The following is a 55,034-nucleotide window of genomic DNA, read 5'->3' as shown; positions in this document are numbered from 1 at the left end:
TCCTAAGGGCAAAGTCGGACACAAAAAAGGCTTTCTCTACAATTGCCGCTTTGGTTAGGATTTACCTGATAAGCCATTTAGACGTTTATTGGGTGATTGAAAACTGTAGACGGACTTATGTCAAAAATGTAAAAGCAAAAAACAAAAGTCCTGACATACAACTCGCATTTTTCTGAAAAAAAGGGGGGGGGTAGGTAATTGAAAAACAATTGAAGATATGCTTATATTGCTGTTTATCAACACTTACAATCTTTGAAGATTGGAGATTTCTAGTTTTGTCGGTCAGTAGTGTTTTTAAATAAAGAACGAATTATCCCACCCCTAACAACACCTTAAAAAATACGGCATTCGTCAAAAAATGCAGTACTCTTATCATATTTGGCAATATGCCATTGTGATAAATTTGGCAATTCCGTCCCATGGGTTGCATCAATCCAAACGTTTGTATAAATTTACCCCATCAATAAAATATGACACCATGGCATTATTTGGAACATTAGACGTACTGGCCGCACAGGCACCCGAACATGCCCTTCTGAAAGAAGGCATCCGCTTTTTGCAAACGGTGAACATGACCGACATGTTTGCCCTCACCTCACCCGGCAACAACCACAAGGTCGAAATAAAGGGGAAAGAGCTGTTTGCCATTTTTCAGACCTACGATTCAAAACCCCTTTCGGGCTTAAAGTTTGAAGGCCATAAAAAATACATCGACATTCAGTTCATCTACTCGGGCGAAGAGTTCATTGGCGTAGCCGGACTGGGTCAGATTAGCGAAAACGCGGAATATAACGACGAAAAAGACATTCACCTCTCAAAGGTTGAAAAATATTCCAATTGGATGATTCTCCCTGGCGAAGCAGCCATCTTGTTCCCCGAGGATATGCATGCGCCCGGCATGGCCATCGACCAACCCACACGCATCCAAAAAGTGGTGGTGAAAGTGGCAGTGTAAGCAGAAAATCCAACTCAATAGAGTTAAAGAAAACACAGGGACACAAAGGCACAGAGATTGATCAGAAATGGCCGAAATCTGTTGAAAGACTAAAACTTGTGTATCATATAGAAATGCAGACTCCGCAAAGCCTATATGCCGCTGCAACTGCATTTTTACAAACATTCCACAAAAGGGGTGTGTTGTTTCGAGAGCTAACCCGAAACGACACACCCCTTTTCATATAACGCAGCAATCGGATACAACTCCCAACGATGTTAGTAATCGACAAAAATCCCCCTATCGATCCTATGCACCCACGAGTTCTTGCTTTGTAACAAGAAGTGATTTTTCCTGATGAGGTATTTTTTTGAAGGGGAGTAATACCAAGTGCTCCAAGGTCACTTCGGCAATGTCCTTTACTTTGACCGGACTGACGGCTGCCAACGTTTTTTTGCACATGGGGCAGGCAGTCACAAGCGTTTGCGTGCGGGCATCAACCAATCGGTCAACAGCATGCGAGGCAATTTGCTGGCGACCGGCATCTTTCATCCGATATCCGCCCAAACTGCCGCCACAACAAAGCGAGGCCTGACGCTGATCGGAGGAGGATTGCAACGTCACCATTCGGCTGAGCACGTCACGTGGCTCGTCGTACACGCCGCAACCACGCCCCAATTCGCACGGGTCGTGATAAACCATCACGGCATCGGAGTGCGACACCTGCAAACGCCCATCCCCCACCATTTGCTTTAACCATTGGGTATGATGCATCACCGTGATGGGCAACTGATAATATTGTGAAAACATTTTATAACAAACGGGACAAGAAGTCACCAACACCTGCGCTTCGGACGCGGCCAGCAATTGACTGTTTTGCGCCACCTGTGCCCGGGCAGCATCGGCCTGCCCCGACAGGAACAAGGGACGTCCGCAACACATCCCGTTATTGGCATCCATCTCAACAAAACTGACACCGGCTGCCTGCATCAATCGACGCATGGCCGAAGTCACCGCCGGCGTGAGTGCCCCCACGCAGCCCGGAAAATAAACCACTCGTCCGCCATTGGCTCCAACAGCAACAGACGCCGATTCAACAGGATTGACTGCCCAATCAGAAGCTCCCTTGCGACGTCCCTCAAGCCGCAGACTCCCCAACCGGAGCCCAACCGGACAACGCGATTCACAACTGCCACACATCAAACAGTCGTGCGCCTTAGCAGCCGTCACATATCCATATCGCGCATCCCGAACATAATACACAGCCTGTCCATCATTACCGACAGGCAACATGGCACAGCCATCAATACAAATACCGCAGCGAGAACAGGCCTCCAACTCAATAGGCTGAAGACTTTGAGGAGACACGCCCCAATGGCGAAAAAGTATCAAAACCAACTCCGCCGGAATATGCATGTAGCGCGACCAAGGCAACATTAAAAAGAAACCGCCCAACACAATTGAGTATCCCCACCACAGGGCGCCATCGACCTGCCAGGCGGCCAAAAGATCAGCCCAAGGGCTCAAAACAGCTCCCACAGTCCCAGTGAGGAAACTCCCCCCGCCATGAATAGCCGCAGTGCCCCCTTCGGACAACAACCGCACGGGAAAAACGAACCACAAAAAGGTCAATGCAACCCTGTCGGGCCAAATATGACGCGCACTTTTTCGCATCCCCAACGCCGATGGCGCCACGCGCTTATACCAAGCCAACGCAACGCCGGACAATACCAACAACAGAGCCGCATCCATCAGGAATTCATACACAACACTGCCGGCAAAATGCACATCTCCCGGATAAAAGGATTTAAAAAATATGGGCAACCACACCGCATTAACGTGGTTCCCTGTAAAAGCAAGTGTTTGGAATTTACCCACGACAATAAGCAGAAACCAGCCCATTGCCAGACTCATGTGCATATAGCCCAAACGAGGTGAAACCCGAAAGATATTACGATGCAGTAACCCTTCCCGCACCATCTCAACCAAAGCCCGCAGAGTGTGCACCGAAAAGATGCGTGACAAAGCCATTTTTTTATCTACAGAAGAAAACCCCAGCCACCAGCGGCATATTTTTACCACAAGTAAAAGCATCATCGACCAAAAACCGATGGCAAAAGGGATTACAAACCAATCGAAAGGTTGCGTCATGACAAGGATTATTGATGTAAGATATTACCAGATGAATCGGGGGAAAAAGTCAATGCAGCAATCACCCCCCTGGTGTTGACCCCCATGGGACACACAAACCGACATTTACCGCAAAACAAACAGCCCTCAAGCGCAGCACGGGCATCGGCCAGCAGGCCACGCCGCAAGAGCAAAATCGCTTTGGCCACACTCACATTTGCCGAAGCGGCACAAGCAGCAGCGCAACCGCCGCAAGTAATGCAGTTGACCAGCGATGGTTCGATGGCCTTCAAGACGTCCACGCTGTCGCCCCAAGCACCAGCCATCGACAAATCGCGCACCTGCATTAAATCGAAACCAAATTTATTCCTTCGTTTATCCATAAGTCATCACCAGCGATTCAACGATTCAAATCAAGCAACAATTGTTGAGCTGCGGCCTGTCCGTCGTTCCAGGCTTCGGCTACCGACAGAGGGCCTTTACAGCTTCCGGCCAGATAGAGCCCACGGGTCGGCGTTCGGTTTGAAGCCACCAACTCGTCGTTGCCCCTGGCAAAACCGGCATCAATCTGTTTCACTCCCAAATCCTCAATGAGCCATTTGGGAAGATCGGCCTCCATACCAACCATGAGTACCAACAAATCGAACTCATCACGAATGGGACGTCCCAAAAGGGTATCTTCAGCCTTCACGCGCAACCGTCCCTCATCACTCTCAGCCACTTCCGAGACACGTCCGCGCACAAAAAGCACCTGCCAATCGCGTTGCGCCTCAAGGTACAATTCCTCGTACCCGTTTCCGAACATGCGCATATCCATGTAAAAAGCCGTCACACGACTATTGGGAAATCGTTTTCGCAGTTCAATAGATTGTTTCACCCCCGTCACACAGCACATGCGGCTACAATGGCGATTGCCCGACTTTTCGTCGCGTGAACCCACACAGTGCACCACGCCAATGCGCAATGCTTGCTGCTGCAAAAGCTCAACGGGAAAAGGCACTTCCCCGGCAAGCATTTTCTCGAGGTCGGCCGAAGTCACCACACGCGGGTAAATACCGTAACCGAGCTCCTCTTTCCTGGAGGCATCAAACACCCTGAATCCTCCCGCGTAAACCAAAGCATCGGCAACCTCCGTTTGACCATCGGGCATAACAATTTTAAACTGCCCATTGGCATGACGAGACACACCAGCGATGTGACATCCCGGATGAAAATCCACTTGCCGGGTTTCGGCCGCCATAGAAACCGCCACATCACGTGCAGGCACAAAGCGCGGAAACAACCATGCCCAATCATTCAAATGTCCACCGGCCGCGGCCTCCCGATGAAACACACTCACTCGCAAACCATTGCGTGACAACACCGATGCAGCTCCCAGCCCGGCAGGCCCGGCTCCGATGACTGCTATTTTTTTTGTATGCATTTATATCAAACGATAGGATTAACAACTCGTATTTTACAATCAAACCAACAAAATGTCAGGTTCCTGAGGACGAGGCAATTGTCGTCCACCGCGAGTACGAAATTTTCCACCCGGGTCAAAGACCACCCCCATTTTTTCCAACAAACTTTCGGGCTGCACCTGATGCATTTGCAACCCAATTTCCCAAGGATCGTACCCCAAAACCAATCCGGCCAGTTCCTCATGACTCAATACCGGGATGCCACGTCCGGCAGCATCGTATGTCTTCCCTTCCATTTCGCTAAGTGTGTATTGCCATCGATCCAAAAACATGGCACAACCGGGACAATTGGCCACGATAAAATCGGGCTGATAAGGCGCCATCGATTCAAACTTTATTTTAGAGTTGGACACCGAATAACCACGCGTCTCTTTTAAAATGTACTGCCGAAACCCGAATCCACAACAATGACGACGCTCGGGATAATCGACCGATGAAGCACCAAACTCGGTAACCACATCACTTAAAACACGAGGAAACTCAGCTCCCCCAATACCTTTCACCGGAAATATTTTAGCATAATGACAGCCAATGTGATCAACACCTTTCAACGGCTCACCAGTTTGAGCATTCACCAATTTGTATTGAGCCATTTGAGCTATTTCACGCCGGTATTTGTATATGACATCCGAGGCATGCGCCACATTGGCAGGCTTGACAAATTCGCGACGCGTGGCCCTCCACAAATGCTCACGCACTTTGGTCTCGAGCTCCGGATGGTCGTCCCACAGGTGTAACACTTCATTATAAATGCCAAATGAAGTGACACACGACACCAACAGATTTTTAAACCCGGACTCGGTCATCAATGCCATTTGACGAGCCACCACAGTCATGATGGTTTCAAGCGGCACAATATCGGTATGATAGCCAATACCGGTACAAGAAGTATGACGGGCGTCCTCGACCACGGTGAGCTTCAATCGTTCCCGAAGGATATTTAACAACACATTTTCAGCCCCCGGGAAGAAGGTTTGTCGGATACAGCTGCGCACATAAAAAAAATCATCCGCAGCAATCTCCTTTTCATATGAGGTCCATTTCATTTTTTCAAATAGTATCAAGACGTAAGTATCAAGACATAAGACAAAGAAGCATCTGATTAAACCTCTTTGAATCAGACTTAAAAAATCGATCTTTTAATTGTTAGTAATATCCAGAAGAGTCACTCATGCGTGATTGGTTCATTTGCACTCACACACGTCGAACATAAATCACGTCCCGGAATCATCTGTTTGCTAAATGCCTGATTTGATATTCAATGCTCAACCACGATGACCGGCAAAATTCCGGACTTTATCCATCAACTCCATACAACCGGTTTGCTCAAAAATGGCGTGCAATTCGGCAAGTGTCTCCGTGTCAATATCACGACAAGCACCGGCTCCGGGCTGTCGATAAGTCGCACCAACCTTCTCGAAAACTTCGGCTTTGTTTTCATAAATCCACTCCCACACCGGCCCTTGCTCAGGATGATTTTGGGGAATCATCAAATCAGGTGTCACACAATACCCTGTTTCAAACAAGTTATTGCCGATATTCACCACAATATCGTACTGCAACCGCCCAAGTTCAGAATATTGAAATAACCCGGTCTCCTGACTTACCTTTCGCAACACCTGAATCAACATTCCAGGCACGTTGCCACGCGGACAGCGAGGCTTGCACGACATACACTGACCACACTGCCAAATGTCGTCGCTTTTGAGCAAGGACTCAATCACCGCTTCATCGTTCGACTGCACCTGAATACAAACCTGACGTGGATCGTAGGGATAAAAAGATGCAGCGGGGCATATGGCTGTGCATATCCCACAATTCATACAGGCTTTTAACGCATCGCCAAAACGAATATCGGCATGTAACGCCGCTAACAATCCTTTTTCCGTATGTCTTTCTTGTTTTGCCTTGACCATGTTCGACTTAAAAAAACAATGATGATAATGAATGCGTTTGAGCAATTGCAAACAAATTTATGACAACCAAACAAGGACATCATCATCGAAAACACGTAAATAAAGGTAGTATAAACACGTAGTGGACGCAAAAACAGAAAAGGCCGGAAGATAAAAATCCACCGACCTAAATACTATGTCATACCCAACAGAAAGGAATTAATGATTTCGCCAGAATTCAGGTGAAAAAAGAATTAAAAATGAAAACAACTCCAAACGTCCCAGCAACATCAAAAATGACAACAACCACTTACCGGCCATGGGTGTAAGAGCAAAATTGCCCACCGGATTCCCGATTTCACCAAATCCGGGACCAATGCCCGCCATACAAGTTGCCGAAGCCCCCATGGCAGATTCCCAGCTTAGTCCCATGAAGGTGAGGATCAAAGAGGCGATGACAAAAATAATAATATACAAAATCACGAATGCCAAAACGGTAAAAACCACCTCTTTGGGAATCACCTTTCCACCAATGCGTAAAGGAATAATGCCCTGGGGATGCGTCATGCGACGAAATTCCAACATACTATTGCGAAACAAGATGTTATGCCGCATCACCTTCATCCCCCCCGCGGTAGATCCGGCACAACCACCCGAAAACATCAGCATAAAAATAATGAAAGAGAGATATTGAGGCCATGCAGTATAATCATCAGTCACAAATCCCGTTGTGGTCAAAATACTCACAACCTGAAACATGGCACTTCTAAAAGCATGTTCAAGGGCATATTTCTCACCCATATTTAAAAAAAGAGCAATGATCATCGTCGCAACCCCAATGATGGAAAGAAACACCCATAATTCCGAATTATTCCTAATACGACTCCACTTTCCATTCAAAACAAAATAGTGAATCGTAAAGTTAGTTCCGGCAAGAATCATAAACAAAATGACCACGTACTGAATAAACGGAGAATACTCAGCGATACTGGTATTTTTAGGGGAGAACCCACCTGATGCCAAAGTACCAAAGCTGTGACACAACGATTCAAATAAATTCATGCCACCAAACAGCATTACAACCGTTTGCAACAGCACCAACCCCACATATATACCCCAAAAACTCTTGGCTGTTTGCGTAATTCGAGGATGCAGTTTTTCATTAGTCACTCCGGATGCTTCGGCATTATAGAGTTGCATCCCGCCAAATCCAAAATAAGGCATAATGGCGATAGCCAACACGATAATCCCCATCCCGCCAATAAAATGGGTCATGCTTCGCCAAAATAAAATTCCATGGGGCAGTGCTTCAATATCCGTTAATATAGAAGCTCCTGTGGTGGTAAAGCCGGAAATCGTTTCAAAAAAAGCATCGGTATAACTGGGAATGTACCCCCCAATCACATAAGGAAGTGCACCAAACACAGACATCAACACCCAAACGAGACTCACAACAATAAAACCCTCTCGCTTAATCAGATCCTTACTGACATTTCGGGTTGGCAACCACGATGCAGCCCCCACCAAAAAAGTAATAAGGGACGAAGTCAACAACACAATAAAATCTCCTTCTCCATACACGAGTGCCACTCCGGCACAGAGCAACATAAAAAGGCTCTCGAACATCAACACTGATCCCATCAGGTTGATGATGAATTTCTTATTCAGCATCTCCCCAATCAGTTAAACATCTTTTCAATCTTAGCAATGGCCGAACTCAATGCAATGACCACCACCCGATCGTCGGCCATAATCACCGTATCACCGGTTGGAATGATGGCCATATCGCCACGAATAATCCCCCCAATTGTTACATCGTTAGGGATATTCAACTCTCGCAAAGGCTCCCGGGTAATTTTCGACCCAGGTTGAGCAATCAGCTCCATCACTTCGGCCTGAACAAAAGTCAAACATTTAACCCTCGACACGTGAGCCTTAAGCGTGTGTCGATAAATGTGACTGGCTGCGATTAGCTTTTTATTGACAATGGTTCCAATCCCAATATTGTCGGCCAAGGCAATGTAATCGGTATTTTCAACTTCAGCCACCGTTTTGCGCACCCCCATTTTTTTGGCCATCTGACATGCTAAAATATTCACTTCAGCATTAGCAGTTACCGCAATAAAGGCGTCCATCTTCTGAATCCCTTCATCTTTCAGCAATTCCAAATTGCGCCCATCACCACTGATTACCAAGGTATGCTCCAGAAAATCGGCCAAGCGGGCGCTTTTTTCTTTATCAATCTCAATTAACTTAACATTATAAATCTCCTCAATGGATTTGGCCACCTTTTTCCCAATGCGACTTCCCCCCAGAATCATCACGTTTTTGATATCGAACTGCTTTTTTCCTGCATCAGCCAATACTTGTGACAAACCGGATCGGGTCGTAATAAAATAAACCAAATCATTATGCGTGAAACGCACCTCGCCACGAGGGATAATCGTAGTTCCTTCACGATTGATAGCCACGGTGTTATACTCACGCGTACTATGCATTCCTGCGGCTTCAGCTAATGTTTTATTCATCAGGGGCGCATTGTCTCGAACTTTTAAACCCACCAACAAGAGTTTGCCGTCAGAAAATTCGTACATCTGCCGAATCCCCACCTGCTTCAGTGACATAATAATCTCATCGGCAGCCAACTGCTCGGGGTAAATGAGTTCATCAATTCCCAACTGTTTAAAAAACTCCTTGTTCTCGGGCAGTAGGTATTCATGATTGTTGACCCGGGCAACAGTCGTTTTTGCACCCAACTTGGTGGCCAAAATAGCCGACAAAATACTCATATCCTGATAAGGTGGCACAGCAATAAATAAATCACACTGCTTAACATTGGCCTCCTTCAAATCTTCCAAAGAGGTTAAATTACCCTCAATGGTCATTAAATCGAAATGCGAATCCAGAGCTTTTAGCTTCTCCCCATCTTCATCCATCAATATCACATCGTGATTGGCATTACAAAGCATCTTCGCCAAATGTGTTCCGACCGCTCCGGCTCCGGCAATTAAAATCCTCATTACAAACTTATTATAGATTCAATTCATCTGTCTAATCCGTTTTGTTCTGCCTCTAACAGATTATCAAAAACCCCTCAAACAGTTCATCAGTTTTAATCATGTGAACCTTTCCAAACATCAAGCCCTGAGTCAGTAAAATCAATAAAACAAAGGACTTGTACACAGCTCATTTCACCTAAAAAAAGACTAAAAACCAAGAACTTAAAAAGACAAAACTACCCCAATTAAGGGATGGACAAATTAAATGAATTATTCATTGATGCTTCAAAAAAAGGCCAACTTTTTTCTCCGCACCCAAACAACCTGACAAACAAAAACTTAATACACCCAACAAACATATTTTTGACGCTGAAGAGACGCCCATGTTTCATGCGCAAACTCTGCGTCGTGCTTATTTACCATCGACACATCAAACTTATCAAACACAACACCCCGCTCAACCACACAAAGCTCCAACTGCGTTCTCTTCTCTTCGACTGATTGATTACTCCAAATCACTACGCCATCACCAGTAAGCTTTTGCCGCCACGTTTTTCGCAAGACAAAAACCTCTTTATCACGCATCGGCAAACGCAACAGTCCATGGCTGTTAACCAAATCGTCAACATCAAGCATCATCGGTGCCTCCACCATTTTCATCGCCCACAACCCCTGAAAAACATAAGCAGCATCGGCAATACTGCAGCGCCCATCAGTTAACACAAAATTGTGATAACCATCAATGACATTCATCATCTTTTTTGTGCCCTGAGTATAAAAATGAACCTCCAATTGACGTGATGCCACGATGCGCCTGACGCCTACTGAAACCAACACAAAAACAAACATTACCAAAGCACTGATCAAAAGCCTAAGCCTGGCTTCTGACAAGAAAATCCCCAGCAGCAAACATCCTCCCAATGTCGCCACCAACTCAAAATGCGTCAATGACAAGCCCTCAAGATACGCTCCGGGTAACCCCGACACCCATTGGGTCGAACCATTCATAAACTCAACGCCACCACTTACCAGCCCACTAACAACCAACGACATAAAACCACCAACCGGTAAAACTAAAAGCACCAATGCCCCTCCAAGAACAATCGGCACCACTGGCAATATCAACACATTAGACAACACAAAATAAACCGGAAACCCATGAAACATCCATAACATCAAGGGGAATGTCCCCACTTGCGCCGCTAATGAAACCGAAACCATTGACCACAACCATCTCCACCCGATGAACCGAAATGACAGGAAATTATTGATAGGAAGATAAAAAATACCGATTCCGGCCACAGCCAGATGACTCAACCAAAATCCCGGCATATAAAAACTCGAAGGCCAAACCAACAAAATCAAAAAAGCCGACAATGCCAACGAATTAAACAGGGATGCCTTTTGCCCTAAGATCTGCCCAAACAACAACACCGAAAACATGATGGTAGCTCGACTCACTGATGGCGAAAAACGTGTTAACCATGCGTACCCCCACAGCACAACTAACCCCAATAACAAACGCACCCATTGATAGTTATTGCCCAACAGCGACAACGCAAGCATCAAAAAAAGATAAATAATGCCCACATGCAATCCGGAAACAGCCAGCACATGAATGGCTCCAGCCCTCACATAATCATCTCTGAGCGAAGGATCAAGAGAGGTTCGATCACCTAAAACCAATGCTTTCACCACCGAAGACAATGAATCATTGGGTAAAGCTTGTTCAAACACCCCAACAAATCGGTTGCGCAATAAATTACCAAAACCCGAGATACCAATATACTCGGGCGCATTAACTTTTTCGATTTGCCTCACACGACAAGTCATTGAATACCCCTGATGAAACAAATATTTGCCGTAATCAAATTGATAAGGGACAGCAACCCGGCTTAACGGCTGAAACCTCCCCGCCCCCAAAATCACACTTCCAACTTGAGGTGCCACGAACGAATCACGTCGCGCCACATAACACATCACCCGAACTGGCACTTGATGGTCATTAATTACCCGTTCTCCAATTTGTTCCAACACCACCGAAAGACGCAATGTGGAGGAATGCTTCCCCTGCACCTCATCAACCACCCCAATAAACGAACCATCAAAAGGCACCGTCAAACAACATGTCTCACGCAACGCAGACACACAATATCCAAGTAAAACCAATAATATCCCTGAAATAACGCCAAACAACCATCGAAATGAATAACATTGATAAATTCGTCGCATACCAAACACAATGCACAACACGACAAAAAGAGAGAGAGTCACCACTCCTACCACCAGCCAATTAACTGATTCTTCAGACCAATAACTCCGAATCCATAAACCCAAAACAAAAAACAATAACACCCAAACAGCCGGATGCCGCTTAAAAAAAAGAACCATTTCTTACAGATTTTCGTCTGTAAAAAATAGTTCCTTTCTATAACAATGTCAACACAAATACCCCGACAGAGATTGCGAAAATTTATACAATTTAAGAATCCTTACATCACCACACGTTCAAATTCTCTAATTAGACGAATAATACCCCTCACCATAGCCATACATATAGGCATATCCTCCATTTTTACAAGGCAATGCATTTACCATCACACTCATCCGATCACTCTTTACAACCTTCTCATCCGACAACAATTGCTTCAGAGCCGCCTTAGGAGTAAAATCATGACGAACCACCAGAATATTTAAATCACTATAAGCCGCTAACAAATGAGCATCAGAAACTAGTCCAACCGGAGGTGAATCAACCACCACAATCTCATAATTGGACTTCAGATAATCAAACAATTCGGCGGTTTTGCCCCCTGCAATCAGCTCAGCCGGATTGGGGGGAACAGGCCCGGAAAACAAAATATCCAAATTCGGAATACCGGAGCTCACCACATCCGGATCCGTTGATTCGTCCGACAAATAGAAATCAGTAATCCCCCTTTCAGATACAATATCTTTAAGCAGCAATTCCAAAGCCGGCTTGCGAAGATCAAAACCTATTAACACGGTTCGCTTGCCCATTTGCGCATAACTGGCAGCTAAATTTAATGCACAAAAACTTTTCCCTTCCCCGGGAATAATAGACGTAATCAAAAAGGTTTGATTCGTTTTTGAAATATGGAAAAACCCCAACGAAGTTCGCACGCTCCTAAAAGCTTCAGCCAACGATGAACGAGGATTGGATAAAACATGCTGAATATCTGTAGATTTTTTTGAATAAGGAATTTGCCCTAAAATAGGGTAACGAGTAATCAACTCCACATCTTCCTTATCTTGTACCTTCCCATTAAAATAAACCATTAGAAAAATCACGACGGCCGGCAACAACAATCCCACCAAAAACATAATAATCATGATGCGATTCACATCCGGTGCCACTTTCCCAACTCCGGCCGCCTCTTCTATAATTTCATGATCAGGCAAATTAGCCGCCTTGGCCAATTGAGCTTCAGAACGCCGTTGCAACAAGAAAGTGTACATTTCATTACTCAATTGAAACTTACGCTCAATATTCACCAACAACTGCTCGGTTTTAGGAAGTTTTCGAATTTGATAACTCAAATCCATCAACCGTTTATCCAAATCACGCAAGGTCAAATTGGTAGTAGCGATCACACTCTTCGTATTCTCAAGGATAGAGGTTTTCAGTTGCTGAATCCGATGATCAATTTGAGAAATCCGGGGATTGGCAACTTTTGAATTGAATTGTAAACCGGCTTTCTCGGCATTGCGACTACTCAGTTCGTTAATCAACTGGGTCAACATAGGATCATCCACCCCCATGGCAGAAGGAAACATCATCTCCTGAACATCACGATTATTCGTGATATAATCAATTAAATAATTGTAATAATCTAATCGCACCGCCACTGAGGCTCGCTGATTTTCTAAATCCTGAGACTGCTTAATAATCATCTGCCCCTGCATCGAGACATCCATCACCTCATTACGAGACCTAAAATTCTCAAGCACTTTTTCAGCAGCGACCAACGAATCGCTAACTCCCATCAATTCTTTCTCAATAAATTGAATGGTATTGGTCGCAATTAGATTTTTTCGTTCTAACGAATAATTAACGGCATTAACAGACAATCGATTTAAGAAATCCACCCCTTTCTGAACATTTCCTTCAACCACAGACAACTCAACGATGGAGGATCCATTCATCACACGGGTCATTTGCAATTTCCCTTTATACTCTCCCACCAGACGCCGCAAACTATTGAATTTAAACAAATAGGTATTTTTATCATATTGAGATCCATGCAAATTCTCCTCTACTGGAACAATCGAAAACGAATATCCCGGCTCATTGATTTTCTCAAAAAAGCGATATTTCACAGGCTTAGTAGCATCATCATCCACTAGCCGCAATGTGAATTCATCCTTTGACAAAAACTTCACTTCAAAGATGATGTCATTCCGTTTCAAAACAGTGGTATCGACAATCACCTTAAACGGACTATTTTTATATATTTCTAACACCTTCCCAAAGTCCTTCCGATAATACGACACCCCAAAATCAAGTTGCCGGAGCGTTTTTTCAATTTGCTTATTGGAGGTTAAGATAATCAATTGGTTTTCGATACTACTTTGACCAGTTCCTAAAATAATCCCTGGCAAATCAGACGCCCCGCTGATTGATCCAACCTTTCCATCATTACTCCCGGAAATCAACACTTTACAATTAATACGATAAGCCGGCGTGGTGGTTTTAAGAACATAAAGCGACACCAACAAGGCTACCACAAACACAATTGGAATATAATACCAATACTTTAGTGTCTGCATAACCGTTTTTTTGAGATTAAACTCCTTTTGCGGGATAAAGTCTCCTAACTCACTCATAAATAAAATTTTAACAATCCAACATTCCCCTTCAACGACACACACGATAAGTAATCGCATGAAAACTAGTCCTGTAATACCGTTACCAATGTAAAAATCATTATAACCGAATTGACCACCGTCAATCCAAAGCCTAACGAAATTGACGAAAGCGACCAAGATTTTAACCGTCGCGGTTCAACATATAAAATATCCCCTGGCTTCATATAAAAATAGGGCGAAAACATCACCTTTTCATCCAACATATTTATAACAATCATTTGTTGAACATCCCCTTCTTTACGTATCAACCGAACACGCTTTCGATTGGCAAAATCATTCACATCCCCGGCCAAGCTCAATGCTTCAACCAAATTGAGTTCCTCACCAGCCAACAAAAAACGCCCCGGTGAATTGACTTCCCCAACCACAGTAATATTATCATTTAACAGCTTCACAATCACACTACTTTGTTCTAAGTACTTATTCACCGCTAAGCCCACTTTGTCGCGGATCTCAGGTAACGTTAAACCTGCTACGTAAATTTTACCGATAAACGGATAATCGATGGAGCCATCCAAATTCACCCGGTAACCAAGCAAACTGGTAGACATCGGGGTTTCAGGCAATTGAGTATACCCGGAGCTACTATTCAAAAAAGCAGACGTTCGATCATCTAAACTATTCACCGTGATATACAACACATCATTGGGACGAACAAGATAATCGGTCTTATCAGTATTGAACGATCCATTAATGCGCGATAATTCTTTGGAAATATTGCCTTGCAAATAAATCGATTGCCTAAGCGGCACGCATCCCACCAGCATCAACGACACCAATACGATGACTCCTATCACTTTCTGCACCTTCATATTTTTTATTTTTTTTATTTCTACTGACTAAAATGGCTGACACGATCATCAGTGGTCAATCCTAACCATCAATTATTTGTAACAGAATCCAAAGTGGAATATTGACTATTTAGCGGAACATACTCCGGCACCAACCCCTTCATCCGAGCCACCAACAGTTCACCGGATTCATATTGTATAGCAGCCAACAACGCCGCTACCGACTTATTGGTTTGACTATATTCTTGCGGCCGTACTTTGCCAATCATTATTTTTTGATGATGAGTCGGCAGAGTTGTTTCTTTTGATGCCAACAACTCTTCATATAATTTTTCTCCGGGACGGAGTCCTGTATATTTTATTGAAATATCCTCACCTATCTTTAAGCCAGCCAAACGAATCATCGACTTTGCCAAATCATCAATCTTCACGGGCTCACCCATATCGAAAACAAAAATCTCTCCCCCCTTCCCCATAAATCCGGCCTCTAACACCAATTGACACGCCTCCGGTATCGTCATAAAATATCTGGTAATCTCAGGGTGCGTAACAGTCAACGGCCCTCCTTGATCAATCTGACGTTTAAACAACGGCACCACCGAACCATTTGATCCCAATACATTACCAAAACGCGTGGTAATAAAACGCGTCGTCATCATATCATGTCGCTGCGAGAGAGCCTGAATATACATTTCGCAAATTCGCTTGGAAGCCCCCATCACATTGGTCGGATTCACCGCTTTATCCGTTGAAATCATCACAAACTTTTCAACCTTAAACTCAACCGATAAATCCGCCAAATTTTTAGCTCCTCCAATATTCACTCGAATGGCCTCGTAAGGAAATGATTCCATTAACGGAACGTGTTTATAAGCAGCCGCATTAAACACCAGTTGAGGCCGATATCTCTCAAAAACACTCCTCAACCGAGGCAAATTGGTCACATCTGCGATCACAATCTCAAAAGGGGCATCCGAATAACTCAATAAAAGCTCTTGCTGAAGATTATACAACCCGGACTCAGCCACATCCAACAGCAGGACATTACGCACGGGAAAACGCAACAATTGCCTGACGATTTCAGACCCAATAGAACCAGCGGCGCCTGTCACCAAAATGGTTTTTCCCTCCAATCCGGCAGTAATACGCCGTTGATTGAGATGAATTTCGTCACGCCCCAAGAGGTCTTCTATTCGAATGTCCCTGATTTGATTGCGATTTGAAATTCCATTTACCCAATTTCCAACCGTTGGCATCACCTTTAACTTCCAGTCCAATTTCATACAGGTTTCAGAAATCTCCTGCTTTCGCTGAACAGATAAATTGGGTTGGGTCAGAATAATAACCTCAACATGCTTTATTCGATTAAGCTCAATTGCACGTTCCCAACTATACACCGGGAGTGACTGAAAAGTAACATTCCATCGGGAAGGATCGTCATCGACAAATCCGACAACATGATATTGATTAGCGCTATCACCAGTGATAGCTTCTAAGGTAATAATTCCCAAATCTCCGGTACCATAGATAAGAGTGCGCACCGATCCTCGTTTATGGGTTAAAAAAGCATAAGTCTCCCGCACTAACATCCGAAAACCAAAACAAAAGGTAATCGTAAGAAAAAAATGCATCAACAACACCAACCGGGAAACATCTACCCATTCGAAATCAAACAAGAGCGTGGCGGCCTCCATTCCCATCAAAACACTCAAAGCTAAAATTGAAGCCAACAACAAGCGCTTCAATTCAATATAATTGGTCAAGCGAATCACCCCACGAAAGGAACCAACCAGAAGGAATGCAAACAAATAAACCACAATAATCCATCCCCCTGCCCTCATCATTTGCCATACCGAATAATCAGCAAGGGCAACGTTCAACCGCAGCGTATAGGCCAGTAAAAAAGCGTTGGCAGTCAACAACAAATCAATGGCCAGTATCCACCACGGAGACATGATTCGACCATTGAAAAGATGCATCAACAACGACTTCATAGCGTCAAGTTTAAATATTCAATTTCATCATCATAAATGTCAGGATAAAACAATCATTGAACGATGAAATGTGACCAACACCACGATTTGATGGTTCAATTACCCTGTTTCAAAATGCGAATCCTAAACCAAAATCTCCCAAATTGAATTGACGATATAATCTAATTCATCAACACTAAGGAGTGGATAAATGGGCAACGAAAAAGTCCCCTGCCACGTTTTTTCACAATTGGGAAACAAACGCTCATCTGCCCCTATTAAGTCGCGATAATAGGACATCCTATAAATCGGTTTATAGTGCACAGAAGTCCCGATTCCCCTCTCAGATAGCATTTCCACCACGCGATTGCGACTCAATGGAGACAACCGATTGAGAACAACAGGAAATAGATGCCATGCGTGATCCTCGTGAGGGACTTTACAACCGGGCAACTCCAAACAAGGCAAATCAGCCAACTCCTTATAATAATACTCCGCGATTCGCTGTCGATCAGCACGAAACATCTCAGCTCGTTCCATTTGAGCGAGCCCGATAGCCGCGTTCAAATCGGGCATATTATATTTAAAGCCCGGAGCCACCACATCATATTCCCATGACGGTTTATCAGAGGTAAAACGATCCCAAACATCGCGATTTATCCCATGCAATCTCATGATTTTGACACGTCTAAAAATCTCTTCATCATTAGTCGTGAGCATCCCTCCTTCACCGGTCGTAATAGTTTTGTTAGCATAAAAACTAAAACAAGTCACGTCACCAATTCCCCCTATTCGATGTCCATTAATGGAAGCAGGAAAAGCATGAGCAGCATCCTCTAAAACCCTTATCCCATGCTCCTTACAAATATCAGCAATTCCCGTCTGCGAAGCATTGACCATTTCTGCCGGATGTCCCCCAAAATGTACCACAATGAGATATCTCACTTCAGGATATCGCTTAATCGCATCCTGTAAAATCGCAGGCGTAATCAAATTGGTACCATATTCAACATCCAAGAAAACAGGATCAGCATTGAGATACCGTACAACCTCAGCCGTTGCAGTAAATGTCATCGCAGGCACAAACACTTTATCACCTTCGCGGACACCCATGGCTTCAAGTCCCAAATGCAACGCAGCGGTACAACTATTCATGGCGCAAGCATATTTTGCACCGGTATAATCAACAAAACGCTGTTCCAGAGCCAACGCTTTTGACGCAGTTGTCAACCAACCACTTTTTAAAACATCAGTCACATAATTTAATTCATTACCGTCACAGGTAACTTTTGAAAATGGAATTTTTATCATATAATTAAATTAAGGTTACCACATTAATCATCCAATGCTAAGAACACAACACCCTCCAAACCGTTCGAAACAATATACCTATATCAACAATAAAACTATGATCATCAACATATTGCTGATAGAGACGAAGTTTTTGCGGCAATACCACATCTGCATATAATCGCTCGGGGTCATCAGCCTCGGCCAACATCTGTTCTTCGTTACGAAACAAAATAGAAGCATTATCGGTAATCCCTGGCATAATCGTCAAAACGCTATCCCACATTGCAGGATAGACTAAGACCCATTTTTCGACCTCCGGACGTGGACCAACAAATGACATGTCTCCCAGCCAAACATTAAACAATTGGGGCAGTTCATCCAATTTACTCTTACGTAACCAACGTCCAACTTTCGTCACTCGATGCGAGCTACCAGCATCAAAAGAGCCATCCCCGGCTCCTTCCCGCACATGCATCGTCCTGAATTTATAAAGATTAAAAAGCATTCGAAATCGTCCCACTCTTTTTTGAACAAAAAAAACAGGAAACCCATCATCCATCCAAACCAATATTCCAATTAACAGGAAAAAAGGACTCAGAAACAGGAGAAGGAAGGTGCTCATCAACAAATCAAACAAACGTTTCAGAATCACGGCAATTCATTTTAATGATTGACATGTTTAGCAGTTCGTTGTAACACGGCGCGAAAAGGCAGCAATACAATTCCCTTTAAATACCCCAAGCCGTACCCCCCATGCAAAATCAAAAAAGACCAGACTAAATAAAGAATTTCATTCAACCGTTTTTGACTTCTCAATGCAACAAAAGAAACCAACACACTCACAATCAAATAAAAACTAACTCCGCCCAATACCCCCCATAACAAAAAAGGCCAAACCAAAGACAACACGATTAAAAGAATCACAGACAAAACCAGCCCCAGAGGCATCAACTGCCTCAACGAAGCCACACGCCGTAACTTCATGCTAACAAGCGGCTTAAACAAGCCATATTGAAAATACATCTCAAATAACTTATGAAATGAATTCCGGGCTACATATTGAACTTTCATTGACGGAATTAAAAGAATTTTCATTCCATGCAGACGCATGCGTGCATTAAATTCATCATCCTGATTTCTAACTAATTCCACATCAAACAAACCAATTTGACGAAAAACCTCCCGCCTGAAGCAACCAAACGGGACTGTATCCACTTCTCTTACTTGCTCAGCTCCAATTCGAAACCATGAATTTCCAACTCCAAAAGGATGAGACAATGCCGTAGCAATAGCACGACAAGCAGGCTGTTGTGAGGCTGGAACCGTTTCAATTAAACACCCCACATTATCGCATTGATAAGTCTCCATCGCCTTCACCAAGGTAGATACATAATGCGGTGGATACACCGAATGCGAATCCATTCGAATAATTACATCCCCGTGTGCAATCCGAATGGCAGCATTCAACCCATAAGACACCGTTTGTTGAGGATTTTCAATCACCTTTATTCGAGAATCATGAAGCGAATAACCCCTCAATATCAACCCAGTACCATCAGACGAAAGTCCATCTGCTACAATCACCTCCATCAAATGGCTTGGGTAATCTTGCGCCAACACAGCATCTAACGTCTCTCGCATGTGCGCAGACTCATTTCGAACAGGAATAATTATTGAAACAAATGGATTCATTTTCAAATAATCAAACAAAGCATGAATATCAAGACACATGACTATGACTACGATAAATCATGCATCAACACATTTTCTAAAAGCACATTCACACAATAATCCCACACAACTCACCGAATTAACAATGTAAACATTTGTGCATGCAATTAATTATCAGACTAAACTCATAAAACCAAATAATCACGAAGTGACACTTATAACATTATCAAATCGCATAACATTGCTAACAAATAAAAAACTCATATCCACCCGCATCATTTACAATCTAGATGAGGATTAACGTTATAAATAGCTGCACAGATTGATTAATAAAAACCACAAACTAACATAACAGCACCAATATTCTACCAACATCCAATACATGTCTTTGATCGCAGTCAATCAACAAAACACTCACCAATACCCGCTAAGGACTAAACAAACTTAACTTCAGATATAAAACGGCGAAACTTACCCATTCGGGTTCGATCCAATACTTGCATACGAACAGGAACCAACGTTAATCCACGCTCCAATGAAACACTACAGAATTGCTCCAATGCTCTCAGTTCTCGACCGTTCAAATCCCGCCCCCCAACATACTGAATTTCAAACAAGTCCTTGCGCTTTTGAATCACTTTATATTCTTGAATAACGTCAAATCGGGTCGCAAAATCCTTAAACACATAATAAAAAACGGTATCACCAGGTGCCAAACGACCGGAAGGCAAAACCGCTAAATCTTCCCGACGCCCCATTAATCCGGTTAGATAACGCCTGCCATTTTTTTGAACAATCGCGCCAAAATCCCCTGTCTGATAACGAATAAACGGAGTACCGCGGTTAAAAAGAGACGTACATACAATATTCCCAAGTTCCCCATTCTGTAAAACCACACCATCATCATCAACAACCTCTGTATATAGCAATTCGTCACTCAACATCCATTCATAATCCGACGAAAAACCGACAATCCCCAACTCAGAAGTACCATACTCATTGGCAACAGAAACTCCCAAGGCTCTCTCTATTAAAACTCTTTCATCAGGACTGCACATTTCGGCGGTTAGAATACAAGCATTGAGAGAAGGAGAAATATCAGCAAGCACGATTCCTTGCTGATGCAGAAAACGCGCAAACACAATCAAAGGATAAGAATAGCCATATATATATTTAAATTGATGACCTTTAAAGATGTCCAACCACTTACGCAATGCCGCATCAGATAAATCCAAAACAGGAAAACGGAAACGGTGTCCCACATAATCCTTCGTTCTCTCATACCAACGCCCCATCAACGAAAGCGGAGCGCCATAAAAACGTGCTTGACAATCATTCAAACCCACCCCCATTCGAGCATAACGATCCTTTACTAAAAGCCAGGTTAAACAATGGGTGAGACCGTCTTTTTCAAAAACAAAGGGACGACCGCTTGAACCTGAAGTACTACCATAGAATATTTTATGACGCTTCCCATGAGACATGGCTTCTGTCAATTGGCTCTGCTTAATAATCTCTTTAGTCAACACAGGCAATTTATCCCACTGCCCGTTGTATCCTTGAGCTAGATTTCGATAACTCGCATTTTGCTCAAACAAGTGCATCACCAATTCATCCCGACGCATTAATTGCCATTCAAAAAGATCATCCACCGCACTAATTTCCTCCCAAACATCAAATGCCCGTTTCACCGGATATCCCTGAAACCTCAGCAATGTAAAGAAATCGATCATCTCTGTTTGTCATTTTTAGGTTGTACAAAAGACCTTGATGTGGGAACCATCAAAAAGAACGAAAAGCCCATTACAATACCAGGCATTGCCAAGCGCATGGCAGCATGAAACATGGTAAAAAAACTGACCAAAAAGAAAACCAAAAAGAAAGTACGCTGCATTGTAAAGCGCCTTTGTCGAAAAAAATAAATCGGCAAATAAACGTAGGCCAACAAAATAAACAGCAGCCCCAATACTCCTTGCTCAGCCAACAAGCGACTATACTCAGTATGAGCGGCAGCGGCATGACCAAATTCTCGTTTATGAAATTCCATTGCCATACCATATCCTGTTCCCAAAATCGGATATTGTATAAAAGCCTTCAAGTCACCTAACATGATGTATTCTCGCCCACTCAAATAACTTTTATCCTGGCGTTCAATCCCGGTCAAAACTTCAGAAGTACTTTTTCCTTGATAGCGAAACAATAAATAGTTATTTGTCAGAGAATTAGCCCAAAAAGCCGTTATCACCAACAACCCAACGCCAAGCAACACATAAGACCCAATTCTTCGTATTTGTAACCGAAAATCATAACTTCTAAAATATAAATAAATAAAACCCAGCGACAACGCTGCCAGCATACTCAGAATCCCACCTCGACTAAAAGTGAGCAATCCTCTTAAAAACAAAAACACAATCATCACATAATCCAACACTCGCCATGGGGTAAGCTTAACACCTTGAAGCGCGAAAAAAACAGGAATTAAAATAAACCAACCTAAAATAGTGGACACCTGATTTGCGGCAAAGCCACCTGAAGCTTCAGGATTCGATTGCACACTGGTGAAATGCAATGTATCCAACCCTGCTCGTAGAGACAAACCAATAATCATTGCAAAAGCAGGTAAAAAAGCAAAACGAAGAATACCTAAAATTGCAGCTTTAGTCATCGGCTTATTATAAAAATAAAAACCGGAAAAAACCAATGTCAAAGGACCAGAAAGATTAAACAAAACCATCTCCCGAATTCGCTCTGAATCGGAACTGTGGGTTAAAAAAATTGCAGGAATCAATAACAATAACAACAAAATAAAAACCGGCGCTCTAAAAGAACGTTTCCCCATAATGGTTCCCATCAACAAAATCATAATCGCCCCATATTTCCCAAGTTCATAAAATACTATAAACCCGGACATGCGATATAAAATTTCAAACCCGATGACGTACAAGGCGTATGCCGCGGCTCGGTCATCTCGATCGGCTGTCATAAATACATTAAAAACAGCAAAAACAATAAATAGCAAAAAATAGATTCCAACCATAGATGGAGCTACTTTTAACAGCACCCCCATCAAAGCATGAAAACCAATATAAGCCCAGTACCGCCCCCCATGATTCATTAAATCCCGCATAAACATGAATATAAACCAATACAACTGATTCAATCAAAACGCATCAAACACCCATCCTTTTGACAACAAAAAAATTCGAACATCATTCATGACTCGTTGTAAATGAAAAGGCGCAGTGACCTCTTGCGCCCCTTTTCCAATATGAGTTGCCAAACTATCCGAGAGTAAAACATCATCCAGCTTGCCGGCAAGCGCATCAACATCGTGACACTCAACAAATCCGGCACTTTCGTTTTCCTTAAAATATTCATCCAACGAATTAAAACGCGTCATCACCATGGGCATACCTGCAAATCCGGCTTCAACCAATACACCGGGTAATCCCTCTCCATAATGAAAAGTGGGCAAGGCCAATAAATGAAACCGAGAGATTACCTCCTGAACCTGCTGAGGCTGAACTACCCCTCTATATAAATACCACGTCGGATGCAACTCAACACGTTTAAAAAACTCACGTTCACATTCAGGATCGATGGGCCCAAAAATATGCAATTGATAGTCGCGTTTCCTTAATCCACACAATAAAGCAATAGCATCCATCAACTCAAAAATGCCTTTCGAAGGAGTTACTCTCGATACAAACACAATCTTATTACGCGAGTCTTCAGTCAATGACCAGCGATGCCCGCTATCAATTCGAGGGTTATAGATGACCGATGCATGTCGAACCCCAATTTTTCGCAATCCATCGACTAAGCGATACGACTCACCCAGCACACCATTCAATCCATTTAGCAACAATACATATACAGACCGAGCCAACAGATTTAAACCCTTCAATTGCAAATCGTAACTTCCTCCAATCACAAACAAAACGACCTTTTTTTTTCGTAACACCGACATCAAACAGCATAAAGGAATAATCACCATCCGCCCCCATTTATTTAAGGACAAAATGATCTGATTTGATCGCCACAAAACAGCAACCAAATGCGCCACAAAACGCATCCTTCCCTGCCCTCGGTAAATGGTATCGACACATTCAAACGGTTGTGATAACATCTCTCCGAAACCGGCTTTCAAAAAATCGTTCTTCACGCCATCCCCATTATATGGCGGAGAAAAAGGCCCAATTAAGGAAGTCTTTCCCTTCTTCATCATTTAATCTCTTAACAAAACAAACAAGTTCAACTCCAATCGTTACAATATCTACAACAAATTAACAGCAAGAAACGCCATAAGCTTTCAAGATCGTTGCAACGGCACTTTCTTTTGAATATTTCTTTTTCACCTCCTCATGATATTTAATGGCTCTCTCGAACACCGATGCATCTTCTGAAACCACCGTCACCATCATTTCAGCCAAACCGACAGAATCCCGAGCCTCAACCAACCAGCCCAATCGCCCCTCTTGTAAAACCTCTGGACATTCACCCACCCTCGTACACACAACAGGCAAACCAGACAACCCATATTCGAGCAAAGCCACTGGCAACCCCTCCGAGATTGAAGATAAAACACCCGCATGGCAACTATCCAGGATAGCCGAAACATCATTTCTTGAACCTAAAAGATGAACATGTATATTTTCACTGTCAATTCTTTTAATATGTGCCTGAACTCCCGCCATATACTCATCGCCATAATCCCCTCCCACAAAATACAACTGAGCTTGAGGATACACCTTTAAGACTCGTTCAAAAGCATCCAATAACGTATGATGATCCTTTTGAGGCCGGATATTGGCCAGACAGACAAAACGAGGAGAATGATTCATTCCAGGCAATGCCTCCTCCAATGAACCATGCTTTAATTCCGGAAAATTAAGCAACAACGTAACCTTTTTCTCTGAGTATTTCAATTCGCGAACTGCATAACGCCACAACTGACGATTGACCACAAACACATGCGACACCAAAGGACGACACATCTTTAAAGCCCAAGCCGTTCTTCGTTCAAGATACTCACTAAACCCAAAATGATCGTGCCAGATAATTCGTAACCACGGCATCCCCAACCTTAACAAACAGGCCCAATAAACAGAACTGGAATGGGCATGAATCACCACTATCCGATGTCGATAAACGTAAAAAAGGATCTTTAAAAAAGCAAAAACATCCCACCATCCGGCCTTATTGGCAACAAAAAAACGTTGGGGATAATTAAAAAACTGAGCCAATGGCCCTCCTTGATGCGTTGCACACAAGTGACTCTCAACCCCCTTTTCTGCTGTTGCATTGGCAATATTAACAGCCATGCGTTCGGCCCCGGCTGCCACCAAAGTATCGATCAATGTTAATACGCGTAACGACATTACTTGCTCTTTCTGAAATTAAACGACAAATTCATCCTTTCTTCAACAATATATCAGAGACATCCCGCTCAAAACGCCCTAAATGATATTGACGCGACCATTCCATGCCCTGCAGAGCCATTTGTTGATAGGCTTGCGACTGACTCACCAGCACATTAATTGATTCTGCAATTTTCACAGCATCCGGATCTGTAATAATTCCTCGTTGTCCATCACCCAACATCGATCGAACACAAGACACATCAGTAGAAACAGGCACACACCCCCACCACATGGACTCCGCCACCACTTTGGGCCATCCCTCAGACCAGGACATAAACACAAGAAAATGTGATGCTTTAAAATACCCCACCACCTCTGCAGGCGACAGCTTACCAGTAAAAGCAACTTGCTTATTAACACCTAATTCATCACACATACTGCGAAGCGAGGACTTTTGTGCCCCATCGCCAATCAACGTCAGATGCGAACGAATCCCGATGGCATTCAACGCCACAACCGTCTGAATTGCAGTATGAGGGCGTTTATTCGAGGTTAAAGTACCCACAAATAACAACTGCAAAACGTCATCCCGACTAGCACTCCTTATGGGTACATCATAACCATCTGCTTCGGTATAGGAAGCAGTATAAAAAGGGATGATATTTCTGCTTTTTTCACGCCAATCACCATACACCAACACCTTACAGCGACGTGTCAACCATGAATTTCGCAGCATTTTTTTTTGAATACGATAGGACAATGGCTGTCTTGAACGAGGATCCCAATTATTGGCATATTTAACCGTTTTATTTTTTTTTGGAAAAAAAACCTGAACCATCAACCCAATTAGTCCCATATTACCAGGACAACGCAAGTGGATATGATCAGCCCAATACATCTGACATAATAATACCCAGATAATCTTTGGCAAAAACCACACAGAACAGATAGTCGTTTTTAAACTAGTCAAGTCAATTGGTTTAACACCCACAAACTCAAATTGAGGATGCACATAAGCCATATCCAAAGGATCCGGAGCATCTTGCAAAAAAGGTGCGACCACCCGAACCAGGTCTGCATGCTTAAGCCAAATATTCATCTCCCGGACATATGGCGCATAGCTATAAACTCGCCCATCCTTTTGTTTATGAATCGCATAACTAACCACCAAAAAACGTTTCATAAGCTATTAATTCAGACCGTTTCTTAAAAATCCTCAATTGGACACCAATTCTAACACCTGACTATTAAATTACCACCCAATCACATGTCCTTTTCTTCTCCAAGATGTAGCTACCCCTTTGTCGACCCCCAGCTCGCAACAACTCATAAAACTCGATATTTCGTATCGTAATTCGCTCCAAATCAAATTTTTCGCGAGCAAAAATCATTCCCTGCTCAGCAATCTGAGTCAAATGCCCCGGATGCTCAAATGCGTCGATAATTTTATTTGCGATATCACTTACATCCAAAGGGAAACACAACAACCCGGTCATTCCATGTATGATAGTTTCGGGACCTGGCCCTGTTTCAGAAAAGAGTACCGGGCGACCTGTTAGCATTGCTTCTGGCGCCACCAACCCTAAAGTTTCCATATGAGATGGAAAAACACACAACTCAGCTGAAGCAAAAATTAAAGGGAGTTGATGACGCATAATGGCACCATGAAAAGTCACATGGGACAACACTGATGAAGAAATCTCCTTCTTGAGTCTGTCAACATACGATTTCCCCTCTTTATCAAACCAATCCCTCCCATAAATATCTAAATGAACATCAGGAAATCGTTTACGTACTTTATCCAATGCCATTAATAACTGCCTTACTCCTTTTTTTTCACAAACCGTTCCTGCAAAAACCAAACTATGTGCGACCACCTCAACATTCGGCATGGGACGAAACAAGGTCGAATCCAAAGGCAATGGAATCACTGTAATGGGCTTTTGCCTATATGATAAATACTTACAAGTATGACTTTTAACAAACTCCGAAACCGCAATAAAAGCATCCGATTTTTTAAACGATACTTTCTCCTGCCATCCTTTCCACCAGTGAATATTTCGTTGCTCTGCTTCGGCAAAAAAATGATGCCCGCCATGAAGCCGAATCACTTTGTGATAGGGGGTTTGATAAGACATAAAAGCCAATCCTGCTTCTGATGATTCCAAAATATCTATAGGCAGCTCTCTATATAAGGAAGTCAAAAATTTGCGTATACGAATGACATTCGGTATGACTTGCGCATACCTTATTCTTGACATAGGCAAACGTACAACACTCACACCCTGATCATTAAAATCCTGTCGAACCAAAGAACGACCAATCCCCACTACAGTTACTCGATGACCATGCCTAACAAGCGCACGCCCCAATGTTTGAATAAACGTTCCAATACCACCGGTTGCCCACAATGGGTATTCATGGGAAAGAAAACAGATATGCATTCGATCGTCATCATTAGTTAACAGAAACATGCATCTCTCGAAAGGACTTTTGCGTCCTCAGCCGCGCATCGTGCTGACACAAACGAGCAATATTTTCAGACGCACCACTTAACGGGTGTTTCACAATGGTTTCCAACCATTTTTGCCGACTGATGGCAACTTCTGTTGGGTGCTCCAAGGCTTGTTGCACAGCTGCCACAATATCCTCTTTTCGATCGAGCCAAATGACACATTCCCGATCAGGCATACTCCTAAACTGCTGATATTGATTATTGATCACAGCCGACCATCCTGCCACATCGGGTTGGTCATAATTGATATATATGGCTGGCTTATCAAACACGGCAAAATCGTGTGCCATGGTGGAACCCACGTTAATAACCGCATCAGCATGCAAACAAACGTTCACAAGCAATGCCACATCATCGGGAGTTGGCACAATGGCATCCCATCCCCCCGGATACTTTTTCCAATGCGGTTCTGATACTTTTATCAAATCCGGATATTTGTCAATCACTTTATCAAATCGACCAGAAAGGTCTACAGGACAACGACGCAACAAAATTTGAGGCCGTCGGGATTCCGGAATCATCATCAATGATTCGGCCAAATCAGACAAATACAAATCATCACATGGGAACGTCAAATCATTACCCGAAAAACAGAGAATTTTATTCTCAGGATTCAACCCCAAACGTTTACAAAAAGCATCCCGACTATAGTACATCTCCCGTTCGGCATAAAACTCAAATTGGGGAGTTCCGGTGACAACGATGTTTCGATCTGGTATTTCAGGATAATAGCGATTCATCTCTCGCCGCATGTACTCTGACCAAACCACATATTTATCACTTTTTACAAGCAACCTTGCTTTGGGTAAATTATCCCATGAGTAAATGGCTCCAATAGAGGGAATCCCTAACAGGCTTGACGCCTTTACGATGGCAGCGGCATCGGCAGATCGTTGATGCGTACAAAATATCACATCCACATTCATTTTCTTCAGTTCTTGCTGCTGACTTAATACAAAACGAGTACGCCCCACCAGTTTGTCATACCACCTCTCAAATAAAAAAATTGACGCATACCGATTCAGACACAAAATGCCAATTAGCGCAGCGATTTTATAGAACAACCAAGCCCCTCCCTTGTATTTTTTCCTGGTCCAGTTCAACATCGTTGTCGAATTTGCGTCGATACGCGTATTGTGCCTTAAACGAGCATAAGTGATGGCTTCTTTCAACAACTTACAGTACCAAGGCTCACGAAAAAGCTCCATTTTCACATAATGGATAGAACGACCATGCAAATTCCCCACTCCCTCAACCACCTCAGCGGCCAAAGGCGTCCATACGATTACATCATCGTTGGGCGAAAAATTATCCATCACCCGGCTATACAAATAATTACGCAACCCGGTTCCATCAGGCACCAAAAAGCAGACTTTCATAAGCTAACAAGATTCAAACAATCAATAACCATAGCACCAACACACTGAGTAATTTCAAGACATCAACGACATTCACTCAAAACATAATCAGCCAATTCACGCACCACTCCTTCACCACCTTTTTTAGACAAGATGTGAATACCGGGAATTCTCTTCACCTGGTCAACAGCATCGGAAGGGCAAGCAGCCAAACCAACCTGACTCAATAAATCCAAACAATTAATATCATCACCAATATAGGCAACCTCATGTATCGATATTCCTTCTTCACGACAAATATCCAATGCCGAAGCAAGCTTTCCGCCATCTCTTTTACCCTGAATCACATAATTCAAACGCAACTTTTTTGCCCTACGGTCAACAATTGCGGTATTTTCAGTCGTAATAACCCCCGTTTTAACGCCAGCCTGCTGTAAGAGACTAAATCCCATACCATCACGGGTATTAAACTTCTTCAATTCATCTCCATTTTCAGTATAATACATTCCGGCATCTGTCAACACGCCATCCACATCCGAAAGAAAAAGTTTAATTCTCCCTTTATCACAGCACGAACGATTATGCTGACGAAATAACAATTCGGCCACCAACCAATCATCAGGATCATCAATTTCGACAGCAGTATGCGAAGGCATTTCATAAATACCAATGATTCCGGACAAACGATTCCGCTCCTTCATAATGCCCGCCACCTTGTTAACATAAAATGCCCCGTTTTCCATCCAAAGCCCATTGAAATCCTGACGTCTTGGTCGATGACAATGATCATAATTCATCGGCGTTCCATTATCATTCCAAAAAAAACGCTTTTGACGAACACAAGAGAGCAAGGAATCATATCGCCCTGCTTCATAGAGCTGCAAGGCACCATCAATGCTGTCGGCAGTCGTAAAAGGAGAAGTTGCCTGAGCCAACACAAACACATCAGTCAAACTGAGTTGGGCATATTCGATGTACTCAAGCATCACACTCTCTGTTGATGCCACGTCTGTTGCATTCGAAGACAGGCGCCTGTACACAGTCGTCTTGGGCAGCGACAATTCATTGATGACTTTCTCAATATCATCAGAATCAGTTGCCACCACCACCCGATCAATGCTCGTGGCATCGCTCAATGCTCGAACAACCCAATAAACCAATGGATAACCACAAAACATCCGGATGTTTTTCAAGGGGATAGACTGACTTCCCCCTCTTACCGGGACAAAACCAATTACTGCCATTTAATCTGATTTTTTTTCAACTTATTGCGTTGCACTGTTTCGATATCTAAAACTTCTACCGACTTATGGGTCAACGCACGACTAACAGCCCGACAGTCCCGAGCCAAACGCCGCAGCCCATCAGGCTCCAATGAAGCAGCATGATCGGTTCCTCGCCAGGTTCGATCGAGTGTATAGTGACGCTCGACCCATTCAGCACCCAAAGTAATGGCAGCAACATCTACCGCAATTCCCAGATGATGTCCTGAAAAACCGATAGACATTACACGTCCCTCGAAACGTTGTCGCAATCGAGATATTTCAAGCAAGCAAATATCTTCAAAGGGGACTGGATAACCAGAGGTGCAACTATACAACACCAAATCCTTGGCACGTTCACGATCTTCAAAAAAAGTCACAATCTGTTCCTCTTCCTGATGCGTAGTCATTCCTAAAGAAAGATGAATTTCACCCGGATAATTTTCGCACAAATAATTCAAGATGCCCTTATTTAAATTACATGCCGATGGAATTTTTATCAGCCGCGGGTTCAAGGACGTGATTTCTTTTGCCGAGGTAACGTCCCATACCGACGTTGAATAAACCAGCCCTTGCTCCTCACACCATGCTTTCAATTGTTGATGCTGATATATATCAAACTCCAAGTATTCTCGATGTTCTCCATAGGTTTTCCCATAAGCATTAATAGGATTGGGATGCGGAGTGTTATACTCTTCCTCTGACAACAACTCCCGGTTATTCCGTTTTTGAAATTTCACAACATCCACCTTACAAAACATTGCAGCCGTGATAATCATCTCTCGGGCAATGTTCATATCCCCCTTATGATTACAACCAATTTCGGCAATAATTTTCGGTGTTTTCATAGTCATCAATTTTAATTTAACAATACCCAACAGACTTTCAGTTAAAACGAGCCCAAAGCATACCTGACTCACACAAGAATGATGATTAGCGAATTCTATCTGAACTTGTAAAATCGAACTTCAAACAGATTGAACTTTAATCGGAATCACAAACCATTCAAGCTCTCCACTCTTAAATCTTTAAAAAAAATTGGTTTTATCTCTTCCAATTGTTCATCAGACATATCCCACCAACACAACTGTTCAATCTCACGACAAACACTCTCCGAAAACCTAACCCCAATTGACTTCGCAGGTATACCTCCCACAATGGTATAGGGTGCAATATCTTTGGTCACCACTGCTCCGGCAGCAATGATTGCTCCGTTTCCAATTCGCACCCCACCTAAAACAATGGCTCCATGTCCAATCCAAACATCATGTCCAATCTCAATTTTACAAACCTCTTTAATGCGATACAATTCACCGCCAAACAAGTTCCGATTTATATAAGTTGTCAAATAATGAATGGGATGATTTGTTGAATTAATCATAACATCTGCCCCCAACTGACAATATCTTCCTATTCGGACATGCCCATGCACCCAGTTATTCATCCCCAAAGTGCTTCTAAAACCTAAATGAACATCACCAGAAAAGCTGCAACCATTAGGAATTTTATTTTCTCCATCACATTTCACACATTGAAATCCGGTTACGCGCCCACGTAACTCTGCCCCTCGTTCATATCGGGGAGCATAATACACTTTATCAAATATTTTTTGTAAAAATTGACTCATCCGCCACATACACAGCACTTCAAATTTTTAAAAACTACAAAGCATTCATTCTTCTTAACAACCTCACCAGCAATGATTCGATTTGGCAGATAACGGAATTAAAAACATAGCTTCGGCTGCGATAATCAGGGAACACCCCCTTGGTTCGAACAGTCACCTTATTTCGATCAATAAGGTCACCAGGAATCGTGTTACCCATATGATAAGCATAACAATTTGGTGTAGACAACCTCACATACCCCAATCGCTCAGAGAAATAATCAAGATATGTTTGTTCATACCCATTTTTAAAAACCACATCCACTTTACGTTTGGGCAACTGATCAATAATATCTCGCTTCATGGTAGCTAAAGCATGTACAGCCCCCGGAATAGCGACCATATCATCATGCCGTAAATAATATTGCTTTTCGCGCCACAAATAGCGATGACGTGATCCCAAGCCAGAAAAAATGCCCTTCTCCAAATTCCCTCCTAAACCTTTTTCGACCAAAGACATATCATCATTCGATACGACCGATCCCAAGAACCACCGATTTCTTAACACCCAACATGAATTATAGTGAAATGCCAAATTGGGACAAGGATAGCAAGTAACGACACCCGCACTCGAAAAATTGTTAAACACACGAATTACCTCATCCTCCCACCCATTAAAAAACAAAAAATCAGCATCACAAATGGTTACATACTCCTCAAAAGCGGAGCGGCCTTCAGCAAGTATATTCTCAAGTTTACCCCGATTTTCACTACGCACAACATACTTATCAATCAACCCTTTGGCCACAAATTCTTCTGCAACATCGGAAGCTTCCCGACACGAATGATTATTAATAAGCGTCACATTGGTTTGCTGGGGATTGATGCTATCGATGAGCGATTGCAGACAATAACGCAACACCTTGGGTTGCTCCCTAAAATAAGCATCTTGTACATTCGGGATCCAAAACGGGATGATAATTCGATGCCGTTTATGAACCAAGGGGGTCTCCTTACTTTTCTCGGGATTAATACCTATGCGCATCTGTTAATATATCAAACAAAGTTTCAAACAGCCATACGAGTTTCAACTCGACCTCTTTCGGTGCAATTATTTGAAATCCGGTTTAAAACCACCATGATTATCTTTTTCACCATACTCAATCCTAAAACCGGATTCATAAAAAAACATGGACTCATCAACAAGCAATTCGCCAAAACAGTACCTAAAGATCCAAAATCATGAATCTTTTCTATTTGCCAAACCAGCAACTGCTTCCGAATTATTCGAAATCGATGAATACTCAAACCATGACGACGCAATTTTTTTACCAATCGAAACAACACCAATGGCAAAGACACATATAAAGGGTTTTTTACAGATATTCCACTCCCATGTATGCGATAAAAAGCCAACGGCTGATCTAAATAAAAAAACGGAGTATAAAATGCCAGATGACAAAAAAACTCCATGTCTTCTCCTGCTGCCGGAATATTCTCATTAAAGCCTCCAACCAACTCCACCCATTCTCTGCGAATCAATGGCGTAGGCATCATCACCGTAAAACGCCCGACCATCCGATCAAACACCTGGCCATGTTTTTCACTTCTATTCTTAAGCCGCCCCACGACTTCACCTGTACTCTCCCCTTCACCATCAATGACATAACAACTACCATGAACCAAACCAAAATCAGGATTTTGTTTCAAAATCTGCACCTGAGTCATAATCTTCTCAGGCATCCAAATATCATCATCATCCAAAAAAGCGACAAACAGACCTTTAGACTGTTTAAAACCAACATTTCGAGGAACGATGGGGCTCCCGGTATTTGATATCTTTAAATAACGAATAGCTGGCCATTGACGACAAATGAGATAATTCTCATCCCCCGGTGTACCGTCATCCACAACAATCACTTCGATATTTCGATAGGTCTGCCCCATCACACTTTCCAGCGTTTCTTTCAAATAACGGGGACGCCTATAAGTTGTAATAATTACTGAAACTAATTCAGAATTCTCCATTGCCTCTCTTTTCGAAACCATTCATCATTATGAAGCGAATTAACTAACAAGCGAAAATAAGTCAGCAATAACTTGAGATCCCTTTTACGGCAAGCCTGTTTGCGAATCCAGCCTGTCGCCTTCCGATACCCCTGCCCGTGCGCCACAATGGCGTCTTCACACATTTTTCGATAAATAAGGTCATCATATTCTTTGCTGAGTTTCAAAAAACGGGGTAAAATCTTAAAATGCCCATCCCAATAATGTCTTCCCTTTTTCATTTCGGCACTTTCTCGATGCCGTCGATACTGACTAAACACCTGTTTTTTAAAAGCAATGCCATAACGAAGAGCAATACGCATAAACATATCCCAGTCTTCTGCAAACAGTTTCTCATCAAACCCACCTAATTCATTGAGCACCTTTGTCACATAAAGTCCCGATGCAGTAGGAATAAAACACCCATGCTGCACTAAATAAGGAAAAATATTACCGGAGGGCATTTGACGCTCAGGAAACCATTGCTCCCTATCACGTATCACCGATTCACGAAAAATCTCCCCATGCTCATCAATCCACTGACAATCGCCATACAAAAAACCAGGCTCCCAATTCAACCCTTCAAGATAAGCAACTTGATCAGCTATTTTATGAGGTAACATAATATCATCACATGGCCATGGATGAAAATACCGAGTATTACACAACGACAATGCATGATTGATGGTACGAGTAATCCCCATATTTTTTTCATGAACTATCAATTCGGCAGGATGACCGTGTTCATCGAGCCACTGACGAATCAGCGTCACGGAATGATCAGTTGAACCATCGTCAATGATAAAAAAACGCCCAACAGGATAGGTCTGATTAATGATACTATCCAAACTCTCCCGGAGGTATTGAGCTTGATTGTAGCAAAGCGCCACAACCGTAACCAGTTTTTGGTCTTCCCTATGTTTCTGCACCATTTTCGTTACGATTATCCGGGAAAACGATTGATGACTTCAGATACATAAAAAATTTCATCAAATGAATGAACAGGACTCATGGGCAAGCTCAATTCACTGGAATGGATATACTCCGTGGCTGGAAAACATAGCCGCTCCCATTCGTGATAAGCTTGCTGTTTATGCGGAGGAACAGGATAATGGATTAACGTTTCAACCCCCTGCTCGCTCAAATATTTCTGTAATTCATCCCGATTGGGGTGCAAGACTGGAAAAACATGATACACATGTGACTGTCGAACGTTGACATCCGGCAAAACAGTATCTTTTAATCGAATATGCTTTCGATACTCATCAGCTAACCGCTGTCGATGAGCATTATCCTGATCCAATCCATGCAGTTTTACTCTCAACAAAGCAGCTTGCAACTCATCTAAACGCGAATTAAAGCCCTTACATAAATGATTATACTTCTGCAAACTTCCATAATTTCGCATCATTCTCACCTGCTCATGAATCTGAGAATGATTAGTAGTGACCGCCCCCGCATCTCCCAAAGCCCCTAAATTTTTCCCGGGATAAAAACTAAAAGCAGCTGCATCACCAAAACTTCCGGCCAATTGCCCTTGTTCATCACGAGCGCCATGAGCTTGAGCAGCATCCTCAAATAACAATAAATTATGGCGATGAGAAATCTCCTGCAAAGCTGTCACATCAGCCAACCGACCATAAAGATGAACAGCTAACACCGCTCTTGTGCGCGAAGTAATGACTTCTTCGACCTTATGAACATCAATATTGTAAGAAATAGGGTCTGCATCCACTAAAATGGGTTGCAAATGACTTTGCGTAATCGCTAACATGGAGGCAATAAACGTATTAGCAGGAACGATAATTTCATCACCTGGCTCCATCAATCCCAATTGCTTGCACGATTCAAAAATGAGGCGCAATGCATCCAATCCATTACCAACCCCAATACAATGAGCCACCCCACAATAAGCTGCAAACTCATTTTCAAAGGCTTCAACTTCCTTGCCCAATATATACCAGCCTCGTTCCAAAACAAAACGAGAAGCATCATTTAATTCGGCCATGTATGGTTTATTCACGGCTTTTAAATCTAAAAACTTCACATTCATGGCATTTCATTTTACTAGTTAACGATGTATATTCATCAAAAAGCCACGCAGAGCTAACATCACCCGATTTGTATGATTTTTTTCCGATAAAAATCATGACAGACTCCCGAAGCCCCAAACCCCTCCTTAAAACTGGCAAGCCCTTCATTTAAAACTTTGCCATCCATTTCGGTTGAAACACCGAAACTCAAATATCTTTTAGAAGCAGAAAATTTCGCAATCAGATAATCCATCAAAAATTCAACGGCACAGAGCGCTTTTCCTTCTTCGTTTGAATGCAAATATTGAGTATGCACAAACTGATTATCCTCAAACAACCAGGCACCACACAAAAACATATCTCCCTGAAAAACAGCGATGGTGTGTATATGATTCGGGAAACGCGTTTGCAATAACAGAGCTTCTTCAGCGGTATGAGTCGGGAGCAATTGAAACCGCTCCTGCAAATTATGAGCGACTAACTCCATTAATTGCCGAATGTCTCCATGAGGATCCACCCTCAAATGATTACGCTTCGCTTTATTCAATCGATAATGTTTGTCATGCGAAAAACCGGGAGAATTGTGCAAATCAATCACAAAATTCAAATCACGACGCCAGAGTTCATACCCCAAATGCCACAGCATCCAGGCATCGGTTTCACACAAGCGAGGTAAAAAAACAGAAGGTTTCTGTTTGTAAACAATTTCAATTATTGCATGATTCCTACAATACGCGTCCAATTCAACAAAAATCTGCTCCACATGAGCGGCACTCAGGCGTTTGCAAAAGATCCAACCGCCATAAGTCAAACCTTGATGTGAATACAACACACCATTGAACACATTGGCAGGCAACAATGCCACCACTCGTTGTTCCTCTCGCACAAGCAGACTATGATCTTCAAATCGATGTGAATGATAATCCATAAAATCACGCCGGAATAAAAATATGCCATTCACAGCATTATTCAGAGCTTCTTCCCACTCCTGTCGCATCCCGGCAAAATATCGTTCAATTTGATATTTCATGATGTGTCTATAATTTGTTTTCAATGGGCACATGGAACTCGCCAATAGTCATACTCCTGTGTATCGAAGCAATAGACATGGCTCGTTTCATAATTTTAATATGAGCCACCTAATCCCACAAAAAGGAACTTGCAGTTACTTCGTTACATATTCTGCACATCAACTTAAATTTAAAGCGTATAGTCTTTTACGTTTCTTACAATGTTCATCACATACTAATGACTTGAGCGTTTCATAAAAATTAAAAACTTTCAAAACTCAACACCAAAACAATCGAATCAACATAAAAGCAAGTACGATTAATCATGGGTATTCCTATTCAACATCAAAAGTTTCTTGACCAATAAAAACATCAACGCATGATATCAATCAGACGAATGAATTTTGCGAATCAACCTGGCTGGACTCCCCCCATACACACTATATGCTTCGACTTCACCATTGACAAAACTATTGGGTTCAATAACTGCACCTTCACCGACTCGAGATCCGGCAATAATCATACAAGATGCCCCAATGTGACAATGATCCCCAATATGGATCGCAGAAGCACTGATGGGATACTTTTTCAACAATCGGGGACTGGCTGTAGGACCTGAATCGACTAAAAAATGACAATGCGGCCCAATAGAACAATATGAACCAATGCTTAAAGGAGCCGAATAACCATTGAGAATGGTCATTATTCCAATCTTTGTATTTCGACCGATTTGCAACAAATGATTCTCACTCCCAAAAACGGTACATTTCTTTCCAATCACCACCTCATCTCCCAAATCGACATTGTTAACTGACGCAGTTGGATCGACCCATACACACCTTCCTAGCAATATATTTTGTAAATACATTTCCGCAACAAACTTATATTCAACCCAATTCTTCAGGGTTTAAGACTTTTATCAATCGCGCCGGACTTCCGCCGTAAACAGAATATGAAGGTACATCCTCGGCAACATAACTATTGGTGGCGATAATACAACACTCACCAATGGTCACGCCCGGTGCGATAACGCAACTAGAGCCGATCCAGGTGTTATTACCAATTGTAATAGGGGCTGATTTTACCGCAAAGTAACCAGCTGTTTTAGATCCATCCACAACTTGCCAATCGGCAACAATCACTGTTTGTTGTGCAATGGACACGTTCTTACCAATGTGAATTTTGGCACAGCTTCCATCAATGATCACATACATCCCAATGATGGTATTATCGCCAATTAGCAAGGGCATGTCAGGAGCACCAAACAATTGACATTCTTTCCCAATCTTTAGATTATTACCAAACACCACATGATTAAAACTAACCGACGGATAAATATTGACTTCATCCCCTGTTTTTATCCCACCTAAAATCATTGTTCAATTTTAATATTTTACAAATCAGACAACCGTACCACTCGCATTAAAAAACCACGCTACCAACTCCCCGATGTACTCAGGCAATCCATCTTCAAGTTGTTGATGACAAGGAAGAAAAAATGTCTCCTCGCCATAAAACACACTACACTCAATGCCATGCGACTGTAAAAAAGTTTTCAAGCCGCCCAAGTCCCTTCCTGTCGCACGAAACAAAAAAGCAGCCGGCACATCTCCTTTCTGCAAATTCATTCGTGGTGCATAACCCATCGACAAGAAAATATCCTCATAAAGATGATAATTACGCAAACGCTGCGCGATGTTCTCTTTCCGGTTGCCTCCCCAAAACCGATAACACAGACCAAAATATTTTAATTCATCCATCGATAAATCAGCATCAGACAACACCTCATGACGAGACACCAAAACACCGCCCGCCTGCATCGGAAGCATTTTAGAGAGACTAAAAATTGAATAATCTCCATTCACCCCGACAGCACCCTCGGAACTCTCTGAAAACATGGCATAGGCACCATCCTCAATAATTGGCAATCCCGTTTTACACAACTCTTTTATGCCAGGATATACAAACCCAAACTCATGAATAATCAATATGGCCGCAGTCTTATCAGTTCGAGTTCTTGACCATCGGCATACCAATTCAATCACATCCGTCACACAATGACTCACATAACGATTATTTGTAGTGGTCTCAATCCAGACCTCATCATCCCCTGCAAGATGCAATCCACGCAGAGCCATCAATAGGGCTTCCTTAGCACTTCGTGTGTAACAGCCCCTCATTTCATTTATCATTACCCGAGAACTCACCTCATCGCCACACATCCATAAATTTCGGTTAAAGACCGCATCATTGGTCGAAAAAGGACTCATATTCACATTCATGGCGCGAAAAGGAGCCGGATCAATGATAATCCCGTTATGAAAAACCCCGTAACTGTTTAAACTTGTCATAAGTACGTATGTAATCTGCTTCTGAATAAGGATGAGATGCCAAGACCAAACAAACGGCACCCGAAGAAAAATTGATTAACTCACGCCAAATGCCGGGTACAATGTGCAACCCAAAATATGGCCGATCGAGATGTACCACTTTTTTATTCACGCCATCGTCGATCAACACATCAAAGGCGCCACTCAGAGCCACTATAAATTGCTGCAACTCAATATGACTATGCCCACCACGATCAGCGCCCCCGGGAACATCGTACAAATAATAAACACGCTTTACATCAAATGGCACATTCACATTGTTTTCCAACGTCGTAATATTCCCTGCCCGGTTGTGCACTTTGGGTAAATGCACCAAGCAGCAATCATAAACTTTTGTGTTCATTTAAATAAGTTTGGTAGGCTGAAAAGTCTCGGATATAATCACTTTCGTCATATTTTGTCGACGAAATCACCAGGGCAACCGAATTGGTCGAGAAATTTTCCATGTGTCGCCAAATCCCGCCAGGCACATAAAGGCCATAATACGAACGATTCAAATGGTATGGCTTCACAACTTTACCATCATTGAGCTGCACATCAAAACTTCCCGACAATGCAATGATGACTTCCTGTTGCTCTCGAAAGGCATGACCTCCTCTAATTTGACCTCCGGGAACATCATAAATCCAATAAACCCGTTTAATCTCAAAGGGAATATGACGCACCTGTTCGACAAACGTCAGATTGCCTCGTTCATCCAATATTTTTGGCAACTCAATGACTCGTTCCATAATATCAAAAATTTTGTAATTCCACCATTCTCTTGAAGCGCTCTGAGCGTGATGTCAGTTCTTCAAAGGTTCCTCGTGCTGTTATTTCACCTTTATCAAGAAGATAAATCACATCGGCATTTTTTACCGTTGAAAGACGATGAGCAATGATCACGATGGTATACTTCCCCTGCAACTTATTAATATTACCTTGAATAACTTGCTCCGTCTCCGAATCGAGTGACGAAGTGGCCTCATCCATTAATAAGATATGGCACCCGCGAAACAATTCACGCGCTATCGAAATTCGTTGTTTTTGTCCTCCACTAATCAAAATCCCATTGTCACCCAATCTGGTCTCTTCACGCTGTGGTAATTGATTCACCATATCGGTCAAAGCCGCCTGTTCAATAATTTCGCTAAAACGACGTAGGTTTGACGGCGTTTTTTCAGCCCAAAACGTCACATTATTATACAACGTATCACTAAACACCACTGGCTCTTGCGTAATGTATCCGATATGATAACGATAGTTCTTAACATTTTGGCGCGACAATCCCACCCCATCCACTTCAATGGAGCCGCGTGTTGGCATAAGCAACCCGGCCAACAGATTAATCATGGTTGTTTTGCCTGAACCGCTTTCACCCACAAAAGCGACAGTTTGGTTGCGATGCACGGTCAAATTCACCGATTTAAGCACATCATTTCCATCCTCGCTGTATCGAAAGCCTACACCGTTAAATCGAATCTCTCCAACTTGACTAAAAACATCCTGAGGAGGTCTGCGATAATGGGTCTCTTTTTTCAGTTTCAATTCATCCAGCATCTCCTGCGTCAAGGCAATCCCACCGGTATTGGTCAAAAACGATTGCCAGGTATTCTGTATTTCCAACAAACTGGTTAACGATCGGTAAAAAAACATCAAACTCAAGATGATGGAAAACATGGGAACCTTAAACACCACTACCTGTACATAGATAACCAAAGCCACAATTCCAATGGTCAGCGGCTCACGCATGGCCGAAGAGATGCCGTTCAAAATCCCCATTTTAAAGGAAAGTCGCTCCGCGTCAAAAACTAACTCGATGAGCTTTCGACGATAACTATCAATGAGATTGGTGGCTTTAAGGTATTTATAATGATTAACCGCCTGAATCAAATTCGACTGTAACCCATTGGCAATTAACGACTGCCACAAAGACGACACTTCAACTTTACGATTGATAAACCGATAAATAAAATTGCTCAACACCCCAATAAGGGTAATAAACAAAGCGAACTGAAAATTAGCAGCAAAAGCGAGCAGCAAATAACCCATTAAAGTTACACCGGTTTGCAATGTTGAAAAAAACGACATGAAAGCCCCCACCGACTTACCCATCTCAGACACAATGACATTATGGATGCGCCCCTGATCGAATGATACAAATCCAGGATAGCTCAAATCACACAACCCGGTAATGAGTTTAATTCGCAATGATCGGGTAAACCCCACCCGAATGCGGGTGGCATAATACCGCTCAAACAACTTGACCAAGCCTTTGACCACAAAAAGAAGGATGAGAAAAATCAAAATCACCCCAACAGTCAATGGAACATTAAAGCGTTCAAACAAATCGATTACAAATTGCAGCTTTCCCAACGATTCGCCCTCAGCACTTCCTGAGTCTGCCACTTGAAATAGAGGAACAAACAACGTTAGACCGATCCCATCCAAAAAGGCTATGATGGAACTAATTCCGAGCAACAGGAATATCTTAATGCCCAATTGCCGGTAATAAAAAACAAAATATTTAAAGTGCTTGGTCACCAACTCTTTCACCATAATTCAGCATCAATTCTTGTGCGTTTGATAATGCTTCGCCCCCTCAGTCCCATGGCGGGTGAGCCGTTTATTTGCCCGAAGACCATCCGCTGCTTTCGAGTGCAGTTCTTCGTCATCGTGTTACAGCAAATTACGACTTGATTGGGTTGAGCTCCCCCATTTTGTGGTCAAACGAATATTTTCAGTGTCGAACCTCCATAATCATTGCACTAACTTATGCCACCCACCTTATTCTACTATATCACAACCACTCCAAAATAACTATCAGTCACAACCCTATATTACCTTTTTCACACAAGCCCTGCCTAAGGACGAAATATGTGCAGCAAATCATTAGAATTCGTCATAACTTATTGCGAAAAAAAGGAAGAAATGAGCCGCAGAACCACAAACAGCATTATTGCACAAACGACTGACCTGGCAACATGGGAACAGGAGTTGACTCTATTCAATCACAGCATCTTTCTGTTACCCCAATGGCTGCAAATCATAGAAACGCCTTCAAGAAAAGCGATCTATATCGATTTTATTCAAGACAATGTTACCATCTCAAAAATTTCAGGCCTACTCGTTTCTGAAAACAAATTGATGGGTAAAATGCTATTCTTTTATGCCGCACCTGCATTTCGGTCAAAAGTGACAGAGGACACATACCATCACTGCTTATATGCACTAGTTGCACTGGCTAAAAAAAATAACATCAGTCGAATTCAGATACTCTACTTTGATCAACGCAACTCGCTACTTCCTCCAAATGGCTATTTCCATTCCCACCAAATGCACGAAGCCATCTTTGACCTAAAAAATGAATTTACGTCATTTAAGCCAGGTTCCAGCCTACGAAAAAAAAGAAATCAGGCTCTCAGGGCACAAACATCGTGGTTCATCAGCAACGATCCACAACAGTTGCCACTCTTAAGCGAACTAGCCGAAAACACACTTCAACGCAGAAAAAACAAACACAATTCAGACTACAAAAAACTGGAGCTACCATTCTTTACAGAACAACATCTACCTAAATTATTGAAAAGTGGATTAGGGAAAATGTATTGTTCGATGAATCCCGATGGTCAATCCCATTTTATATCAGTCATCATCGAATACAACGGCACTGCTTATGGACTTTTCAATGGCTGTGATGCATTTGGTTATGACAATGGACTCCCGGGATATGTCTTATTAAACGCATCACAAGACCTTTTCGAAAGGGGCATTGAACGCCTCAACATGGGAGGAACCCCTGCAATTTCAAACGAAAAAAAGAAACTGCTGCAATTTAAAGAAGAACTGGGAGCAAAGCCCCAAGCGTTCTATATCACTAAAACTGACTTTCTCGTTTTTCCTCAAAAAATATTGAATCCACTCATTAATATAGGACGGAAACTTCCATACAACACTCTCTCAAAAAGTTTTAGCCAATGGATGCGACATTAAACATTTGACAAAATGGAACTTTACCAAACCACCCCCTTCTTTGCAACAAAGGTTAACAGATCTGAATTCGACAATCAATTATCTGATTTTAACCACAGTGTGTTTCTCTCTTCAGAATGGATTGAGAGCGTTGCCATTCACCAAAGCACACCCATCTATATACACTTTTACAACATTCACAACCAACTCATTGCCAAACTAAGCGGACTCCTCATGCCCGGCTCCAAAAGAAGTGGCAAATATTTATATTTCTACGCCGGGCCGGCATTAAAGCAAAACCATTCCCCCTCTTATCAGGGATGCATTGAAGCATTGGCAAATTTTTGCTTATCTGAACAATTTCAACGCTACCACATCGACTGCAGCGACCATCTTTCCGGAATTCCCTGCCCTCCAAACGGAGGAACCGACATGGTATACTCTGAATACGTGTTATTTTTGGAACATGCGCCAAAATTTGGCAAATCGTTTCGCTATAACGTCAACAAAGCCACACGAAACGGAGCCGAATTTCATCACGACAACAGCCCCTTAATCCTACAAAAGCTATTTAACTTACTTGATGCGACACGAAAAATTCGCTATCACAAATATGGAGAAAAATATGCCGCTTTTCCTTTTCTACACCTCAACCCTCACACCATGCAGCGGGTTGTAGAAAGTGGACTTGCGCAACTTTACTATGCCTCGGTGGACAACAAAATACATTGCGTCAGATGCACCCTCGAAAAAAATGGGCGCATTTTTGGCCTTATGATCGCATCAGACGATATTGGATACAAACTGGGATTGCACCACTTCATGCACTATCATCTTATCAACCAATACTACAATCAAAATGCTAAATATTACAACATTTCAGGCACAGCCGATGGCCAAGAGGGCAAAGGCCTTTCGGACTTTAAAACATCACTGGGATTTTCCCGTGTCACCGAATTTGGAAAAGATTCACTTTACCTGATGTTTCCCCGTAAACTTCTCAACCCATTGATTAAAGTCAAAAAAAAGATGACTCGCAAATCCTCTTAAATCGACAAAGTCGCTTTATTTAAAAGATAAATACCATGATACGAGCCACATCTAAAGCTTCAACAACAGGAGCCTGATTACTGGCGAGTTCCATTTAGTCATTGAAAAAAAACGATACCGCAATGAATCACTTCAACAAATATTCCTCATATCCCCCAGCTACAATAACCGACCGAGCTCCCATCTCATCATCTCGATGCACCTTAACGACAAGGTCTTCAATCACATTCATAGGTGAATAAACGGCCATCAATGATGAGGCTGGATGATCGGATTCAATTAAAGAATAAATCCCATGTTCTTCTAACAAATGCTGAACTTCTTGCGCGATGGTACGATTGGTTAACTTCATCAAATCCTTGATTTCCGTCTCCATAGTTACTTGTTTAATGTTAATTGCCTAAAGTACACACAAAAAATGGTCGCGCCAACAGTTAAAAACACAAACACCACAACAAACTCACAACAAACAACATAACCCAACTCTACATCCCAATATTTTTTAAAAAGAATTACATCAACTTTAAACAACTTTTTATACTTTTAAAGGTATTTAAAAACCAAGGCAACAGATACCGAACAAATCTAACCGAACACAACCAACCATAACATTCTGCCATTTCTGATTTTGCATCGTGTAGATGAAACGAATAAGATGAACTGCATCATCAGATGACACATAAAGACTTCAAGTCTCCCCTACGAAATCACGACATTACTGATATTATTTTAATCCTAAACCTCACAATTATGAGTAAAAAACGCGTCTACACCTTTGGCGACGGCAAAGCCGAAGGTCGCTCCGACATGAAAAACCTGTTGGGCGGCAAAGGGGCCAACCTGGCCGAAATGAACCTGATAGGGGTACCCGTACCACCGGGTTTCACCATCACCACTGAAGTCTGCACTGAATACAATCAGATTGGGAAAGCCAAGATTGTTGACATTCTCAAAGAGGATGTCATCAATGCTGTCGCACACGTCGAAAAAGGCATGCACATGAAGTTTGGCGATAAGGAGAACCCGCTGTTGGTTTCGGTTCGTTCGGGCGCCAGAGTTTCCATGCCGGGGATGATGGACACGGTACTCAACCTGGGTTTGAACGACGAAACCGTTCAGGGCATTGCCAAAAAATCGGGTAACGAACGTTTTGCCTGGGACTCCTACCGACGCTTTGTTCAAATGTACGGCGATGTGGTACTGGGCATGAAACCCGAATCGAAAGAGGACATCGATCCCTTTGAGGAAATCATGGACGATGTCAAGCAAGCCAAAGGGGTGTTTGACGACACCGAATTGGGCGTTCCCGAACTTCAGGAGTTGGTCGTGCGGTTTAAAAATGCCGTTAAAAAACGCACCGGAAAAGACTTCCCCTCCGACCCATGGGAACAACTCTGGGGTGCCGTCTGCGCGGTATTCGACAGCTGGATGAACCCTCGCGCTTGTTACTACCGATCGATGCATCAAATCCCCGAAGAGTGGGGCACCGCGGTAAACGTACAGGCCATGGTTTACGGCAACATGGGCGACCGCTCCGCCACCGGCGTTGCTTTTACCCGCGATGCAGCAACGGGCGAAAACCTCTTTAACGGCGAATACCTCATCAATGCTCAGGGCGAAGATGTGGTGGCAGGTATCCGCACCCCCCTTCAAATCACCAAGGAAGGCAGCATTCGATGGGCCACTTTGGCCGGCATCTCAGAAACACAGCGTGCCGAAAAATTTCCTTCATTAGAAGAACACATGCCCGAAGCATTCAAATCGCTCTTTGAAACTCAACAAAAACTGGAGAATTACTTCAAAGACATGCAGGATTTAGAGTTCACCATACAGGACGGTAAACTATGGATGCTGCAAACCCGCAACGGAAAACGGACGGCTGCAGCCATGGTAAAAATTGCCATGGACTTGCTGCGCGAAGGAAAAATTGACGAAAAAACGGCTCTTCTGCGCCAGGAACCCAACAAACTGGACGAACTGCTACACCCTGTTTTTGACAAAAGAGCCATCCAAACTGCACATGTCATTGCCAAAGGTCTGCCGGCCTCTCCGGGTGCCGCCACGGGACAGGTGGTATTTCATGCCGACGAAGCCCGCAAATACCCCGTCACCATTCTGGTACGCATCGAAACATCGCCCGAAGACCTTGAAGGCATGGACATTGCCAAAGGAATTCTCACTGCCCGAGGCGGCATGACATCCCACGCTGCCGTGGTGGCACGTGGCATGGGCAAATGCTGCGTATCGGGTGCCGGAGGATGCCTCATCAGCTACAAAGACCGCACCCTCACTGCCAACGGGCGCACCTATCGCGAAGGCGACTGGATTTCGCTCAACGGCTCGACCGGCGAAGTGTATGAAGGAAAAATCCCCACCAAAGACCCGGAAATGAGTGGCGACTTTGCCGAAATCATGACCCTGGCCGATAAATACCGCAAACTGGGCGTACGCACCAATGCCGAAACCGAACGCGATGCCAAACAAGCCGTGGCTTTTGGCGCCGAAGGCATTGGCCTGTGTCGCACCGAGCACATGTTTTTTGAAGGCGAACGCATCAAAGCCATGCGCGAGATGATTTTGGCCGATGACGAAGACGGCCGCCGCAAAGCCTTAGATAAACTGCTGCCTATTCAGCGCAAAGACTTCACGTCGGTGTTTGAAGCCATGGGCAGCCTGCCGGTAACCATTCGCCTGCTCGATCCCCCGCTGCACGAATTCGTGCCCCACGAAGAAGAAAACCAACGCGAGATGGCCGTTGAAATGGGCATTTCACCCGACAAGGTTCGTCAGAAAGTGGACTCGCTTCACGAGTTCAACCCCATGCTGGGTCATCGCGGATGCCGACTGGGAAACACCTATCCCGAAATTACGGAGATGCAAGCTCGTGCGATTATTGAAGCCTGCATGGATCTCAAACAAAAAGGCATCGTCACTCACCCCGAAATCATGATTCCACTGGTGGGCACCGTTAAAGAGCTGAAGATGCAGGAAGAAATAGTGCGCCACACCATCGCCACCGTCTTTGCCGAGCGCAACGATAAAATCGACTACCTGGTGGGAACCATGATTGAAGTGCCCCGTGCAGCATTGGTGGCCGATGAGATTGGCGAAGTGGCCGAGTTTTTCTCCTTTGGCACCAACGACCTCACGCAAATGACCTTTGGTTATTCGCGCGACGATGCGGCCAAATTCCTGCCCGTATACCTGAGCAAAGGCATCCTGAAGAACGACCCCTTCCAAATTCTCGACCAGGAAGGCGTGGGTCAACTGGTTAAAATGGGCATTGAGCGCGGACGCAGCAAACGCCCCAACCTGAAAGTGGGCATCTGTGGCGAACATGGCGGCGAACCCAATTCAGTGGAATTCTGTCACCGCGTAGGCATGAACTATGTGAGCTGCTCACCATTCAGGGTTCCCATTGCCCGTTTGGCTGCTGCTCAGGCGGCAATTCGATAAACCGATTTTTTAAATTCTATTTCAAAGTGCTCCATAACTCATGGGGCACTTTTTTTATTCATCCTCCGAGACTCCCAACAAACAGTCAGCTTTCACCAAATGCAACTTGCAAAAAATGATTACTTTTGCGCCAATTCAACTCACATGGCACGCATACTGGCAATCGATTACGGAAAAAAGAAAACAGGTCTGGCAGTAACCGACCCGCTGCAAATCATTGCCAACGGTCTCACCACCGTGCCCACGCACCAACTGTTTGATTTTTTGGACAAGTACCTGCAAACCGAAGCCGTAGAGCGCATCGTCGTGGGTTACCCCACGCAAACCACCGGCGAAATTTCGGAGTCGATGAAATACATCACCCCGTTTGTCAACCGACTGAAGAACAAATATCCCCACTTGCCTGTTGAATGGGTAGATGAACGATTCACCTCCAAAATGGCCTTTCAAACCATGCTGGATGCCGGGCTCAAAAAAACAGCCCGCCAAAACAAAAATCTGGTGGATCAAATCAGTGCCACCATCATTTTGCAAAGCTATTTAGAAACAAAAAGATAACCTTTGCATCGATCTGAAGTATAAAAATCTGATACTTGATATAAAAAAATGATTTTACCAGTAGTTGTTTACGGTCACCCGGTATTACGAAAGGTCGCCGAAGATATTACCAAAGATTACGAAGGCTTGTCGCAATTGATCGACGACATGAAGCAAACCATGTACAAGGCCGAAGGCGTGGGCTTGGCTGCACCACAAATAGGGCTGGCCATCCGCCTGTTTGTGATTGATGCCACACCCATGGAAGAAGACTATCCGGAACTGAAGGACTTCAAAAAAGTCTTCATCAACGCTCACGTTATTGAAACACATGGCGAATTAGTTGTTGAATCGGAAGGTTGCCTCAGCCTGCCGGGCATTCGTGAGGACGTGGTGCGCCCTTCAAAAGTCCGCATTCAATATGTGGATGAAAATTTCACCCCTCATGATGAAGTATTTGAAGGTTTCGCGGCACGAGTGATAATGCACGAGTACGACCACACTGAAGGCAAGATGTTTGTCGATCACCTCTCGCCCCTGAAGAAGAAATTCATTAAAGGCAAGCTCAACAACATCACCAAGGGAAACGTGGACGTGAGCTACCGCATCAAAACAGCCACGGGAAAATAATTGCGTCTCAGAAAAAGAAAGAACGGCTACCTGAAACATCACTTCGGGTAGCCGTTCTTTTTTTACCAGCATTACTCGCTCACCTCTCCCATCAACGCCATGCATTGAATGGCAGCCAAACCCCACTGCGCAGTACTGTTAGTCGATATTCCCGGCGCTTCAGTGACGGGCGTCAGCACCGAGGGCACTTCTATCACCGACAATTCGGGGAAAGCGAGCGATCTAGACGGTTTCCCTTCAAAAAATTCCTTCCAGGCACGCTCTCGCAAAGCCACATTTCCGGTTTTGAAAGCCGCGTAGGCGGTGAGACGCGCATGCGCCTGCCGCAGCCCCATCTTACCAAAGTCGGTTCCCAACACTTTTTGTTGCAGATGGCCTGGAGCATTGTAAAACTCGCAATATTGTAACCAGGCCTTCTCAAACGCTGGGCAATCAATCAAATCGTTTAACTCGGCGCACACCTCCACCAGACCAAATACGGCACTGAGGTGCGAAACCGTGGCCTTTTTGTCTTTCGACACCACAAATTGGCCAGACTCCACATCCATCAGGGCACCGCCGGTAAAGAAACCCCGGGGTTGTGCGGCGATGGAGGTCATGCTATTGAAGAGACGCTGGCGATAGCGATCGTCGCCCGAGCGCTCCCATCGGGTGAGCCAGGCAGCCGAAATGGCTCCCCAATCGGTTCCGAAGCTCAACGACACCGTGCCCGGCACGGCCGGTTGACCGGAACCGTATGCCACGCGCTTGCGCAAGGGTTGTACCGTCAGCAGCGTGCGATGCGCCTCCAGTTGCTCATCCATGAGGTCGCCCACCCGCTCGTCGGCCGTGAGGTAATAATAGAAGCGGCGGTTGGCAGCAGTGCTGATGCGCATTTGCTTGGCACTGCATCCCCAATGCACCACATTGTGGCGAGAACCCAACGGCGCGAAGGCTCCCAGGTGATGCACATCCACCTCGCCGGTGTGACGGGTCATGGCTTCGGCCATACGAAAGGTTTCGGGACGCCCCGAATGCAAAAAATAGTACCACAGCCACAAATCGGTAGAGAGCTCGGAATTGTCCCAGGCAAAGCCGCCCACGTCGTAGCGCCACACATGACGATCGGCATCATAAGTGTGCATCACATCGCCATAATTCCAGAAACCATACCAGTGGTGCAGTTGTTGCTGCGTTAAATAATAATCAAAGGTTTGGTCGAGCTTTTGATTGATTTGCATCTTCAGGGGATGCGCATCGTTGCGCACCTCCCACAGGCGGCCAAACACGCCGCACGACTGCATGTAAGCCCTGTCGGGCATCAACACGGGCGGCAGGGATACCGAGTGGGCAAACTGCACCAAATCGTGGCGTGAAGGAGTGGCGTCAACCGGCCAAAAGGAGAGCTCGGACGTACGCGCCACCCCCATGGGCGAACTGTAGCCGGGTTCATAATCCTCGTAGGTGATTTCGAGCCCCTCCCACTGTTTGGCATAGTCGTCCTGCCCCATGCCATCGTGATAAAAACGCATGTCCATGGGTTGGGCATCGGGTGCCCACAGCCACAGCGTCACTTCGGCCATGGGTGATCCGGCCCGACGAATGTCGATTTGACCGGGGAACGACTGCCAAAAGTTACGCACCCCAAAAGCCAGCCCTCCCGAAACGCCCCCCACATAGCCTGTTCCCGAAGCTTTATCGCCCACTGCAGACCCAATCCAGGCGTATCCCTGAGCGGTTCGTTTTGAAATATGAAAAGAATTGGGCGCCAACTGCACCAATTTATAATCACCCCAAACGGGCACATAAGGCAGCCCTTTGGCCACCTGCGGGTTCCACTGATCCAGCGGCAAAGTAGGGCGACCCTCGATTTGTGCCGATGTGTTGTCGTCACCGGCAGGGCGACGCAAACCGGTGATGCCGCGAACAGCCTCACCAAACACCCCGCCATTGTCGCCCACGAAACGCACATGACGATTGTGCAACTCATCAATCATGGGCACCGAAAAACGCACGCCCACACCACGAATAAAATCGTGGTTCTCATCGCCATCGTACACCATGGTGTGCATCATGCGTACCCGATCGCTGTTGGCGTAAAAATAGAGACGCACCACAAAGGGCAACCAATGCTTGTGCCCGGTAGCGGTATGCACCCCCTCGACCTTCACCACGGCACGCACCGGGCCGTTTTGTTCAAGGGTGACCCGCGTGATTTCGCCTTCGAAAGGCACCGACGACACCACCGAAGCCCCATCGTCGGCAAGGCCATCCTGACACACCATCACCAATCGGCCGTCGCAAGCCACCTGCCTGTGGCCACGCCACATGGACGCGATGAGCACCCGCCCCGACTTGCAGAGGGTGGTGCGCATGGTTCCGGTGCGAATGTCGATGAGCGAATCGGTTTCGACCACCACCAATGGCGATGCCACCGCGGCGCTGTCGCCCACCATCAACTGCAAGCCCCTGCCCACCGACTGCACCGGCGGCACGGCAATGCCACTCCACTTGACCGACCCATCGGGCCAAAAAGCCAATGGCCAGCTTTGCACCGCAGTGCGATGCTGCAACGAATCGACCATCACCAACTGCCGCCCGCGCGCCATGACCCCCCTCGGCCAGGGGACACCAAACGTCACCCCGGTGGCAGACGAATCGACCGGGTCTTCGAGCCAGGTCACGGCCACAGCATGCGGCTGAGTGGATTGCGACATCAGCGCAACCGGGGACAACAGCCCGACACACACGAGCATCCATCCCAAAAAAAGATTCAGATTCATTGACATTACCTATAATTATCTGATTTTATTTATTGAAGAGAAAAAGATGCCAGACATTGAGACAGAAGATAAAATGAAGAAGACGTTTAGATCGGTTCTCTTCATCTCTTTAGTCTCATCTGTCTGTCTGATGTCTAAGCATCTTCTTGTCTGTTATCCGAATAGCACTCACCCAACGGCATTGCATGACAAACCCGTCAATCAAACGAATAAACCACCAAATCGTCAATCACGTGATGCGACCAGGTGGATCGGAACCCGAAAAAGCCACTGAGGATGGGCGCCGGATCGGCATACTCGAAGAATTTGACCCCATCGACAAAAAAAGAAGAAACACCATCCTTCACCTCGATGCAAATGCGGTAACGATGGTTGGCTTTAAGGAGATGGTCGGGCTGGTTGTTCTCGAGCAGCAATTGGCGCTCACCGTTGCCCATGTATTTACGAAAACGGGTGGTTTCGTTGTAGTTACCGCCCATGCCCACGTAGTAGAGTAGCAGTGAATCGTACTCGGCAAATTTGCCCTTGCGGGTAAAGAGGTTGGGATTGCGGGGGTCAGAAGCCATCCAAAACTGGTTAAGATCAGAGAGGCGGTCGTTGGGGCCGCCGTCCATCACCACCAGGCGGGAGTAGGTGATGCGATAATTGCCCGAGAGGGGCTTTTTGAGCCACACGGTCACCCCGCCGCGCGTGTCGAGCACCAGAGATGCGTCGCGACAGGTCACCGACGAGCCGGGCAGTGAGTCCATCTCGACATGCCACAGGGCAGTATCGAGGGGCGCGTTGAAATTTTCAGAAAAGAGAATCCGCCCCAACCGGGCAGACGACTGAGCGGAGATGCCACCACACACCAGGAGGCACAAACCGACAACCACAGATAAAGGATTCCTCATAACAAAAGCGTTCATCGTGCAACAACATCAGCACCGCAGGGCGTGACATTCAAAATTAACGGCAAACAACAACGAACACCTGTAATAAATGACCGAACAACAGGGAAAAACTAATCATTCAAGATCCAATGCCATTGGGTGAGTGCGATTCGGATAAAAGATAAGAAGACTCTTAGACATCAGACAGACAGATGAGACTGAAGAGACGACAAGCACTGATCTCAAAGTCTTTCTTCATCTCATCCTCTGTCTCAATGTCTGGCGTCTTCTTCTCTTCACGCTATTACAATGCTCCCCCCCCATTAAAAGTGCTCCCCCCTGACGTACACCCACGCCCCGTTGACGCGCTCAAAGCAGGAACGCTCGTGAATGACGGCGGGCACGCCCCGTTCGAGGTAAGTGGCTTTAAACTCGACCACCCCGGTGGCATCGGTTTCGGTGCCGGCCACCACGTCGATGATTTGCAGCCCCACCCACGTTACCGAAGCCGCCCAGGCCTTGATTTGCTTGCGCTCCCTCACCGGGCGGTAGCGGGGGTGCCAGGTGCGCATCAGGTAATCGACATCGGCCAGCGTGAAGGCCACATAACGCGAGCGCATCAGCGCCTGCGCCGTTGGGGCTGCCATTGAGCCCCGCACAACAGGCTCACAACAAGCATCGAAAGGACGCAACGACCCACAAGGACAAAGTTTTTCCATCACCAATATTTTAACGAAACCGAATCACCATTTTAAAAGCCCAATTGTCCTTGGGCGCATCAAAGGCCTCGTGGCCCAGACGATAATGAGCCGCCACGCCGTATTGCAGCAGCCCCAGGCGCAACAAATTATCAATCACCAGCCCGCCTTCGGCAAAGCCGCGCGGGAAGTCGGCCATCGAAACGGCCGGCTGTCGCGACATCTGCCCCAAACCATAATTGAATTGCAAGCGCGCCACCGGCACCTTGTCGAGGTTGGGCGAATGCCACAACGCCAAGGCATGTTCAAAAAAGAAAGCCACCATCCGGTCGGCCACAAACTCGTTCAGGCGCATGGTGGCAAACGAGCCGGGCACATACACCCCCACCGGCTTGTACGATCCCATCTGGCTGTAATACAATGCCGGGGGCACCACGTTGCCGACGAGCATGGCCGCCCGGGCATGCACCGACGAGGTGTGGCGCACCGTCCACTTTAGGCTTTGCCACAGGCCCAATTCCATTTTCGCGTAATGAAAGCGAGCGTCCTGCTGTCCCGAGCCCAGCCATACGTTGCCAGCCACGGCCGAATGCCAGCCACGACCCGTCCCTGGCGAAGCCCAGGCACCCTGCACGCCCCCTTGATGCAACTCGTAAGCAGCGGGCACCCCCGCCTCTGTCGCAAACACATAAGACACCAACGGCTCCACATCCCGAAAGGCATACCCCAGCGCCAGCGACAAACGGGGTGCCACCCGACGCGAGAGCTGCACCTCCACCCCCCGCGACAAATCCATGGTTTCGGTGAGGAAATGCCCCAGCTCGAGCCGACGGGGCGCATCGGGCTCGGGCAAAAACGACAGGCTGCCCGTGGCCTGATAGTCGTGCACCATCATCACCTGCAACCGCGAAGCCGACGGCGCGTGCATCTCCCAACGCATGCCCCCGCCATAGAGCCACGCCCGGCGGCGAAAGCTGTAAGTGCCATAGCCGCCCACCGACAGGGAGCGACACACGGCCGAGTCGGTCCACAAGCCCAAGCCGGCCTTCCATCCCTCAAAGGCGTTGTAGTGAATCAGCCGGGGATACTCAATTTTCAGGGGGCCGGCCGGCACAAAACCTTCGCGCAGGTAGGCGTTGACCACCTGCTGCCGCTCACGGCGAATGAGCTGCACCACACTGTCGATTTGAAAAGAGACCCGGTCGAGGTCGTTGGGGTGTGTGAGCACAAAGGAGTGCTGCCCCATGGTCACCACGCGCGTCGAATCGGCCGGGGCAGCCACTGCCACGGACATCGACGCCCAAAAGAGGACACAAATGTATGTACGAATGAATAAAACCATCCTCATGACAATGTGAGATATGAATCAATATCATTAAGGGAAGAGAAGAAGACGCCAGACGGTGAGACAGAGGATGAGATGAAGAAAGACGTTTAGATCTGTTCTCTTCGTCTC

Annotated in this window: 46 protein-coding genes; 6 read left to right on the top strand and 40 right to left on the bottom strand. The window is 44.7% G+C overall.

The window, feature by feature from the left end; all coding sequences use genetic code 11:
- Positions 1–478 precede the first annotated feature (478 nt).
- Positions 479–955, top strand: a complete 477-nt coding sequence (locus tag LX69_RS12205; RefSeq protein WP_170124369.1) for a YhcH/YjgK/YiaL family protein — start codon at positions 479–481, stop codon at positions 953–955.
- Between the two features lie 288 nt (positions 956–1,243).
- Here LX69_RS12205 and LX69_RS12200 read toward each other — a convergent pair whose 3' ends face one another.
- The 35 genes from LX69_RS12200 to LX69_RS12030 all read right to left on the bottom strand — a co-directional run bounded on the left by LX69_RS12200 (position 1,244) and on the right by LX69_RS12030 (position 42,160).
- Positions 1,244–3,085, bottom strand: coding sequence for a (Fe-S)-binding protein (locus LX69_RS12200; protein WP_111446334.1), 1,842 nt, complete (start codon positions 3,083–3,085; stop codon positions 1,244–1,246).
- Between the two features lie 8 nt (positions 3,086–3,093).
- Positions 3,094–3,447, bottom strand: coding sequence for a 4Fe-4S dicluster domain-containing protein (locus tag LX69_RS12195; RefSeq protein ID WP_111446333.1), 354 nt, complete (start codon positions 3,445–3,447; stop codon positions 3,094–3,096).
- A 17-nt stretch (positions 3,448–3,464) separates the two neighbouring features.
- Positions 3,465–4,487 (bottom strand): NAD(P)-binding protein, encoded by a 1,023-nt coding sequence (locus LX69_RS18245; RefSeq protein WP_111446332.1) that lies wholly within the window; start codon positions 4,485–4,487, stop codon positions 3,465–3,467.
- A 39-nt stretch (positions 4,488–4,526) separates the two neighbouring features.
- Positions 4,527–5,573, bottom strand: a complete 1,047-nt coding sequence (locus LX69_RS12185; protein WP_111446331.1) for a heterodisulfide reductase-related iron-sulfur binding cluster — start codon at positions 5,571–5,573, stop codon at positions 4,527–4,529.
- A 219-nt stretch (positions 5,574–5,792) separates the two neighbouring features.
- A complete protein-coding gene (locus LX69_RS12180; protein ID WP_146260726.1) occupies positions 5,793–6,443 on the bottom strand; it encodes a 4Fe-4S dicluster domain-containing protein in 651 nt (216 codons plus the stop codon).
- A 198-nt stretch (positions 6,444–6,641) separates the two neighbouring features.
- Complete coding sequence (locus tag LX69_RS12175; protein ID WP_221621352.1) at positions 6,642–8,093, bottom strand: TrkH family potassium uptake protein; 1,452 nt, start codon at positions 8,091–8,093, stop codon at positions 6,642–6,644.
- Positions 8,094–8,101: 8 nt separating this feature from the next.
- A complete protein-coding gene (trkA, locus tag LX69_RS12170; protein ID WP_111446329.1) occupies positions 8,102–9,442 on the bottom strand; it encodes a Trk system potassium transporter TrkA in 1,341 nt (446 codons plus the stop codon).
- Positions 9,443–9,760: 318 nt separating this feature from the next.
- Positions 9,761–11,812, bottom strand: coding sequence for a ComEC/Rec2 family competence protein (locus LX69_RS12165; RefSeq protein WP_111446328.1), 2,052 nt, complete (start codon positions 11,810–11,812; stop codon positions 9,761–9,763).
- Positions 11,813–11,938: 126 nt separating this feature from the next.
- Positions 11,939–14,269, bottom strand: coding sequence for a GumC family protein (locus LX69_RS12160; protein ID WP_170124368.1), 2,331 nt, complete (start codon positions 14,267–14,269; stop codon positions 11,939–11,941).
- A gap of 65 nt (positions 14,270–14,334) precedes the next feature.
- Positions 14,335–15,123, bottom strand: coding sequence for a polysaccharide biosynthesis/export family protein (locus tag LX69_RS12155; RefSeq protein ID WP_111446326.1), 789 nt, complete (start codon positions 15,121–15,123; stop codon positions 14,335–14,337).
- 68 nt (positions 15,124–15,191) lie between these two features.
- Positions 15,192–17,096 (bottom strand): polysaccharide biosynthesis protein, encoded by a 1,905-nt coding sequence (locus LX69_RS12150; protein WP_111446325.1) that lies wholly within the window; start codon positions 17,094–17,096, stop codon positions 15,192–15,194.
- Positions 17,097–17,219: 123 nt separating this feature from the next.
- Positions 17,220–18,386 carry a DegT/DnrJ/EryC1/StrS family aminotransferase gene (locus LX69_RS12145; protein ID WP_111446324.1) on the bottom strand — a complete coding sequence of 389 codons (1,167 nt, stop codon included), beginning with the start codon at positions 18,384–18,386 and terminating at the stop codon, positions 17,220–17,222.
- Positions 18,387–18,423: 37 nt separating this feature from the next.
- Complete coding sequence (locus LX69_RS12140; protein WP_221621351.1) at positions 18,424–19,020, bottom strand: sugar transferase; 597 nt, start codon at positions 19,018–19,020, stop codon at positions 18,424–18,426.
- 11 nt (positions 19,021–19,031) lie between these two features.
- A complete protein-coding gene (locus LX69_RS12135) occupies positions 19,032–20,060 on the bottom strand; it encodes a glycosyltransferase family 2 protein (RefSeq protein ID WP_170124367.1) in 1,029 nt (342 codons plus the stop codon).
- Between the two features lie 413 nt (positions 20,061–20,473).
- Positions 20,474–21,772, bottom strand: a complete 1,299-nt coding sequence (locus LX69_RS12130; RefSeq protein ID WP_111446322.1) for a phenylacetate--CoA ligase family protein — start codon at positions 21,770–21,772, stop codon at positions 20,474–20,476.
- Entirely contained in the window at positions 21,769–23,166 is a 1,398-nt protein-coding gene (locus tag LX69_RS12125; RefSeq protein ID WP_170124366.1) for an O-antigen ligase family protein, read from the bottom strand. The genes LX69_RS12130 and LX69_RS12125 overlap by 4 nt, the downstream gene beginning before the upstream one ends.
- A gap of 33 nt (positions 23,167–23,199) precedes the next feature.
- Positions 23,200–24,264 carry a glycosyltransferase gene (locus LX69_RS12120; protein ID WP_170124365.1) on the bottom strand — a complete coding sequence of 355 codons (1,065 nt, stop codon included), beginning with the start codon at positions 24,262–24,264 and terminating at the stop codon, positions 23,200–23,202.
- A gap of 61 nt (positions 24,265–24,325) precedes the next feature.
- Positions 24,326–25,420, bottom strand: coding sequence for a glycosyltransferase (locus LX69_RS12115; protein ID WP_111446319.1), 1,095 nt, complete (start codon positions 25,418–25,420; stop codon positions 24,326–24,328).
- A 31-nt stretch (positions 25,421–25,451) separates the two neighbouring features.
- Positions 25,452–26,585: a glycosyltransferase gene (locus LX69_RS12110; protein WP_111446318.1), complete on the bottom strand. Its 1,134-nt coding sequence runs from the start codon at positions 26,583–26,585 to the stop codon at positions 25,452–25,454.
- A gap of 64 nt (positions 26,586–26,649) precedes the next feature.
- Positions 26,650–27,876 carry a glycosyltransferase family 4 protein gene (locus LX69_RS12105; protein WP_221621350.1) on the bottom strand — a complete coding sequence of 409 codons (1,227 nt, stop codon included), beginning with the start codon at positions 27,874–27,876 and terminating at the stop codon, positions 26,650–26,652.
- The gene (locus LX69_RS12100) at positions 27,860–29,296 is read right to left on the bottom strand and encodes a glycosyltransferase family protein (protein ID WP_111446317.1); all 1,437 of its coding nucleotides are present in this window, start codon (positions 29,294–29,296) and stop codon (positions 27,860–27,862) included. The genes LX69_RS12105 and LX69_RS12100 overlap by 17 nt, the downstream gene beginning before the upstream one ends.
- 62 nt (positions 29,297–29,358) lie before the next feature.
- Positions 29,359–30,519 carry an acylneuraminate cytidylyltransferase gene (locus LX69_RS12095; protein WP_111446316.1) on the bottom strand — a complete coding sequence of 387 codons (1,161 nt, stop codon included), beginning with the start codon at positions 30,517–30,519 and terminating at the stop codon, positions 29,359–29,361.
- Complete coding sequence (locus tag LX69_RS12090; protein WP_111446315.1) at positions 30,510–31,385, bottom strand: N-acetylneuraminate synthase family protein; 876 nt, start codon at positions 31,383–31,385, stop codon at positions 30,510–30,512. Before LX69_RS12090 ends, LX69_RS12095 begins: the two co-directional genes overlap by 10 nt.
- Positions 31,386–31,531: 146 nt before the next feature.
- Positions 31,532–32,173 carry a CatB-related O-acetyltransferase gene (locus LX69_RS12085; protein WP_111446314.1) on the bottom strand — a complete coding sequence of 214 codons (642 nt, stop codon included), beginning with the start codon at positions 32,171–32,173 and terminating at the stop codon, positions 31,532–31,534.
- A 25-nt stretch (positions 32,174–32,198) separates the two neighbouring features.
- The gene (locus LX69_RS12080) at positions 32,199–33,188 is read right to left on the bottom strand and encodes a glycosyltransferase family A protein (RefSeq protein ID WP_111446313.1); all 990 of its coding nucleotides are present in this window, start codon (positions 33,186–33,188) and stop codon (positions 32,199–32,201) included.
- 23 nt (positions 33,189–33,211) lie between these two features.
- Entirely contained in the window at positions 33,212–34,171 is a 960-nt protein-coding gene (locus LX69_RS12075; protein WP_170124364.1) for a glycosyltransferase family 2 protein, read from the bottom strand.
- A complete protein-coding gene (locus LX69_RS12070) occupies positions 34,153–35,121 on the bottom strand; it encodes a glycosyltransferase (RefSeq protein ID WP_111446311.1) in 969 nt (322 codons plus the stop codon). The genes LX69_RS12075 and LX69_RS12070 overlap by 19 nt, the downstream gene beginning before the upstream one ends.
- 11 nt (positions 35,122–35,132) lie before the next feature.
- Positions 35,133–36,242 carry a DegT/DnrJ/EryC1/StrS family aminotransferase gene (locus LX69_RS12065; RefSeq protein ID WP_111446310.1) on the bottom strand — a complete coding sequence of 370 codons (1,110 nt, stop codon included), beginning with the start codon at positions 36,240–36,242 and terminating at the stop codon, positions 35,133–35,135.
- Between the two features lie 59 nt (positions 36,243–36,301).
- Positions 36,302–37,252 (bottom strand): hypothetical protein, encoded by a 951-nt coding sequence (locus tag LX69_RS12060; protein WP_111446309.1) that lies wholly within the window; start codon positions 37,250–37,252, stop codon positions 36,302–36,304.
- 365 nt (positions 37,253–37,617) lie between these two features.
- Positions 37,618–38,100 carry an acyltransferase gene (locus LX69_RS12055; RefSeq protein ID WP_111446308.1) on the bottom strand — a complete coding sequence of 161 codons (483 nt, stop codon included), beginning with the start codon at positions 38,098–38,100 and terminating at the stop codon, positions 37,618–37,620.
- Between the two features lie 19 nt (positions 38,101–38,119).
- On the bottom strand, positions 38,120–38,608 hold the full coding sequence (locus LX69_RS12050) for an acyltransferase (RefSeq protein ID WP_111446307.1): 489 nt from the start codon (positions 38,606–38,608) through the stop codon (positions 38,120–38,122).
- A gap of 24 nt (positions 38,609–38,632) precedes the next feature.
- Positions 38,633–39,583, bottom strand: coding sequence for a DegT/DnrJ/EryC1/StrS family aminotransferase (locus tag LX69_RS12045; RefSeq protein ID WP_111446306.1), 951 nt, complete (start codon positions 39,581–39,583; stop codon positions 38,633–38,635).
- Positions 39,549–39,965 (bottom strand): sugar 3,4-ketoisomerase, encoded by a 417-nt coding sequence (locus LX69_RS12040; RefSeq protein WP_111446305.1) that lies wholly within the window; start codon positions 39,963–39,965, stop codon positions 39,549–39,551. The genes LX69_RS12045 and LX69_RS12040 overlap by 35 nt, the downstream gene beginning before the upstream one ends.
- Positions 39,946–40,353 carry a sugar 3,4-ketoisomerase gene (locus tag LX69_RS12035; protein WP_111446304.1) on the bottom strand — a complete coding sequence of 136 codons (408 nt, stop codon included), beginning with the start codon at positions 40,351–40,353 and terminating at the stop codon, positions 39,946–39,948. The genes LX69_RS12040 and LX69_RS12035 overlap by 20 nt, the downstream gene beginning before the upstream one ends.
- 4 nt (positions 40,354–40,357) lie before the next feature.
- Positions 40,358–42,160, bottom strand: a complete 1,803-nt coding sequence (locus tag LX69_RS12030) for an ABC transporter ATP-binding protein (RefSeq protein WP_111446303.1) — start codon at positions 42,158–42,160, stop codon at positions 40,358–40,360.
- Between the two features lie 372 nt (positions 42,161–42,532).
- On the opposite strand from LX69_RS12030, the gene LX69_RS12025 reads away from it, so the two are divergent.
- The gene (locus LX69_RS12025) at positions 42,533–43,594 is read left to right on the top strand and encodes a hypothetical protein (protein WP_111446302.1); all 1,062 of its coding nucleotides are present in this window, start codon (positions 42,533–42,535) and stop codon (positions 43,592–43,594) included.
- A 12-nt stretch (positions 43,595–43,606) separates the two neighbouring features.
- Positions 43,607–44,623, top strand: coding sequence for a GNAT family N-acetyltransferase (locus LX69_RS12020; protein ID WP_111446301.1), 1,017 nt, complete (start codon positions 43,607–43,609; stop codon positions 44,621–44,623).
- Between the two features lie 127 nt (positions 44,624–44,750).
- Here the strand turns inward: LX69_RS12020 and LX69_RS12015 are convergent, their stop codons facing one another.
- Positions 44,751–44,999 (bottom strand): hypothetical protein, encoded by a 249-nt coding sequence (locus LX69_RS12015; RefSeq protein ID WP_111446300.1) that lies wholly within the window; start codon positions 44,997–44,999, stop codon positions 44,751–44,753.
- A gap of 374 nt (positions 45,000–45,373) precedes the next feature.
- Between LX69_RS12015 and ppdK the strand changes: the two genes are divergently transcribed.
- The 3 genes from ppdK (at position 45,374) to def (ending at position 49,246) form a co-directional block, all read left to right on the top strand.
- On the top strand, positions 45,374–48,079 hold the full coding sequence (gene ppdK / locus LX69_RS12010) for a pyruvate, phosphate dikinase (RefSeq protein ID WP_111446299.1): 2,706 nt from the start codon (positions 45,374–45,376) through the stop codon (positions 48,077–48,079).
- Positions 48,080–48,223: 144 nt separating this feature from the next.
- Positions 48,224–48,637 carry a Holliday junction resolvase RuvX gene (gene ruvX / locus LX69_RS12005; protein WP_111446336.1) on the top strand — a complete coding sequence of 138 codons (414 nt, stop codon included), beginning with the start codon at positions 48,224–48,226 and terminating at the stop codon, positions 48,635–48,637.
- Positions 48,638–48,685: 48 nt separating this feature from the next.
- The gene (gene def / locus LX69_RS12000; RefSeq protein ID WP_111446298.1) at positions 48,686–49,246 is read left to right on the top strand and encodes a peptide deformylase; all 561 of its coding nucleotides are present in this window, start codon (positions 48,686–48,688) and stop codon (positions 49,244–49,246) included.
- Positions 49,247–49,317: 71 nt separating this feature from the next.
- Here the strand turns inward: def and LX69_RS11995 are convergent, their stop codons facing one another.
- The 4 genes from LX69_RS11995 to LX69_RS11980 form a co-directional block, all read right to left on the bottom strand.
- Positions 49,318–52,008, bottom strand: coding sequence for an exo-rhamnogalacturonan lyase family protein (locus LX69_RS11995; protein WP_111446297.1), 2,691 nt, complete (start codon positions 52,006–52,008; stop codon positions 49,318–49,320).
- 197 nt (positions 52,009–52,205) lie between these two features.
- On the bottom strand, positions 52,206–52,901 hold the full coding sequence (locus tag LX69_RS11990) for a DUF6250 domain-containing protein (protein WP_111446296.1): 696 nt from the start codon (positions 52,899–52,901) through the stop codon (positions 52,206–52,208).
- Between the two features lie 302 nt (positions 52,902–53,203).
- Complete coding sequence (locus LX69_RS11985; RefSeq protein ID WP_221621349.1) at positions 53,204–53,599, bottom strand: YchJ family protein; 396 nt, start codon at positions 53,597–53,599, stop codon at positions 53,204–53,206.
- A 10-nt stretch (positions 53,600–53,609) separates the two neighbouring features.
- Complete coding sequence (locus LX69_RS11980; RefSeq protein ID WP_146260725.1) at positions 53,610–54,920, bottom strand: hypothetical protein; 1,311 nt, start codon at positions 54,918–54,920, stop codon at positions 53,610–53,612.
- Positions 54,921–55,034: the final 114 nt, after the last annotated feature.

Source organism: Breznakibacter xylanolyticus (assembly GCF_003254275.1).
GTDB lineage: Bacteria > Bacteroidota > Bacteroidia > Bacteroidales > Marinilabiliaceae > Breznakibacter > Breznakibacter xylanolyticus.
Note: the sequence above shows the minus strand (reverse complement) of the source record. Positions and strands in the feature narration are given on the sequence as shown.

Bases quoted from the DNA above. Each gene is read 5' to 3' on its own strand.
- LX69_RS12205 (WP_170124369.1), top strand. From the start codon at position 479: ATGGCATTATTTGGAACATTAGACGTACTGGCCGCACAGGCACCCGAA.
- LX69_RS12200 (WP_111446334.1), bottom strand. From the start codon at position 3,085: ATGACGCAACCTTTCGATTGGTTTGTAATCCCTTTTGCCATCGGTTTT.
- LX69_RS12195 (WP_111446333.1), bottom strand. From the start codon at position 3,447: ATGGATAAACGAAGGAATAAATTTGGTTTCGATTTAATGCAGGTGCGC.
- LX69_RS18245 (WP_111446332.1), bottom strand. From the start codon at position 4,487: ATGCATACAAAAAAAATAGCAGTCATCGGAGCCGGGCCTGCCGGGCTG.
- LX69_RS12185 (WP_111446331.1), bottom strand. From the start codon at position 5,573: ATGAAATGGACCTCATATGAAAAGGAGATTGCTGCGGATGATTTTTTT.
- LX69_RS12180 (WP_146260726.1), bottom strand. From the start codon at position 6,443: ATGGTCAAGGCAAAACAAGAAAGACATACGGAAAAAGGATTGTTAGCG.
- LX69_RS12175 (WP_221621352.1), bottom strand. From the start codon at position 8,093: ATGCTGAATAAGAAATTCATCATCAACCTGATGGGATCAGTGTTGATG.
- trkA (WP_111446329.1), bottom strand. From the start codon at position 9,442: ATGAGGATTTTAATTGCCGGAGCCGGAGCGGTCGGAACACATTTGGCG.
- LX69_RS12165 (WP_111446328.1), bottom strand. From the start codon at position 11,812: ATGGTTCTTTTTTTTAAGCGGCATCCGGCTGTTTGGGTGTTATTGTTT.
- LX69_RS12160 (WP_170124368.1), bottom strand. From the start codon at position 14,269: ATGAGTGAGTTAGGAGACTTTATCCCGCAAAAGGAGTTTAATCTCAAA.
- LX69_RS12155 (WP_111446326.1), bottom strand. From the start codon at position 15,123: ATGAAGGTGCAGAAAGTGATAGGAGTCATCGTATTGGTGTCGTTGATG.
- LX69_RS12150 (WP_111446325.1), bottom strand. From the start codon at position 17,096: ATGAAGTCGTTGTTGATGCATCTTTTCAATGGTCGAATCATGTCTCCG.
- LX69_RS12145 (WP_111446324.1), bottom strand. From the start codon at position 18,386: ATGATAAAAATTCCATTTTCAAAAGTTACCTGTGACGGTAATGAATTA.
- LX69_RS12135 (WP_170124367.1), bottom strand. From the start codon at position 20,060: ATGAATCCATTTGTTTCAATAATTATTCCTGTTCGAAATGAGTCTGCG.
- LX69_RS12130 (WP_111446322.1), bottom strand. From the start codon at position 21,772: ATGATCGATTTCTTTACATTGCTGAGGTTTCAGGGATATCCGGTGAAA.
- LX69_RS12125 (WP_170124366.1), bottom strand. From the start codon at position 23,166: ATGCGGGATTTAATGAATCATGGGGGGCGGTACTGGGCTTATATTGGT.
- LX69_RS12120 (WP_170124365.1), bottom strand. From the start codon at position 24,264: ATGAAGAAGGGAAAGACTTCCTTAATTGGGCCTTTTTCTCCGCCATAT.
- LX69_RS12115 (WP_111446319.1), bottom strand. From the start codon at position 25,420: ATGTCGTTACGCGTATTAACATTGATCGATACTTTGGTGGCAGCCGGG.
- LX69_RS12110 (WP_111446318.1), bottom strand. From the start codon at position 26,585: ATGAAACGTTTTTTGGTGGTTAGTTATGCGATTCATAAACAAAAGGAT.
- LX69_RS12105 (WP_221621350.1), bottom strand. From the start codon at position 27,876: ATGTTTCTGTTAACTAATGATGACGATCGAATGCATATCTGTTTTCTT.
- LX69_RS12100 (WP_111446317.1), bottom strand. From the start codon at position 29,296: ATGAAAGTCTGCTTTTTGGTGCCTGATGGAACCGGGTTGCGTAATTAT.
- LX69_RS12095 (WP_111446316.1), bottom strand. From the start codon at position 30,519: ATGGCAGTAATTGGTTTTGTCCCGGTAAGAGGGGGAAGTCAGTCTATC.
- LX69_RS12090 (WP_111446315.1), bottom strand. From the start codon at position 31,385: ATGAAAACACCGAAAATTATTGCCGAAATTGGTTGTAATCATAAGGGG.
- LX69_RS12085 (WP_111446314.1), bottom strand. From the start codon at position 32,173: ATGTGGCGGATGAGTCAATTTTTACAAAAAATATTTGATAAAGTGTAT.
- LX69_RS12080 (WP_111446313.1), bottom strand. From the start codon at position 33,188: ATGCGCATAGGTATTAATCCCGAGAAAAGTAAGGAGACCCCCTTGGTT.
- LX69_RS12075 (WP_170124364.1), bottom strand. From the start codon at position 34,171: ATGGAGAATTCTGAATTAGTTTCAGTAATTATTACAACTTATAGGCGT.
- LX69_RS12070 (WP_111446311.1), bottom strand. From the start codon at position 35,121: ATGGTGCAGAAACATAGGGAAGACCAAAAACTGGTTACGGTTGTGGCG.
- LX69_RS12065 (WP_111446310.1), bottom strand. From the start codon at position 36,242: ATGAATGTGAAGTTTTTAGATTTAAAAGCCGTGAATAAACCATACATG.
- LX69_RS12060 (WP_111446309.1), bottom strand. From the start codon at position 37,252: ATGAAATATCAAATTGAACGATATTTTGCCGGGATGCGACAGGAGTGG.
- LX69_RS12055 (WP_111446308.1), bottom strand. From the start codon at position 38,100: ATGTATTTACAAAATATATTGCTAGGAAGGTGTGTATGGGTCGATCCA.
- LX69_RS12050 (WP_111446307.1), bottom strand. From the start codon at position 38,608: ATGATTTTAGGTGGGATAAAAACAGGGGATGAAGTCAATATTTATCCG.
- LX69_RS12045 (WP_111446306.1), bottom strand. From the start codon at position 39,583: ATGACAAGTTTAAACAGTTACGGGGTTTTTCATAACGGGATTATCATT.
- LX69_RS12040 (WP_111446305.1), bottom strand. From the start codon at position 39,965: ATGAACACAAAAGTTTATGATTGCTGCTTGGTGCATTTACCCAAAGTG.
- LX69_RS12035 (WP_111446304.1), bottom strand. From the start codon at position 40,353: ATGGAACGAGTCATTGAGTTGCCAAAAATATTGGATGAACGAGGCAAT.
- LX69_RS12030 (WP_111446303.1), bottom strand. From the start codon at position 42,160: ATGGTGAAAGAGTTGGTGACCAAGCACTTTAAATATTTTGTTTTTTAT.
- LX69_RS12025 (WP_111446302.1), top strand. From the start codon at position 42,533: ATGAGCCGCAGAACCACAAACAGCATTATTGCACAAACGACTGACCTG.
- LX69_RS12020 (WP_111446301.1), top strand. From the start codon at position 43,607: ATGGAACTTTACCAAACCACCCCCTTCTTTGCAACAAAGGTTAACAGA.
- LX69_RS12015 (WP_111446300.1), bottom strand. From the start codon at position 44,999: ATGGAGACGGAAATCAAGGATTTGATGAAGTTAACCAATCGTACCATC.
- ppdK (WP_111446299.1), top strand. From the start codon at position 45,374: ATGAGTAAAAAACGCGTCTACACCTTTGGCGACGGCAAAGCCGAAGGT.
- ruvX (WP_111446336.1), top strand. From the start codon at position 48,224: ATGGCACGCATACTGGCAATCGATTACGGAAAAAAGAAAACAGGTCTG.
- def (WP_111446298.1), top strand. From the start codon at position 48,686: ATGATTTTACCAGTAGTTGTTTACGGTCACCCGGTATTACGAAAGGTC.
- LX69_RS11995 (WP_111446297.1), bottom strand. From the start codon at position 52,008: ATGAATCTGAATCTTTTTTTGGGATGGATGCTCGTGTGTGTCGGGCTG.
- LX69_RS11990 (WP_111446296.1), bottom strand. From the start codon at position 52,901: ATGAGGAATCCTTTATCTGTGGTTGTCGGTTTGTGCCTCCTGGTGTGT.
- LX69_RS11985 (WP_221621349.1), bottom strand. From the start codon at position 53,599: ATGGAAAAACTTTGTCCTTGTGGGTCGTTGCGTCCTTTCGATGCTTGT.
- LX69_RS11980 (WP_146260725.1), bottom strand. From the start codon at position 54,920: ATGGTTTTATTCATTCGTACATACATTTGTGTCCTCTTTTGGGCGTCG.